At 42.1% G+C, this 57671-nt stretch carries 53 protein-coding genes (1 of these 53 running past the window's edge); 29 read left to right on the top strand and 24 right to left on the bottom strand.

Translation table 11 applies throughout. The annotated features are described in order from the left end of the window. Window positions 1-196: 196 nt before the first annotated feature. Together Q4561_RS13255 and Q4561_RS13260 are read right to left on the bottom strand one after the other, a co-directional pair. Window positions 197-1438, bottom strand: a complete 1242-nt coding sequence (locus Q4561_RS13255; RefSeq protein WP_303461090.1) for a cystathionine gamma-synthase family protein — start codon at window positions 1436-1438, stop codon at window positions 197-199. A 19-nt stretch (window positions 1439-1457) separates the two neighbouring features. Further along, on the bottom strand, window positions 1458-2063 hold the full coding sequence (locus Q4561_RS13260) for a 1-acyl-sn-glycerol-3-phosphate acyltransferase (protein WP_303461092.1): 606 nt from the start codon (window positions 2061-2063) through the stop codon (window positions 1458-1460). Window positions 2064-2203: 140 nt separating this feature from the next. Between Q4561_RS13260 and Q4561_RS13265 the strand changes: the two genes are divergently transcribed. Together Q4561_RS13265 and Q4561_RS13270 are read left to right on the top strand one after the other, a co-directional pair. Then, entirely contained in the window at window positions 2204-2968 is a 765-nt protein-coding gene (locus Q4561_RS13265) for an NRDE family protein (RefSeq protein ID WP_303461306.1), read from the top strand. A gap of 287 nt (window positions 2969-3255) precedes the next feature. Next, complete coding sequence (locus Q4561_RS13270; protein WP_303461094.1) at window positions 3256-4446, top strand: amino acid aminotransferase; 1191 nt, start codon at window positions 3256-3258, stop codon at window positions 4444-4446. 213 nt (window positions 4447-4659) lie between these two features. Here the strand turns inward: Q4561_RS13270 and Q4561_RS13275 are convergent, their stop codons facing one another. From Q4561_RS13275 to Q4561_RS13290, 4 genes are all read right to left on the bottom strand, one after another. After that, window positions 4660-5109, bottom strand: coding sequence for a YaiI/YqxD family protein (locus tag Q4561_RS13275; RefSeq protein ID WP_303461096.1), 450 nt, complete (start codon window positions 5107-5109; stop codon window positions 4660-4662). Window positions 5110-5130: 21 nt separating this feature from the next. After that, on the bottom strand, window positions 5131-5892 hold the full coding sequence (locus tag Q4561_RS13280) for an SDR family oxidoreductase (RefSeq protein ID WP_303461098.1): 762 nt from the start codon (window positions 5890-5892) through the stop codon (window positions 5131-5133). A gap of 76 nt (window positions 5893-5968) precedes the next feature. Beyond that, the gene (locus tag Q4561_RS13285; protein ID WP_303461099.1) at window positions 5969-6733 is read right to left on the bottom strand and encodes an SDR family NAD(P)-dependent oxidoreductase; all 765 of its coding nucleotides are present in this window, start codon (window positions 6731-6733) and stop codon (window positions 5969-5971) included. Between the two features lie 75 nt (window positions 6734-6808). Beyond that, window positions 6809-8611, bottom strand: a complete 1803-nt coding sequence (locus Q4561_RS13290; protein WP_303461101.1) for an acyl-CoA dehydrogenase — start codon at window positions 8609-8611, stop codon at window positions 6809-6811. A 139-nt stretch (window positions 8612-8750) separates the two neighbouring features. Here Q4561_RS13290 and Q4561_RS13295 point away from each other — a divergent pair, with 139 nt between their 5' ends. Continuing rightward, window positions 8751-9740, top strand: a complete 990-nt coding sequence (locus Q4561_RS13295; protein WP_303461103.1) for a GlxA family transcriptional regulator — start codon at window positions 8751-8753, stop codon at window positions 9738-9740. Window positions 9741-9862: 122 nt separating this feature from the next. Further along, window positions 9863-12082: a TonB-dependent receptor gene (locus Q4561_RS13300; protein WP_303461104.1), complete on the top strand. Its 2220-nt coding sequence runs from the start codon at window positions 9863-9865 to the stop codon at window positions 12080-12082. Between the two features lie 286 nt (window positions 12083-12368). On the opposite strand, the gene Q4561_RS13305 is transcribed toward Q4561_RS13300, so the two are convergent. From Q4561_RS13305 to Q4561_RS13315, 3 genes are all read right to left on the bottom strand, one after another. Then, complete coding sequence (locus tag Q4561_RS13305) at window positions 12369-12779, bottom strand: hypothetical protein (protein ID WP_303461106.1); 411 nt, start codon at window positions 12777-12779, stop codon at window positions 12369-12371. Between the two features lie 163 nt (window positions 12780-12942). Continuing rightward, on the bottom strand, window positions 12943-16092 hold the full coding sequence (locus Q4561_RS13310; RefSeq protein ID WP_303461108.1) for an efflux RND transporter permease subunit: 3150 nt from the start codon (window positions 16090-16092) through the stop codon (window positions 12943-12945). Further along, window positions 16092-17345, bottom strand: coding sequence for an efflux RND transporter periplasmic adaptor subunit (locus Q4561_RS13315; RefSeq protein ID WP_303461109.1), 1254 nt, complete (start codon window positions 17343-17345; stop codon window positions 16092-16094). Before Q4561_RS13315 ends, Q4561_RS13310 begins: the two co-directional genes overlap by 1 nt. 360 nt (window positions 17346-17705) lie before the next feature. Between Q4561_RS13315 and Q4561_RS13320 the strand changes: the two genes are divergently transcribed. Then, window positions 17706-18014, top strand: a complete 309-nt coding sequence (locus Q4561_RS13320; protein WP_303461111.1) for an isoamylase early set domain-containing protein — start codon at window positions 17706-17708, stop codon at window positions 18012-18014. 129 nt (window positions 18015-18143) lie between these two features. Here Q4561_RS13320 and Q4561_RS13325 read toward each other — a convergent pair whose 3' ends face one another. Further along, on the bottom strand, window positions 18144-19070 hold the full coding sequence (locus Q4561_RS13325) for an electron transfer flavoprotein subunit alpha/FixB family protein (RefSeq protein ID WP_303461114.1): 927 nt from the start codon (window positions 19068-19070) through the stop codon (window positions 18144-18146). Then, on the bottom strand, window positions 19067-19819 hold the full coding sequence (locus Q4561_RS13330; RefSeq protein WP_303461116.1) for an electron transfer flavoprotein subunit beta/FixA family protein: 753 nt from the start codon (window positions 19817-19819) through the stop codon (window positions 19067-19069). The genes Q4561_RS13325 and Q4561_RS13330 overlap by 4 nt, the downstream gene beginning before the upstream one ends. Window positions 19820-20183: 364 nt before the next feature. On the opposite strand from Q4561_RS13330, the gene Q4561_RS13335 reads away from it, so the two are divergent. From Q4561_RS13335 to fldA, 5 genes are all read left to right on the top strand, one after another. Continuing rightward, window positions 20184-21833: an electron transfer flavoprotein-ubiquinone oxidoreductase gene (locus Q4561_RS13335; RefSeq protein WP_303461117.1), complete on the top strand. Its 1650-nt coding sequence runs from the start codon at window positions 20184-20186 to the stop codon at window positions 21831-21833. Between the two features lie 113 nt (window positions 21834-21946). After that, a complete protein-coding gene (locus tag Q4561_RS13340) occupies window positions 21947-22348 on the top strand; it encodes an H-NS family nucleoid-associated regulatory protein (RefSeq protein WP_303461119.1) in 402 nt (133 codons plus the stop codon). Between the two features lie 118 nt (window positions 22349-22466). Beyond that, a complete protein-coding gene (locus Q4561_RS13345; protein ID WP_303461121.1) occupies window positions 22467-23246 on the top strand; it encodes an alpha/beta fold hydrolase in 780 nt (259 codons plus the stop codon). Window positions 23247-23359: 113 nt separating this feature from the next. Continuing rightward, window positions 23360-23578 carry a DUF2788 domain-containing protein gene (locus Q4561_RS13350; RefSeq protein WP_303461307.1) on the top strand — a complete coding sequence of 73 codons (219 nt, stop codon included), beginning with the start codon at window positions 23360-23362 and terminating at the stop codon, window positions 23576-23578. A 29-nt stretch (window positions 23579-23607) separates the two neighbouring features. After that, a complete protein-coding gene (fldA, locus tag Q4561_RS13355; RefSeq protein WP_303461123.1) occupies window positions 23608-24132 on the top strand; it encodes a flavodoxin FldA in 525 nt (174 codons plus the stop codon). Window positions 24133-24364: 232 nt separating this feature from the next. On the opposite strand, the gene Q4561_RS13360 is transcribed toward fldA, so the two are convergent. Next, the gene (locus Q4561_RS13360; protein WP_303461125.1) at window positions 24365-26371 is read right to left on the bottom strand and encodes a methyl-accepting chemotaxis protein; all 2007 of its coding nucleotides are present in this window, start codon (window positions 26369-26371) and stop codon (window positions 24365-24367) included. Between the two features lie 315 nt (window positions 26372-26686). Between Q4561_RS13360 and fur the strand changes: the two genes are divergently transcribed. Beyond that, the gene (fur, locus tag Q4561_RS13365) at window positions 26687-27112 is read left to right on the top strand and encodes a ferric iron uptake transcriptional regulator (RefSeq protein WP_303461126.1); all 426 of its coding nucleotides are present in this window, start codon (window positions 26687-26689) and stop codon (window positions 27110-27112) included. Window positions 27113-27290: 178 nt separating this feature from the next. On the opposite strand, the gene Q4561_RS13370 is transcribed toward fur, so the two are convergent. The 4 genes from Q4561_RS13370 to Q4561_RS13385 form a co-directional block, all read right to left on the bottom strand. Then, window positions 27291-28157 (bottom strand): D-amino acid aminotransferase, encoded by an 867-nt coding sequence (locus tag Q4561_RS13370; protein WP_303461128.1) that lies wholly within the window; start codon window positions 28155-28157, stop codon window positions 27291-27293. A gap of 2 nt (window positions 28158-28159) precedes the next feature. Next, window positions 28160-29092 (bottom strand): biotin-dependent carboxyltransferase family protein, encoded by a 933-nt coding sequence (locus Q4561_RS13375; RefSeq protein WP_303461130.1) that lies wholly within the window; start codon window positions 29090-29092, stop codon window positions 28160-28162. Continuing rightward, on the bottom strand, window positions 29082-29786 hold the full coding sequence (locus tag Q4561_RS13380) for an allophanate hydrolase subunit 1 (protein ID WP_303461132.1): 705 nt from the start codon (window positions 29784-29786) through the stop codon (window positions 29082-29084). Before Q4561_RS13380 ends, Q4561_RS13375 begins: the two co-directional genes overlap by 11 nt. Window positions 29787-29940: 154 nt before the next feature. Continuing rightward, entirely contained in the window at window positions 29941-30666 is a 726-nt protein-coding gene (locus Q4561_RS13385) for a 5-oxoprolinase subunit PxpA (RefSeq protein WP_303461133.1), read from the bottom strand. A 65-nt stretch (window positions 30667-30731) separates the two neighbouring features. Between Q4561_RS13385 and Q4561_RS13390 the strand changes: the two genes are divergently transcribed. The 5 genes from Q4561_RS13390 to Q4561_RS13410 all read left to right on the top strand — a co-directional run bounded on the left by Q4561_RS13390 (window position 30732) and on the right by Q4561_RS13410 (window position 39870). Beyond that, window positions 30732-31604, top strand: a complete 873-nt coding sequence (locus Q4561_RS13390) for a S1 RNA-binding domain-containing protein (RefSeq protein ID WP_303461135.1) — start codon at window positions 30732-30734, stop codon at window positions 31602-31604. A gap of 20 nt (window positions 31605-31624) precedes the next feature. After that, complete coding sequence (locus Q4561_RS13395) at window positions 31625-32032, top strand: OsmC family protein (protein ID WP_303461136.1); 408 nt, start codon at window positions 31625-31627, stop codon at window positions 32030-32032. Between the two features lie 182 nt (window positions 32033-32214). After that, window positions 32215-33291: an efflux RND transporter periplasmic adaptor subunit gene (locus Q4561_RS13400; RefSeq protein WP_303461138.1), complete on the top strand. Its 1077-nt coding sequence runs from the start codon at window positions 32215-32217 to the stop codon at window positions 33289-33291. 23 nt (window positions 33292-33314) lie between these two features. Then, complete coding sequence (locus Q4561_RS13405; protein WP_303461139.1) at window positions 33315-36761, top strand: efflux RND transporter permease subunit; 3447 nt, start codon at window positions 33315-33317, stop codon at window positions 36759-36761. Window positions 36762-36810: 49 nt separating this feature from the next. Continuing rightward, complete coding sequence (locus Q4561_RS13410; RefSeq protein ID WP_303461308.1) at window positions 36811-39870, top strand: efflux RND transporter permease subunit; 3060 nt, start codon at window positions 36811-36813, stop codon at window positions 39868-39870. Between the two features lie 93 nt (window positions 39871-39963). On the opposite strand, the gene Q4561_RS13415 is transcribed toward Q4561_RS13410, so the two are convergent. Together Q4561_RS13415 and Q4561_RS13420 are read right to left on the bottom strand one after the other, a co-directional pair. Then, the gene (locus Q4561_RS13415; protein WP_303461141.1) at window positions 39964-40281 is read right to left on the bottom strand and encodes a DUF3718 domain-containing protein; all 318 of its coding nucleotides are present in this window, start codon (window positions 40279-40281) and stop codon (window positions 39964-39966) included. 370 nt (window positions 40282-40651) lie between these two features. Continuing rightward, window positions 40652-41446, bottom strand: coding sequence for a DUF2189 domain-containing protein (locus tag Q4561_RS13420; RefSeq protein WP_303461142.1), 795 nt, complete (start codon window positions 41444-41446; stop codon window positions 40652-40654). Window positions 41447-41812: 366 nt separating this feature from the next. Here Q4561_RS13420 and Q4561_RS13425 point away from each other — a divergent pair, with 366 nt between their 5' ends. Genes Q4561_RS13425 through Q4561_RS13435 form a run of 3 tightly spaced genes read left to right on the top strand, consistent with a single transcriptional unit; the run spans window position 41813 to window position 44992 of the window. Then, window positions 41813-43033, top strand: coding sequence for a pyridoxal phosphate-dependent aminotransferase (locus Q4561_RS13425; protein ID WP_303461143.1), 1221 nt, complete (start codon window positions 41813-41815; stop codon window positions 43031-43033). Between the two features lies 1 nt (window position 43034). Further along, entirely contained in the window at window positions 43035-43634 is a 600-nt protein-coding gene (yfbR, locus tag Q4561_RS13430) for a 5'-deoxynucleotidase (protein ID WP_303461145.1), read from the top strand. 14 nt (window positions 43635-43648) lie between these two features. Then, window positions 43649-44992 (top strand): anti-phage deoxyguanosine triphosphatase, encoded by a 1344-nt coding sequence (locus tag Q4561_RS13435; RefSeq protein ID WP_303461146.1) that lies wholly within the window; start codon window positions 43649-43651, stop codon window positions 44990-44992. A 42-nt stretch (window positions 44993-45034) separates the two neighbouring features. Here Q4561_RS13435 and Q4561_RS13440 read toward each other — a convergent pair whose 3' ends face one another. Further along, a complete protein-coding gene (locus tag Q4561_RS13440) occupies window positions 45035-46081 on the bottom strand; it encodes an RDD family protein (protein ID WP_303461147.1) in 1047 nt (348 codons plus the stop codon). A 372-nt stretch (window positions 46082-46453) separates the two neighbouring features. Between Q4561_RS13440 and msrP the strand changes: the two genes are divergently transcribed. Then, window positions 46454-47464, top strand: a complete 1011-nt coding sequence (gene msrP / locus Q4561_RS13445; RefSeq protein WP_303461148.1) for a protein-methionine-sulfoxide reductase catalytic subunit MsrP — start codon at window positions 46454-46456, stop codon at window positions 47462-47464. Then, window positions 47464-48126: a sulfite oxidase heme-binding subunit YedZ gene (locus Q4561_RS13450; RefSeq protein WP_303461150.1), complete on the top strand. Its 663-nt coding sequence runs from the start codon at window positions 47464-47466 to the stop codon at window positions 48124-48126. Before msrP ends, Q4561_RS13450 begins: the two co-directional genes overlap by 1 nt. A 17-nt stretch (window positions 48127-48143) precedes the next feature. Here the strand turns inward: Q4561_RS13450 and Q4561_RS13455 are convergent, their stop codons facing one another. After that, complete coding sequence (locus tag Q4561_RS13455) at window positions 48144-48578, bottom strand: YqaA family protein (protein WP_303461151.1); 435 nt, start codon at window positions 48576-48578, stop codon at window positions 48144-48146. Window positions 48579-48967: 389 nt separating this feature from the next. Between Q4561_RS13455 and Q4561_RS13460 the strand changes: the two genes are divergently transcribed. The 4 genes from Q4561_RS13460 to Q4561_RS13475 all read left to right on the top strand — a co-directional run bounded on the left by Q4561_RS13460 (window position 48968) and on the right by Q4561_RS13475 (window position 52524). Then, entirely contained in the window at window positions 48968-49396 is a 429-nt protein-coding gene (locus Q4561_RS13460; protein ID WP_303461153.1) for a deoxyguanosinetriphosphate triphosphohydrolase, read from the top strand. A gap of 75 nt (window positions 49397-49471) precedes the next feature. Continuing rightward, window positions 49472-49999, top strand: coding sequence for a YchJ family protein (locus tag Q4561_RS13465; protein WP_303461155.1), 528 nt, complete (start codon window positions 49472-49474; stop codon window positions 49997-49999). A 493-nt stretch (window positions 50000-50492) separates the two neighbouring features. Then, entirely contained in the window at window positions 50493-51470 is a 978-nt protein-coding gene (locus tag Q4561_RS13470; protein ID WP_303461157.1) for a DUF1852 domain-containing protein, read from the top strand. 25 nt (window positions 51471-51495) lie between these two features. Continuing rightward, the gene (locus Q4561_RS13475) at window positions 51496-52524 is read left to right on the top strand and encodes a methionine synthase (RefSeq protein WP_303461159.1); all 1029 of its coding nucleotides are present in this window, start codon (window positions 51496-51498) and stop codon (window positions 52522-52524) included. A 79-nt stretch (window positions 52525-52603) separates the two neighbouring features. Here the strand turns inward: Q4561_RS13475 and Q4561_RS13480 are convergent, their stop codons facing one another. Then, window positions 52604-53641: a DUF4350 domain-containing protein gene (locus Q4561_RS13480; RefSeq protein WP_303461161.1), complete on the bottom strand. Its 1038-nt coding sequence runs from the start codon at window positions 53639-53641 to the stop codon at window positions 52604-52606. Window positions 53642-53828: 187 nt separating this feature from the next. Here Q4561_RS13480 and Q4561_RS13485 point away from each other — a divergent pair, with 187 nt between their 5' ends. After that, window positions 53829-54623 carry a hypothetical protein gene (locus Q4561_RS13485; RefSeq protein ID WP_303461163.1) on the top strand — a complete coding sequence of 265 codons (795 nt, stop codon included), beginning with the start codon at window positions 53829-53831 and terminating at the stop codon, window positions 54621-54623. An 86-nt stretch (window positions 54624-54709) separates the two neighbouring features. On the opposite strand, the gene Q4561_RS13490 is transcribed toward Q4561_RS13485, so the two are convergent. From Q4561_RS13490 to Q4561_RS13500, 3 genes are all read right to left on the bottom strand, one after another. Further along, entirely contained in the window at window positions 54710-55369 is a 660-nt protein-coding gene (locus tag Q4561_RS13490) for a YoaK family protein (RefSeq protein WP_303461165.1), read from the bottom strand. Window positions 55370-55522: 153 nt separating this feature from the next. Then, a complete protein-coding gene (locus tag Q4561_RS13495; RefSeq protein ID WP_303461167.1) occupies window positions 55523-55996 on the bottom strand; it encodes an NYN domain-containing protein in 474 nt (157 codons plus the stop codon). 74 nt (window positions 55997-56070) lie between these two features. Further along, on the bottom strand, window positions 56071-56289 hold the full coding sequence (locus Q4561_RS13500) for a VF530 family protein (RefSeq protein WP_303461168.1): 219 nt from the start codon (window positions 56287-56289) through the stop codon (window positions 56071-56073). Window positions 56290-56456: 167 nt separating this feature from the next. Between Q4561_RS13500 and Q4561_RS13505 the strand changes: the two genes are divergently transcribed. The 3 genes from Q4561_RS13505 to Q4561_RS13515 all read left to right on the top strand — a co-directional run. Continuing rightward, window positions 56457-56858, top strand: coding sequence for a DUF4870 domain-containing protein (locus Q4561_RS13505; RefSeq protein WP_303461170.1), 402 nt, complete (start codon window positions 56457-56459; stop codon window positions 56856-56858). A 40-nt stretch (window positions 56859-56898) separates the two neighbouring features. Beyond that, a complete protein-coding gene (locus Q4561_RS13510) occupies window positions 56899-57357 on the top strand; it encodes a GNAT family N-acetyltransferase (protein ID WP_303461172.1) in 459 nt (152 codons plus the stop codon). Between the two features lie 166 nt (window positions 57358-57523). Continuing rightward, window positions 57524-57671: the beginning of an ATP-binding cassette domain-containing protein gene (locus Q4561_RS13515; protein ID WP_303461174.1), read on the top strand. The gene runs 1283 nt beyond the window's last position; 148 of the gene's 1431 nt are visible here — the first part of the coding sequence; it begins with the start codon at window positions 57524-57526; the stop codon falls past the right edge of the window.

Consider the following 57671-nt stretch of genomic DNA (forward strand, 5'->3'; position numbering starts at 1 on the left):
CTCTCATTGCTAACCCAGAATCAATCGAGTTTGCCACAACACAACTAAGAGAATTAATGCGATGAAAAGGATCGAGCCACTTCTTGCAGTATCGATACTAACACCACTTTTTGTTCGTTACTGCTCCGATGACGAACAAAAAGTGAAAATTAGGTTAATTCGATACTATTGGTTTTAATAACATCAATAAAAGAAGCTACTTGCTATTAAACGCAGCCGTAAAATCGTGAATCAGATCATCGGTGTCTTCAATACCCACCGATATTCTAATCATGGTATCAGACACACCCATGGCGTCGCGTTCTTCTGCAGTATTTTCAAAGTAAATTGTTGAAGCTACCGGTAATGCTAGCGTGCGATTATCACCTAAGTGTGTTGCACAAATTACCAGTTCAAGGGCATTTAAGAACTCAACAGGGTTTATTTCATCAATAAGGGTAAAGCTTAAAATTGCGCCATAACCTCTTTTTAACTGTTCTCGCGCCATAAAATGCTGAGGATGACTAGCAAGCCCTGGGTAAAACACGTGTTTTACTTTAGGGTGGTTGTCTAAAAACATAGCCAGTTTTTGAGAGTTTTCACACGCTCTAGTAAGACGTAGGCTTAAAGTTTCCATGCCTAACGCAATCGCGGTAGCAGACTGAGGCGCTAAGGTAGCACCTAAATCACGCAAACCCTTTTTCTTAATTTGGGTTAAACCCCACTGGGCAATATCTGTAACCTGGTAAGCTGGTTTAATATTTTCAAACCCTTCCCAATTGAATACACCAGTATCAATAACAGCACCGCCCAATACATTACCGTGACCAGATATATATTTGGTCAGTGAGCAAAATATTAGTGAAGCTTTCAATTCTTTAGCGTAGAAAAGCGGTGGCGGCGTCATGGTGTTATCAACCATGAACAAGATGTTACGCTCTTCGCAATACTGACCAATAGCACGTAGGTCGGCAACTTGCGTAACAGGGTTGGCTACCGTTTCGGTATAAATCCCTTTTGTATTCGGCAAATAAGCTTCTTTAACGTTTTGGATATCAGTTACATCAGCGTAAGTAATCTGAACGCCGTAATCGGCCAGGGTATCGAAGAAGCTTCGCGTATTTCCAAACAGATACTGGCTAACGATGAGGTGATCACCGGCCTTTAAAAGCGAAAACAAGGTGCTACTGATGGCAGACATACCCGTAGAGAAGCATAATGCCCCTAAACCACCTTCAAGGTCGTTGAGCATATTTTGTAATGCGGCAACCGACGGAGAAGAAGAACGAGAATAAACGTGAGCTGCACGTTTGCCCTGAAAAGCATCAATGATACCTTGGGCATCAGAAAATTCGAAAAGTACAGAATTAGAAGTGCTGGTGTGCACGCCGCCATGCTCTGGAGTATTGAGCAAACGATCTGCGTGAACCTGCCGGGTTGTAAATCCCTGTTTTGACACGGGTGAACGCTCCGTTACGTTAGCTGGTTATACAGTTTTTTGGATAATGGGCGCAAACGTTAGCATAAAACGCATAAATAGTTTGCATTTGTTCTTCAATATCGTCGATTTGGTCAATAATTGGGCCAAGTACTACGGTTTTTGTCCTGTAATCGAGTCCAATTAATTGAATTGGAATTTTCGCTTCCTTCGCGATATATAAAAACCCTGTTTTCCAAGGGTAGATGCTTTTGCGGGTTCCTTCAGGGGCAAGTCCTAACACCACCTCTTCACTGTCTTTTATTTGGCGTACGATATTATTCACCACGCCATGTGCTTTGCTTCGCTCAATGGGAATACCACCTAGCTTTCTCACGATATAACCTAAAGGCGGGGTAAAAATGGTGTGTTTTCCAAAAAAGTTCACCTTAAGTCGAAACGCAAACACCACCAATATGCCAATAAAAAAATCCCAATTGGAAGTATGTGGCGCCACCGCTAATATCACTTTTTTGTCGTTAATTAGTTGCCCTTTAACCCTCCAGCCTCGCTTTGTTAATACAAAACTGCCGAAGGCACTTAGCCAATGCGGCCACTTGCGTGGTACCTTGTTGCCCACTAACTGATGATGAATTTTCTTGTTCATTCTTGTTATTCTCTCACTACGTTTGTGTGGGTAAGCATAAAAAAGTTAGCGGCATTTCACCATCTTTAAGTGATCATTGAGTAGTGATTAAGCAACGCTTAGTGTTCGTTTATCAAAAAAGTCAGCGAGTAACCTTGTATATGTGCATATTGTTTATTGCAGTAGAACAAAGCCAAAAATTTCCTCTAGTAATAGCAGCGAACAGAGATGAGTTTCACGCTAGACCTACCGCTAAGTCTGGGTTTTGGGATAATCACCCACATTTAGTAGCAGGGCGTGATTTACAGGCTTACGGCACTTGGATGGGCGTTACGCGTAACGAAAAAGTGGCAGCTTTAACTAATATTAGAGCACCTGAGACAATAAAAACCGATGCTATTTCTCGGGGCGAGTTGGTGGCCGACTGGTTAATTGATGAAGCGTTAGAACAAAACACTTACCTTGAGCAATTGCAGCAAAATCGCCATCAGTACAACGGTTATAACTTGGTTTATGGCGATATACGGTCGCTCGCGGTATACAATAATTTTGAAGACAGCCACGCAAAATTAAACTCTGGCGTATATGGTTTATCGAATGCGAATTTAACAACGCCTTGGCCGAAAGTAACGAAAGGAATAGACTCACTTACAGGTTATGTGAGCCATAACGACACGCTTGATACAGAAGCCCTCTTCGCGATTTTGAAAGATGAAGCGAAGGCACCCGATAAGTCGTTACCGAACACTGGCATTGGTTATGAATGGGAAAAACGCTTGTCATCTATTTTTATTCAATCTCCTGAATATGGCACGCGCACGTCTACTCTACTTCTTGTTGATAGCAACCAGCAGATACATTGGTACGAACGTACCTTTAACGCCAAAGGAAATGTCACAGGTAACGTGAATTATACATTAGCCTAGTTGGTGCTTATTAAAATAGATTATGCCTACGTGTTTATTAGCGAGCAGGCAACTTCGGATATGTGGCCGTATCGTTTTTACTTTTGTGCTACCCCTTATTACACCTTGAAATACTCGTCTGCTTTGAAGTATTAAGGTTAAAAACTGTCGTTTTTTGTGATGAGTATTTCGTTTTACAGTAGTAAACCCGTTTTAATGACATATTTTCCACTATAAAGGGTCGTTTTTTCTACCATCGGTGGCATAATGCGCACCTGCTATTTTTTGCATTGCAACGAGGACATATCGTGTTTGAAGTATTACCCCTACTCGCCCCCGACCCAATACTTGGGTTGTCAGCTGCTTATCGTGAAGATCTTAATTCTCATAAAATTGACTTAGGTGTTGGTGTTTATAAAGATGAGCAAGGTAATACCCCTATTCTTACTAGCGTAGCAAAAGCACAAACGCTTTTGCTAGAACGCGAAACCAGCAAGACCTATATTACCCCGCAAGGTAATCAGGGTTACATCGACAACATGCTTGCTTTGCTTTTAGGCAAAAGCAGCCCTGTACTACTTGCCGATCGTGTTGCTGCGGTTCAGGCGCCAGGTGGTTGTGGTGCGCTTCGCATTCTTTCAGAATTACTGGTTCGTTGTAACGACAACGCTAAAGTATGGGTAAGTGATCCTACATGGGCTAACCACATTCCATTAATTGGTTCTGCTGGTCTTAAAATTGAGACCTACCCGTACTTCGATAAAGCGACGGCGAGCATCCGCTTCGACGCCATGATGGATACCCTTCGTGGTGCAGCGAAAGGCGACATCGTGTTACTTCACGGTTGCTGTCATAACCCAACAGGCGCTGATTTAACTAACGCGCAGTGGGATGAAGTTTTAGCGGTTGCTAAAGAACGTGAGTTCTTACCTTTTATTGACGTAGCCTACTTAGGTTTCGGCGAAGGCTTAGATGAAGATGCTTATGGCTTGCGTCTATTAGTTGAAAACCTTCCTGAAGTGATTGTTGCGGCATCGTGCTCTAAAAACTTCGGTTTATACCGTGAGCGTGTTGGTCTTGCTGCTATTATTACTGCCGACACTAACACGCGTAAAATCGCCCAAGGTCAAATTCAATCTATCGCTCGTGGTATTTATTCAATGCCGCCTAGCTATGGTGGTGCTTTGGTAGACATTATCTTATCTGACGAAGCGCTTAACCAAGAATGGGTTAACGAAGTAGATGAAATGCGTAATCGCATGAAGACCCTACGTGCCATGCTAGTTAAGAACTTACACGACAATGGTTCACCAAAAGACTTCAGCTTTGTTAACGATCAAAAAGGCATGTTCTCGTTCTTGTGTATTACACCAGAGCAAGTACGTGAAGTTCGTGAAAAGCACAGCGTATACTTTGTTGATTCTAGCCGCGTAAACATTGCGGGTATCAATAACGAAAACGTTGAAGCGTTAGCAAAAGCCTTAGTATCTGTACTTTAACTTTTAAAGGCTTTTAACCTTTAAGGGCTCTAGTTTTTAACTGGTTTAGCTTTAAGCAAGGTCAGTTTTAACTAAGCTCAGCTTTAAAATGACAGGCCTTTCGGTTAAATAACAAAATTAAAAAGGGCTGCGTGAAAACGCAGCCCTTTTTGTTTACTCGCTTTTATTTTCGCTAGAACGACCCAATACATGGAAGACTAGACAATCCGATACCTAGCGCGTACCCGCAGTAATCAGCCTGTCTAACGCATTCGCAAAATTCTGTTTATCACGCTGAGAAAACGCTTTAGGCCCACCAGTATGTTCACCGCTTGAACGCATGGTATCCATGAAATCTCGCATGGTAAGCGCTGCACGAATAGATGACTTGTCGTATTCATCGCCTCGGGTATTCATGGCCATAGCGTTCTTCGCTAAAATATCCGCAGCCAAAGGTATGTCGCCGGTTATTACCAAGTCACCAGCTTCAATTTTTTCGACAATATAATCATCTGCTGCATCAAAGCCTGAAGGCACGATAGTAAGGGTAATGTGTTTATCTGGTGGAACAGACATAGAATGATTGGCAACTAAAGACAAAGGCAGACCGGTACGTCGGGCTGCCTTAAAAAGAATGTCTTTAATCACGCTGGGACACGCATCTGCGTCAACCCATATATGCATGGTAAAATCTCGTTAACGTTTTTACGCTAGCATACCACCATCAACAATAACTGTCGTGCCTGTGGTGTATGATGAAGCATCAGACACTAAGTACAATACCGTGCCAGCCATTTCGTCTGGATCGGCAACACGGCCTAGCGGGATCACTTTAAGCGCTTGCTTCAAAATTTGATCGTTTGTAGTAAGGGCTGAAGCAAACTTAGTATCGGTTAAACCAGGCAATAATGCGTTAACGCGAATATTTAAACTACCGCATTCTTTTGCGAATGATTTCGTCATGCTAATAACGGCCGCTTTCGTAATAGAGTAAATACCTTGCATGTCGCCAGGTGTTACGCCATTTACAGAGGCTGTGTTGAGAATGACACCACCGCCCTGCTCTTTCATCATTTTGCCCGCTTCTATAGACATAAAGAAGTAACCACGAATGTTTACATCAACTGTCTTATCGTATGCGCCTAAATCTGTATCAAGGATATGGCCAAAGTATGGGTTAGCAGCTGCATTGTTTACTAGAATATCTAACTGACCGAATTCGCTTTTAATTTCTGCAAAAGCGGCTGTAATTTGCTCCATATCACCCACATGGCATGCTAAAGCACTTGCCTTACCACCCGCATCACGAATAGACGAAGCAACTGCTTCACAACCATCAATTTTACGGCTAGAAACAATAACGTGTGCACCATATTGAGCTAACAAACGGGCAATTGACTCACCAATGCCACGGCTAGCGCCGGTCACTAAAGCAACCTTGCCAGTTAAATCGAATAAATTTTTCATAATCATTTTTCCTTTTTAAATCTGTCGCACTTTTATCAAAAGCTAGAACTTTTATCTGACGTAAGAAATTGAGTGTTTAAGCCAACATGCCGCCATCAAGTACTACGGATTGCCCTGTCATGAACGACGACTCGTCGCTGCACAACCATGCTATTGCGTTGGCTATTTCTTCAGGCTTACCTAAGCGTTTCATTGGGTTTGCACCCACCATGGCTTTTTGTCCACGCTCGTCTAATTTAGACAACACGCCTTGCACCATTGGGGTATCTACAAAGCTTGGACACACAGCATTAATGCGAATGTTCGCTCGGGCATATTCCACTGCCGCCGATTTAGTTAACCCAATAACACCATGCTTAGAAGCACTGTAGGCACTTATCATGGGGGCTGAACGCAGGCCTGCCACTGAAGCAATATTGATAATGTGACCACCACCGTTTACCGTCATGTGTTTAAGCGCATTCTTCATGCAATACCACACGCCAGCAAGATTCACCTGAATGTTCTTCATGAACATGGCATCGTCTACTTCGGTAAGTGGCGCTGGAAAATGATCGATACCTGCATTATTGATGATCACGTCAATCTTGGCCTGTTGTGACAACGCAGTGTCGAACATGGCTTTTACATCGTCAGGCTCGGTAACATCAACCTTTACCGCATAGGCATTTCCACCAGCCTGTTTGAGCGCGTGAACTAATGCCTCAGCAGCATCCATATTCAAATCAGCAACGCCAACAAGCGCACCACGCTTACACAATACTTGAGCAGAGGCCGCGCCAATACCAGAGCCACCCCCGGTAATAAGGATATGTTTACCTTCTACATTAGAAGCTACCATCGTTAATACTCCACCTTGTTTGTTACTGCAATCTGACATTGTTGATAGGTCATTATTGTGTCCTTTACGCCGCTATTAGAAATAACTGGCTTTCACATTTTCACAAGATGGTTCTTGCGTTGAAATAACTTCAATGTCGCGTTTGACTAGTGGTAATTCCCAGTTAAGAAAATATTCCGCTGCTGCCATTTTACCTTCGTAGAAATCACTGTCTTGACCGCTAGCGCCGTTAACCAATGCTTGTTCTGCAACATTCGCTTGGCGTAACCAAATCCAGCTCACTACGCAGGCTGAGAAAATGTTTAAGAAGCAGCTTGCGTTGGTAAGCAGTACAGCTTGTTTATCTGAACGTAAATCGCTAGCTGCTTGTTGAATGAGCGCACCAAGTTGATCTAAATAAGGTTTAAGCTTCGCCGCTAACACTTGAGCGCGAGGTGTTGTAGACGCTTTCATATCATCAGATACGCGAGCAAGTAGAACTTGTAGCCCTTTACCTTCGCTCTGCCACAATTTACGACCTAGTAAATCTAGCGCTTGGATACCGTTTGTTCCTTCGTGAATAGGGTTCAAACGGTTATCACGCCAGCACTGTTCTACCGGGTATTCACGGGTATAACCCGCACCACCAAGAATTTGAATGGCTAAATCGTTAGCTTTAGGGCCAAACTCAGATGGCCACGCTTTAAATACTGGCGTGAGTAGTTCGAGTAATTGGGAGATTTCGGTACGCTTAGCGGTATCTTCTTCTGTCTCTAATGCGTCTATTAACGTGCTGCCGTACAAACAAAGCGCCATACCACCTTCACAATAAGACTTTTGCGCTAAAAGCATACGGCGCACGTCACCGTGGTTAATAATAGGTGTTGCGTCATCTTCCGGGGCTAATTTAGGCGCTGCACGGCCTTGGGTGCGGTCTTTTGCATACTCTAACGAATAGCGGTAACCACGATAACCAATCATTGCGGCACCGTAGCCGACACCTATACGTGCTTCGTTCATCATCATAAACATATAGCGCAGGCCTTGGTGTGGTTCACCCACTAGGTAACCATGACAATCACCATTTTCACCAAACGTAAGCGCAGTAGAAGTCGTGCCACGATAGCCCATTTTGTGGATAAGCCCTGCTAAAGACACATCGTTACGTGGGCCTGGGTTACCGTTTTCATCTAAGCGGTACTTAGGCACTACAAATAACGAGATACCTTTTACGCCCGCGGGGCCGCCAGGAATTTTCGCTAATACTAGATGCACAATGTTATCTGATAATTCATGTTCGCCAGCAGAGATATAAAGCTTACTGCCTTTAACTCGATAGGTACCATCGTCTTGTGGCGTCGCTGAAGAGCGTATGTCCGCTAAACCGGATCCTGCATGAGGTTCGGTTAGCGCCATAGTACCGGTGAAATCACCTGTCAGCATTTTAGGTAGAAACGCTTGCTTAGTTTCTTCGTTAGCAAAATGTTTAACTACGTTGGCTGCTGCTGCCGTTAAGAAAGGATATGCTGTAGTCGAAGGGTTTGCCGCTAAGAAATAACCCGCACATGCGTTCATAATGGTTACAGGTAGTTGCATACCGCCATCTTCATAATCGAAATGGCCCGCAATAAAGCCTGACTCGCGGTAAGTATCAAATGCTTTTTTCACCTCATCAATCATGGTCACCTTGGTGCCATCGAAAGTAGGTTCGTCTTTATCAGCAATAGCATTGTGAGGTAGAAACAGCTCTTCAGCCATTTTCTCAGCCATATCAATAATGGCGTTAAATGTTTCTACGTTATGTTCATCAAACCGAGGTTTCTCACAAAGAGACTGGGTATTTAATACTTCATAAAGTTGGAATTGCATTTCCCGACGGGGAATAAGTTGATCAGCCATTTCGATATCCACTACTAATATTGTTAATACATTGTGTCATATTCGTTACCATGCCATTATTGTCATTTATGACACAATCATGGCCATTTACGCCAACAATCACTATTAGTTATCGTATTTAATAAGCTGCATTATTTTTATGAATAAACCTCCGTTCGTTGTCACTGTTTTAGGGTTTGATCACGCATTAGCATCAGCTATTACGGGTGCGCTTGACGTGTTTGCCTTTGCTGGTGTTAGTTGGCAGCGTATTCATAACCAGCCTACTACCCCCAAATTTAAAGTTCAGTTGGCGAGCTTTCATGGAAGGCCTTTCCATTGCACCAATCAATTATTGCTAACACCCAATATTGCCATTGAAGATGTGACAGACACGCACATTTTAGTTATCCCCACTATTGGGGGAGATATAGATACCGTTTTAAAAGAGAATGCCAATCAACTTGTGCATATTAAGCGACTACAAAAACGCGGTGCCGATATCGCGAGCAACTGCACTGGTAGTTTCTTACTCGCAGAATCTGGCTTACTGGATAATAAAGTAGCGACTACCCATTGGGGTTATGCTGATAAATTTCGCTCCCGTTATGCCAACGTAAACTTACAGCCTGAAAAAATGGTAACTGAACAAGATGCTATTTTTTGTGCAGGTGGCGGTATGGCGTGGATAGATTTAGCCATTTTATTGATAGAGCGCTATTGCGGCCATCAAGTTGCTAGCGATACTGCAAAGTCACATGTTCTCGACTTCTCTAGGCCCAATCAAACGGTGTATGCAAGTAGCCGTCAGCATAAATTTCATCAAGATAAAGATGTACTCGCAGTACAAAATTACTTGGAAGCGCATTTTACCCAGCGGTTAACACTTAAACATGTTGCCCATACCCACAACATGACGGAACGCACATTAATAAGGCGATTCAAGCAAGCTTGCGCCATTACTCCCATACAATATTTACAAAGTTTACGGTTAGAACAAGCCCGTAAAATACTGGAAACCTCTATGTCTCCCCTTGAGTCGATTGTAAATGGTGTGGGGTATGAAGACTTAAGTTCTTTCACTCGGCTTTTTAAAAAGAATACCGGATTATCTCCTTCTCAATATCGTGCAAAGTTTATAAGAAAATAATTATTTACAACAAAGATAAGTTTTTATTACTTACTATGTGTAAAATACAACGCCGCGTACAGAGCACTTTTTCTGTATCCAAAATTACTATAAAAGCATAATTCAAAACTCTTGGTGGACACATGAGAACACATAAACTAGCCTCTTTGGCGCTTGCAGTTAGTGCAGCGTTCAGTACTTCAATCGTTGCTCAAGAAGCAGAAACAACACAAAAAAAAGAAACTGCGCTTGAACAAATTACCGTTACTGCGCAAAAGCGTACACAATCAATTCAGGAAGTGCCTATTTCTGTTGCTACGTTAAGTGGCGAGAAATTCGAAAGCCTTTTTTCTGGTGGTGAAGATATTCTTGCACTCGCGGTTCGCGTACCAGGATTATACGCTGAATCATCAAATGGTCGTGTAGCACCACGTTTCTATATTCGTGGCCTTGGTAACACTGACTTCGATTTAGCGGCGTCTCAGCCAGTTTCTATTATCATGGACGAAGTGGTAATGGAAAATGTGGTACTGAAAAGCTTCCCGCTTTTCGACGTACAACAAGTTGAAGTATTGCGCGGACCACAAGGTACTTTGTTTGGCCGTAACACTACTGCGGGTATCATTAAGTTCGATACGGTAAAACCTACGCAAGATTTAGAAGGTTACGCTAAAGCAGGTTTCGGCTCTTACGGCACAATGAACTTTGAAGGTGCTATTAGTGGCGGTTTAACTGATGAGTTGTCAGCCCGCTTATCATTATTATCGCAAGAGCGTGATGATTATATTGATAACGCTTTTACAGGTGAAAATGATGCGATTGGCGGCTTTGACGAAAAAGCTTACCGCTTACAACTTCTTTGGGAACCGTCTGACGACTTCTCAGCACTATTAAATGTTCACGGTCGTGATCTAGAAGGTACAGCATCAATTTTCCGTGGCAATGTTTTCAATCAGGGGGAAAATGGGCTAAATGCCAGCTATGACCGTGACACCGTAAGTTATGACAGTGACCTTTTAGGCACTGGCGCTGATAACAACCCACAAGAATACGACGGGTTCGGTACTTCACTTAAGCTAGAATACGACATGGATAACGTTACCTTTACGTCTATTTCAGCTATGGAAACTGCTGAGGGTTATAGCTTAGGTGACGTAGACGGCGATAGTATTGCTAGCCAAAATTTTGTTACGCAAGATAAGCTAAATGACTTGGAGCAATATACCCAAGAGTTTAGACTTTCTAGCAACACAACAGATGCTATGAACTGGCAAGTAGGTGCGTTTTATTATGACGCATCTTTCAACGTGACCAGCGTTGACGGTTTTTACGGTGCAACAACCGTTTTTCATGAAAACCAAACGTGGGCAGTATTTGGACAAACCTCTTACCAAGTTAATGAAAAGTTAAACCTTACCGGTGGCCTTCGTTACACCCACGACGATAAATCACTTATTGTCGGGGACCAAAACGTCAACGGCTTTGCGGTTGATATCGGCTTTGCTAGTGTTCAAGAGTATGATGATATTAACGTAGGCGACGGTCAAATGAGCTATGAGCTTAGTGCCAACTACCGTATCACAGACGATATGTCTGCTTACGCTCGCTACTCAAATGGTTTCCGAGCTCAATCTATTCAAGCACGCGATGTAGCGTTTGAAAGTGCCCCTTCAGTAGCCGATGCTGAGACTATTAATTCCTATGAAGTAGGTTTTAAGTCTGACTTACTAGATGGCACGCTTCGCTTTAATGGTGCAATGTTCTATTACAGCGTTGATGATATGCAGTTAACTGCTATTGGCGGTGATAATAACCTTACTGCACTTGTAAATGCTGATGAGGGCGAAGCCTACGGATTTGAAATTGATTCTCAGTGGCTTGCGACTGACGAATTAACGCTTACCGCTGGATATAGTTATAACCACACTGAAATTAAAGATGATACTTTAACCATTTCTGGATGTGCGGCATGTACGGTAACAGATCCTGTATCAGATGATGGTAACTACATTGTAAACGGAAATTCGTTCCCACAAGCGCCAGAGTCAATCTTTAACTTTACTGCACGTTATACTGTTCCTATGGGCGACAATGGTGAGTTCTTCGTATTTACCGATTGGGCATTCCAAGGCGAAACTAACATCTTCTTATATGAATCTGTTGAATTTACGACTGATGACAACTTTGAAGGCGGTTTACGCATTGGTTACGAAAACTTTGAGCATAACTACACAGTAGCCTTGTTCGGCCGTAACATTACTGATGAAGATAATATAAAAGGTGCTATCGACTTCGCGAACCTTACCGGTATTGTGAACGAACCACGTATTCTTGGTGTTGAAGTTAAGTACTCTTTCTATTAATCGCTACTTTGATTTAGCTTTTAAAGATTGTTAAATACAAAAAGCGAAGGTGTCGTTTTACGACCCTTCGCTTTTTTATTCTTGATTTGTGGTTTCTATCTATAAATTCCACTTAGGTGATCTTGTCTTTACCGCGACTTATTTAGCGCCGAAACCTTTTTGTAGGCTACATTTTCGGAGCCTAGGTTTTTGGCAGCTAAACTTTAAGAACCTAATTTTCTGAAGCTAAATTTCTGAAGCTAAACTTTCGAATCCACGCATCCTGAATCTTTCGCTTTATAATTACCTAAGCCGCAAACTGTTGGGTATGAGCAGCCTGCAGACCTCTCACTTCATTTTCGAGCAGTAAGTTTTCATGCAATACCTTCTCTTGTAATAGAAAGCGCTGCAACTTACGGCATACATTTACCATTCGGGTCATTTTAGTAAAATAGACTTGCTCTATTAACTCGCCTTTTTCATTAAACATGAAACTGGCTAATTTGCATTTTTTGTAAGGTAAATAGAAATGGTGAACTGTGAATCGGCGTGACACCGGTGCGCCCATCACTTTTTGATACATACAAAATGGCAATGTGTCAGCACGCTTATCTCCACCAAACAAATAGGTTAGCCGTTGAAATGGGTCTTGCCCCGGCGAAGATAATATTCCGAATTTTTCAATTAGTTGATCAACTGCTTTTACACCTGTTGTCATCGCGTTCACCCCTTTACTGGTTATATATACAGTATATAGATAATCGTTCAAAATGCAAACAAAAACACCGCATTGGCAAACCAATGCGGTGTTTTATCATTCGATTAGTACGCTAACCGACAGGTATGAGGGTGTTAAACGCCCGACTATCGCAACACAATTATCATTGTTGCTCTAGCGACGTCGACCTAGCTGATTCACTGTGTCTTCTTCCTTTAAAGACATTTTTGATATCATCCAGTATTAAGTACAGCGCAGGTACGAGTAATAAGGTGATCACGGTAGCAAACAAAATTCCGAAGGCTAACGAAATAGCCATAGGAATAACGATTTGCGCCTGTAGGCTTCGCTCAAACACAATAGGCATGAGCCCCATGAAGGTAGTTAGCGAGGTTAAAATAATGGCACGGAAGCGCTGTGTGCCAGCACTGATTGCCGCTCGCATGAGTGAATGACCTTCTTGGCGTGCTCGGTTAACAAAGTCCACCATGATGAGGCTGTCATTCACCACTACGCCCGACAGCGCAATGATTCCGCAAACGGAAAGTACACTTACGGCCATCCCCAATACTAGATGGCCAATGATGGCACCCACTATACCGAAGGGAATAACCGACATAATAATAAATGGCTGACTGTAAGATCTAAGTGGTATTGCGAGTAATGCGTATATTGCGAACAAGGCAAACAACAAGCCTTGGGCCAGGCTCATCATCGCTTCAGCTTGCTCTTTCGCATTCCCTTGTAATTGAAAATCAACTTTAGGGTAACGAGCAAGCAAATCAGGCATGACTGACTCGATAACCTCACCTGTAATTTCAGATGGATCCATGAGTGCTTTATCAACTACACCTGTTACGGTAACCGAACGGCTCCCATCTACACGAATAATAGAGTCAAATCCTTCCCCTACGGTAAAGCTAGCCACTTGCTGAAATGGTATCTCTTGGCCGTTCGGGGCGCGAATACGCATGTTCTCTAAATGCTCAATGGAACTACGCTCTGCCTTGGGGTAACGCACCATCACCTTAATTTCTTCATCATCACGTTGTATGCGCTGTACTTCTGCGCCATAAAAACCAAACCGAACTTGCTGGCCGAGTTGCTGTAGCGTAATACCTAATGCATCGGCTTGAGGTTTTAGTGCTAACTGAATTTCTTCACTGCCGCCTGAGAACGTATCATTAATATCGGTAACGGCATCGTAGCCAGATAGGATATTTTTCAGTTCATCGCTAATTGCTTTTAACGACTCAATATTGCTTGAGCTGAATTCAAAACTAAGGTCAGAACCGCCGCCTGGGCCACCAGGAGCACCGATACTGAAGGTTTTAACGCCAGGAATTTCTGATACTTCATCACGCCACAATTGGTGGATTTCATAATCGGGTAATGATCGCGTTTCAGCCTTAGTTAGTTCAGCAAATACCTCCCCCCCTAAATCGCCATTATCGAATGCCATTGAGTGTTTGATAACGCCCTCACCCGACTCTTCTCTTACTTTCTCATCCATACGCATCATGGACTCACGTAAAGAGGTAAGCACTTCGTCGCGCTGTCTTAGCGATGAACCAGGCTCAAGCTCGAAACTAGCGAACATGAAGTCATTTGGAATGCTAGGGAAAAAAACAAATCGGACAATGCCGCCGCCAAATAGACCCACCGTAAGAATGAGCATGGCCAAGAAAACCGATACTGTGGTGTAGCGATTACGTATGGCTTTTTCTAGAAAAGGTGCGTAACTGTTATGAATAAAGCGTTTGATTCCCTCACTAAAAAAGTCGCGGAATCGCTGTAACTTGTTCGCTTTTTCAGGATCGTAGGGTTTAAGCTTCATATGCACCAAGTGGGCGGGCAAAATAAGCTTCGACTCAATTAACGAAAACACGAGGCAAATAATAACTACAAGGCCTATAGTTTTCCAAATAACACCAAAGGGGCCAGACACCATCAACATAGGTGAAAATGCGGCTATGGTGGTAAGTACACCAAACGTGGCTGGCATAGCCACCTTTTTAACTCCTGCAATAACGTTATCTGCGCTGTGGCCTTTTTGATCAATTTCGGAATAGGCCGACTCCCCCATTATAATGGCATCGTCTACCACTATCCCAAGCACCAGAATAAAGGCAAATAAACTCAGCATGTTGATAGACACGCCCAGCATATCGATGGGCATAACCAATAAAGTACCTAAAAAGCACACTGGCAAACCAACGATAACCCAAAATGCGAGTTTAATTCTCAAAAACAACGAAAGAACTAAAAACACTAACAAGCCACCAAAGAACATGTTTTCAAACATCATGCTCAAGCGATCTGCGAGGTAAAAAGAGCTATCGCCCCATGTGTCGGCTGAAATATGAGCAGGAAAGTCAGCTTTCTTTTCGTCGATATAGCCATTCACTTGTTCTGATATTTCTAATGCATTCTGATCGCCAACGGCTTGTACGCGAAGACTAACCGCAGGCTTCCCATCAAATAACGCGTATTGGTTATTCTCAATGAACCCATCATTGATATAGGCGACATCGCCTAACGTAACGCGGGTTCCATCAGTATTGGTTACCAGTATTATCTGCGAAAAATCCCAGCCGGTATAAGCTTGCCCCTTTGTTCTAAGTAAAATATCGCCATTTTCAGTTCGAATAGAACCACCGGGTAAATCGATACTCGACTGACTTAAACGACTTACCGCATCGGCAAATGTGAGGTTATACTTTTGAAGGTCTACTTCAGACAACTCAATAGAAATTTCGTAATCTCTTGCACCCACCACTTGAACACTTGAAATACCTGGTAGGTTAGCTACATCGTCACGAATGCCTTTCGCAAACTCTTTGAGTTCACGTTCACTTGCATCGCCGAAAACGGATATCCAAATGACATCTTGCTGAATTTTTTGCCGATAGATAACCGGCTTTTCAGTATCGGCAGGAAATAGCGGAATAGCATCAACCTGTACCTTTACCTCGTCGAGTAACGATTGAATATCGTAATCTTCTTCAACTTGGATGCTAACGGTCCCCATACCTTCCACGGCGGTAGAAGTAATCTGCTTTATCCCTTCTAAGTCTTTAATCGACTCTTCTATTTTGAGAATAACGCCTTCTTCGACTTCCTGAGGTGCAGCACCTAAGTAAGGTACGCGAACATTGATGATATCTATTTCAAAATTAGGGAAAACTTGTTTTTGAATACTGAAAGCGCCAAATAATCCACCTACAATGAGAAGCCACATCAATAAATTAGCGGCAACATTGTTACGCGCAAACCACGCGATTAAGCCTTTTTGCGTATCGATTTGGCTCATTACATACCCCCTGAAGATACTGCTTCTTGAGAGCTAGAGCCTTCACTTGTTACTGATTCATTATCAGTTTCTTTGTCGTTTTCTGCTTCTGGGGGAGTAGCAGGTTCATCACCAGGCAGTCTTACTTTCATGCCATTGTAAGGGTTTGGCACCGCACTGGTAACGACCAAGGCGCCGTTTGGTAAACCACCACCGATAAAAGCTTCTTGAGAAGTAGTACGAACTACGTCTACCGCTACAATTTCTATTTCACGGTCTTCATTTACCGTTAGTACAGTGTTATCAAGGCGTAATATCGAGCGAGGTAATCGGGTTAAACTTTGATTTTGGTGAGAAACAATATTAGCTTGAACAAATTGTCCAAAACGAAGTGGTGCATTATCTCCGCCATTAAATTGATAAGGGTCAGCAACCTCAACAACCGCATAAAGTACCCGACTGCCAGAATCTAAAATACCTTCTGAACGTACTAACTTCCCTGTCCAAGTTCTATTTTTACCACCAACCGTTGCATTCAAAGTAACTTCTGATTGATGATCAGATTGATTACCAATATCCACAAACATGAGATCTTTATCGGTAATAGGTAAACGAACTTCTGCGGTATCGGTTGAGTATACGGTACTAACGGTAACGCCTGCTGCAACAAACTGACCTAAATCAATATTACGCTCAACTACGATGCCGTTATAAGGCGCTCTAATTTGGGTACGTTCAAGGTTACGATTGGCCCGTTCCAGTTTCGCTTCTGATGCTTTAACATTGGCTTGTTCTTTTGCTAATTGAGGCTTTCTTAAACCAAGCTCTGGAGGCACAACGCTGCTGACTGAACGCCACTCTTGTTCTGCTACTTTACCTCTCGCAATTTCTTCTTCTAGTGCCGCTTGCGCTTGGGCTAATTCCGCCTCGGCAAGTTTTACTTCGGTACGATAATCGTCTTGCTCTAAAGTAACCAGCACTTCACCTTTTTTGAATATGCCGCCTACAATAAATTTATCTGACAAACTGACTACGCGCCCACTCACTTGGGCACTAAGAGATGTTTTGTTCCGCGGCACCACGTTACCCTGAGAAATGACTTCAAAGTTAACGGGCTCTGAACGCATTGTTGATGCGTCAACTAGGAAAGCAGGAATGTCGACAGGAGTTTGTTCTGGTGGCTTGCGTGAACTAATCATTACTGCCGCCACAATAAACGCCGCAAGAATGATGATAAGAGGTATACCGCTTCTAACCCAAATGGTGTTTTTCATTATTTTCCCTATAAAACCTAGTACTACCCTTCACCCCCATTCCACAAAACGCGTGCTCAGCGTAATGTAAAATATAATTAGCGTACAAAGGGTTGAAACCATAGGTGATTTATTATTTTTATATTAGTCCAGTGTAATGTGTTTCGTGTCGAATCGCTTGCGTTCGTTTAATAAAATTTAAGTAAATTTTTACGAAAGATTGCGCACTGAGCTTTAATATAGAAAAAACTGCTCATAATTAAAATGTAAGATTGCTAAATTTTCAATAATCGTTGATTATTTAAACACCTGCATGCTAGCAGGTGAAGTTGCACTAAAAGATGCAGCCGTGAATTTGTTACATAAAAGGGATGACCTGTCATGAGCCTAAAAAAGCAATACCTGAAATCTAAACCCGTTTGTAAAGTAACATTCCGCCTTTCAGCTGAAGAAGCAAAAAATGCTGACGAGGCTAGCTTAGTGGGTGACTTTACCGAATGGGACAAGCAACCTCTCACCATGAAAAAATTAAAAAATGGCGATTTTACACTAACGCTTAATTTAGAAACTGATCAGGAATACCAATTTCGCTATTTACTTGATGGCAAGATGTGGGAAAACGATTGGGCCGCTGATGATTATCAACCTTCTACAATAGGAAGTGAAGATAACTCGGTGGTTCGCATTTAATTGTCATCTTCACAGGTGTTTTAGCGAGTTGTATTCGCCTCTTTTAATTTCAAATAAGCCAAAAGTAAGAATCCAAAAAAAAGGCTGCGTTTTAAGGCAGCCTTTTTGTATTCAGATAATTACGTGTTCTTATAAAGCATTTTCAAGCTCAGGCAACACATCAAACAAGTCACCCACCAAGCCGTAATCTGCAACTTGGAAAATAGGCGCTTCTTCGTCTTTGTTAATAGCAACAATGACTTTCGAGTCTTTCATACCCGCAAGATGTTGGATAGCACCAGAAATACCTACCGCAATATAAAGCTGCGGTGCAACGATTTTACCGGTTTGACCAACCTGCATATCGTTAGGAACGAAGCCCGCATCAACCGCGGCACGTGATGCACCAATAGCAGCACCTAATTTGTCGGCAATACCTTCGAGAAGCTTGAAGTTTTCGCCATTTTGCATACCACGACCACCAGAGATAACTACTTCAGCAGCGGTTAGCTCAGGACGCTCAGACTCAGTAAGCTCTTCAGATACAAAGCTAGATTTTTCGCTTTCTTTAACTACATCAATAGCCGTGATTTCTGCGCTTCCACCCGGTGCAGCAGCATCAAACGACGCAGCACGCACAGTGATTACTTTTTTGCTGTCTGATGATTGCACGGTAGCGATAGCGTTACCTGCGTAGATTGGACGAATAAATGTATCTTCACTTTCAACATCAATAATGTCAGAAATTTGAGCTACATCTAATAACGCAGCAACACGAGGCATGAAGTTCTTGCCTGTGGTGGTAGCAGCGGCCAATAAATGGCTGTAATCGTCAGCAAGAGATAACACTAAATCAGCCACATTTTCAGCAAGCTGATATTTGTATGCTGCGTTATCAATTACTAATACTTTATTTACACCGTCAATTTGCGCCGCACTTTCAGCAACAGCTTGACAACCTTCACCTGCTACAAGCACGTGAATATCGCCACCCATTTTCGATGCAGCATGAACCATTTTTGCAGTTTCTGACTTCAAGCTAGCATTGTCGTGCTCGGCATATACAAGAACTGTCATGAGATCACCTTTGCTTCATTCTTAAGTTTTTCGACCAACTCAGCAACATCAGCTACTTTTACACCACCCTCACGTTGAGCCGGCGGCATAACTTTGAGTACTTTCACGTTAGATTCAAGTGCAACACCAAAGTCGGCTGCAGATTTAACATCTAACGGCTTACGCTTCGCTTTCATAATATTTGGTAGTGAAGCATAACGAGGTTCGTTCAAACGCAAATCTGTAGTCACTACCGCAGGCAATGACAAGGCTACCGTTTGTAAACCACCATCAACTTCACGTGTAACGTTAACACTTTCGCCGTCTACTACGACTTCTGATGCAAACGTCCCTTGCGGCATACCGGTTAAGGCAGCAAGCATTTGGCCAGTTTGATTATTATCTGAATCGATACTTTGTTTACCCAAAATTACCAATTGAGGCTGTTCTTCTTCAACAACCTTTGCAAGTAGCTTAGCTACTTGAAGCGAATCGAGGTTTTGGTCTGTATCAATTTGAATACCGCGGTCGGCACCTAGGGCTAACGCAGTACGAATTTGTTCTTGGCAGCTTTTATCGCCGATAGAAACCACTACGATTTCTGTGGCTACCCCTTTCTCTTTAAGTCTTACTGCTTCTTCCACAGCGATTTCACAAAAAGGGTTAATGGCCATTTTAGCATTAGTAAGGTCGACGCCAGAGTTGTCGGCCTTCACTCTTACCTTAACGTTGTAATCGATCGCGCGTTTGACCGGTACGAGTATTTTCATATTTACCTCAATTGTTGAGTTCGTCGGTGTTTGTTGCTATTTCATGCTATAAGCGGTTAACGAAACAGCGTCACTTCACCACGCATTCTGAAGCGTTAACAATGTGCTTTACGCTAACTTTGCACTGTGGCGAAGACATTTTCAAAAGGCAAAACCCAAAATGTCATTAACACCACGTTTACTTGTACAGTAATTGTGCTGACAGTTAACGTTAACGTAAACTCCCTGCAATGTACTTACTGTTGACGTAAACGTCAACCTAGATTACCTTTCAGGACGACAATTAATTTACATGTTTTTGACACATCGCATTATTTGTTTCATCAATAGTGCACTATAAAAAATCGAACATAAGGAGCCACCCGTGGAACGAGAATCGATGGAGTTTGACGTAGTCATCGTCGGTGCCGGCCCAGCTGGACTATCAACCGCCTGCAAGCTAATGCAGCTTGCCAATGAAAACGACCAAGAACTCATGGTCTGTGTTGTCGAAAAAGGCTCTGAAGTGGGTGCACATATTCTCTCTGGTGCGGTATTTGAGCCTAGAGCAATGAATGAACTTTTTCCAGATTGGAAGGAAAAAGGCGCACCTTTGAACACTCCTGTGACCGAAGATCATATTTATTTATTGAATAGTGAATCATCATCAAAACGACTTCCTAATGCTATAACGCCGAAAACAATGCACAACGATGGCAACTATATAGTGTCAATGGGGAACGTTTGTCGTTGGCTAGCAGAACAAGCTGAACAATTGGGCGTTGAAGTCTTCCCAGGCTTTGCGGCGTCAGAAGTTATATATAACGAAGATGGCAGTGTTGGCGGCGTTTTAACTGGCGATATGGGCGTTGGCGCTGATGGACAACCAAAAGATGGCTATATGCCAGGCATGGAACTTCGTGCCAAATACACAGTATTTGCAGAAGGTTGCCGCGGTCATTTAGGTAAAGAGCTTATAGAGCACTTCTCGCTTGATAAAGAAGCGTCTCCACAACATTACGCCATCGGCTTCAAAGAGATTTGGGATATTGACCCTGCGAAACACCAACCTGGTTTAGTGGTACACAGTGCAGGCTGGCCTTTAAATGATGCCACTGGCGGTAGCTATTTGTATCATGCAGAAGATAACCAAGTATTTGTTGGTCTTATTGTTGATTTGAATTACAGCAATCCGTATTTAAGCCCATTTGATGAATTCCAACAGTTGAAGCATCACCCAGTATTTAAACAATACTTAGAAGGCGGTAAGCGCGTTTCTTATGGTGCCCGTGCAATTGCAAAAGGTGGATTTAACTCGTTACCAAAAATGACCTTCCCTGGCGGGTTAATCGTAGGTTGTGAAGCAGGTACCCTTAACTTTGCGAAAATCAAAGGCAATCACACTGCAATGAAGTCGGGTATGCTGGCTGCTGAGTCTATTGTTGAAGCACTAACGAAGAATGCAGAAGCCCCCGAGAGTGAATTAACCGGCTATACCGATAAATTCAAAAACTCATGGGTGTATGACGAATTATTCCGCTCACGGAATTTCGGGCCTGCAATACACAAATTAGGTAATTTCTGGGGCGGCGCATTTAATACTCTTGAACAAAACTTCTTTAATGGTAATTTGTTTTTCACCATGAAAGATGAACATAAAGATTATGCACAACTTGATTTAGCCGCTGATGCTAGAGAAATTTCGTACCCGAAACCTGATGGGGTTTTAAGTTTCGACAAGCTTTCTTCAGTATTTTTATCAAATACAAACCATGAAGAAGAACAGCCTTGTCATTTACAATTAAAAGACGCCTCTATTCCCTTAGAAGTTAATTTCCCTAAATATGCTGAGCCAGCTCAACGCTATTGCCCTGCTGGGGTTTATGAAATAATTGAAGAGGAAGGTTCGAAGCGTTTTCAAATTAACGCGCAAAACTGCGTTCATTGTAAAACCTGTGATATTAAAGATCCTTCGCAAAATATACGTTGGGTTGTACCGGAAGGTGCTGGTGGTCCAAATTACCCAAATATGTAATTTAAAGCCATTTATCTTAAAAAATTAAAAAGCGGACTTTCTCCGCTTTTTTTTTGTGCTAAATTTAATTATGATTCGCCGCATAATTCACTAAGAAACGCTAAGGTTATTAAATGAACGATTTTTTAGATATTTTAACCCATGGAAGACGTTTACAAGGTGCAGTAAAGGAATTAAGCATTCAAGAGCTACAAACAGTGCAAGAAAAGCTCTCAAATATTATTGATAAAAGAAAAGAAAAAGCACTAGAAGAAGAAAAAGTAGATCAAGAAAAACGTGCCAAGCTTGAAGCAATTAAAAAGCAGATGGAAGAAGCGGGTTTAAATGTAGAAGATTTACAATCGTTAAACGAAGAAACACCAAAAAAAGTTGGCAAAAAACGCCCTGTAAAATATAAATTGACTGATAGCGAAGGTGTTACGCACCCATGGACTGGTATTGGTCGTATGCCTCGTGTTTATAAAGACGCCCTTGATAGCGGAAAGTCGCTAGACGATTACTCTGTTAATTCTTAATAGATTTCATATTAAATTTGTTAGTAGTAAATAAAGTTGCTGCTAACAAATTTTCCTCTTGTCATTTTTAGATTCTCCCCCACTATTTTTCTAATTACTATTTTTGATAGGGTGTAATGTGTCTTTGCATTTCAAATTATCCGAAGCACAGAAAAATTCTCCATGGTTAGTGTTAGTTCATGGTTTATTTGGTAGTGCTGACAATTTAGCTGGCATTAAACGTCATTTCGAAAATTCGTTTAATATAATTAGCGTTGATTTACCTGATCATGGTTTGTCTCCATGGACCGCCGGATTTACGCTAGAAAAAGCGGTAAACGGAATTATCGAAATACTCGACGATAATAAAGTTGAAGAAGCTGCGTTTTTAGGTCATTCCCTGGGTGGAAAAGTTGTTATGCAGTTAGCATTATCTTTTCCTAAACGTGTAACCCAATTAATTGTGGCAGATATAGCACCGGTAAAATACGAACACAGTCACCAAGCCGTTTTTGATGGTCTTAAAAATGTTCCTTTGAACACTATTAACGATAGAAAACAAGCACAATCAGCACTTTCTGAATTTGTAAAAGAGCCCGGTGTTCAACAGTTTTTGCTAAAAAGCCTGTATCAAAATGATAATGGCGAGTGGCAATGGCGATTTAACGTTGACGGATTAATTGCGAGTTACTCACAAATTATTGATTGGCCTCAAAGTAATTTAACTTACGACGGGGTAACTTTGTTTATTAAAGGGGCAGAATCAGACTACATTACCAGTGCCTATAGACAAGAAATTGCAAAATATTTCCCTCATGCGAAAGCACATATTATTGAGGGCACCGGGCATTGGTTGCATGCAGAAAAGCCAAGTATCTTTAACGGTATTGTAGCCCGAACATTAGAAAAATCGTTGTAGTCGCAACATCAAAGATGCGAATGACTACTATTCATTTTTTTTGACCCTTTTTGACTCTGCTAGGCGTATATACTGTGATATAGTTGCGCCAGATTTTTTTCATTAAAGACACTATGCTTGCAGAAAACTTTGAGCTAATCGAATCCATCATGTTGTATGGCGGTTTGTTTATACTATTTGTATTGATGAGCTTTGCGGTACACGACGTCCTATCTAAAAATGACGTGCCCCTTATTGGGCGGGTTGTTACTTATGGGGTATTGGGCCTAGGGGCCATTGGCTTTCTAGCGAAAGGAATCATCGAATGGTTCTGGCTAAGCACTGGTGTATAGTAACTAGTAACGAATAATAGAGGTTTGATATGGCAAGCGTTGGCCTGTTTTTCGGAAGTGACACCGGTAATACCGAACATGTTGCGAAAATGATCCAAAAGGAATTGGGTAAACAGCTAATTGATGTAAAAGACATTGCCAAGAGCAGTAAAGAAGATATTGCAGAGTTTGATTTGCTTATTTTCGGGATCCCTACTTGGTATTATGGTGAAGCACAATGTGACTGGGATGATTTTTTCCCAGAGTTAGAAGACATTGATTTCACTGATAAGCTCGTGGCTATTTTTGGCTGTGGCGATCAGGAAGATTACGCTGAGTACTTCCTTGATGCTATGGGCATGGTACGTGATATTGTAGAAGGCCGTGGTGCTATTTTAGTGGGTCAATGGCCTACAGAAAGCTACGACTTCGAAGCGTCTAAAGGCATGGCTGACGATGACCACTTTGTGGGCTTAGGTATTGATGAAGACCGTCAACCAGAGCTTACTGAGTCTCGCGTTAAATCATGGTGTAAGCAAATTCATGACGAACTGTGCTTATCTGAGCTAGCGTAGCCCTGCTGCACGCTGATAAGTGTGCAGCTTGTATAGCAAGATGTGTTTTAGCTATCAGCATTGAAAGGTAGTTATTCATAGACAGTTAAAGTTAGACGCTGACTTTGTAGAAGCTATTAAACTAGCTTCATCAATACAAACGCCGCTTATTATTAAGCGGCGTTTTTGTTTGTGGTTTTGCTTACTTTGCTTATTTAGCTTTAATTAATTTACTGGGTTTATATTATTTGGCTCAAAGTTGAAAGCGTTCAACCGCCCTTCTTAAGCTATCAGTTTGTGCATCTAGCATCATAGTCGACTCATTGGCTTGGCGGGTACTCTGGGCACTTGAATCAGCCAGAGCAACAATCGTATTTAAGCTTGAAGCTACATCTGCTAACAGTACATCTTGTTGCTGGGTGTCAGACACAATATGCTCATTTATCTGACTTAAGCGAGCAATGATTTCACGAATGCTTTCCACTTGTTCAGACACCTGTTGGGTAATTTCAACCCCTTCTTGCGCTTGCTCCCTACCCGCGTTAATAGCTTTAACAGCTTGTTCCGCATCTTTTTGCAGGTTGCCAATCATAGACTCTATTTCTTCGGTAGAGTTATGGGTACGATTCGCTAAGGTTCTTACTTCATCTGCAACAACTGCAAAGCCACGCCCTTGTTCTCCTGCCCTCGCAGCTTCAATTGCCGCGTTCAGTGCAAGCAAGTTTGTTTGTTCCGCTATGGTTTTAATCACATCTAATATGCTGCCAATACTACGTGAGTGACCATCTAAACGGGTAATAATTTCAGCTGACGCATCGGCCTGGCGAGCTTGGTCGTTTACTTGGCTTCTATTTTTCGCCACTAACACGCTAATTTGCTCACTTTGTGCAGTTACCGTGTGCAACGCTTCCATCGCATCATTAATTTGAGTTAGATTGCTACGGCTAGTGTTTTGAACATCTTGAGTATTAGTAGAAATAACAGTGACCTGTTTTCGCTGTTCATCTACCCCTTGTAAGCTTTTTTCACCTAATGCAACGCTCTCTTTGGTAATGTTAATTAAGCCTTTTTCTTGCTCTAAAATATTACCTACTAACTCTCTTAAACTATTGGTTAAGCTATTCACCTTCAATGAAAGTGCGGTGAATTCATCGTTACCTATTTCGGGTAATGTGTGGCTTAAATCCCCTTTACTTAATTGGGTTAGCCCTTCATTTATTCGACTAAGAGGTGCGGCAATACTACGGGTGGCTAGCACCCCTAACGTAATCGCTGCAATTAACCCCACCACGGCGATGATAGAATTCTTAACCAAATTAGTTTGAACCGTTTCAAGAATAGTGTTTTGCCCTTGTATAGATTCAGTTTGCACACTATCGAATAGACTATTAATGCTTCGAAGTGCCAACTGCAAAGCTGCGATAGCCTGATTTTTTTTAGATTTAGCTAACGCGATGTTATCAAGCTTTTGCTGCTGCAAAGCAATTAGTCCAGCATTTCCGTTTATCAAATCAATCATTGTAGAAAACTGTTCATTAAACGCCGCGACCGTGCCGCCATCGTCAATATCCAGTGCCAAACGGTTTAGATAATCCTTATCTACCGTTAAATTACTAATTTGGTATTTTATATCCTCAATGATGTTTGCAGTGCCCTCTGCATTCTCGCTTTCAACAAGCTCAGTAAACGACTCTGTGGTAGTGAGTAACTTGTTATCTATGTTAGTTCCAGCGCCTATTAACGTTGCTAAATTTGGGTTATCTGATTCTAGATATGACAAATCTAACATTAATGCACTGGCTTCATCAGCCGCGCTGAGCACATCGTTTAACTGACTATTTAGTGCCAACTCTACTTTCATTCTTTGCTCTAACGCGGAATACATACCGTCGCTATTTGAGACATAGCCATTACTTGCATCAACCGCTTCAACGGTGGTGGGATTGCTAGGTAAAATGACAGTTAAATTATCAAGATCTACAACGAAGGCATTTGATAGAGTCTCAAATTCTTGTTTGTTTTTCGCCAAATCGGTAAGGGTATCTTCATGAAAACCGTTTGCAGTAATAACCGACAACGACAGGATTTCTGTTTTTACATTGAGCATGCTGTTTTGGGCTGGCATTTTACGCTCTACCACATCTTCTGCGGAGCGCCGAATATCGCTTAAACCAAAATAAGAAAGGATGCTTGTGATAAGGAGTAGACAACCTAGAAGACCGAAGCCGAGTTTAATTTTATTTATAACTGTTAAATGCATTGGCATAATTCAAAGCGCGCAATAAATTGTTGCGTCCTAACCTCGTTTCACCATTATTACCAATAGTTTAACAGAATGTTAATGACTTGCACTTTAAGTTTGCATAGATTCAATTAATTATGCGTAATAACTGACACTTACAAATTGGTCAGGCCTCAAGAATACTGGGCTTTAAAAAGAATAATTGTTAATCTTATTTTCCGATTCGTTCGATTTTCCACCGTACCGAAGAAGAAATGCCAGTTTTGCTTTTAAATCCTGTCGAGTTACCTATAATACCCCCATTGATAAACATCTCGTTCTCAGTAGGTTGTAATGGATCAGAATAAAGAACTTAAAAAAGCAGGCTTAAAAGTAACCCTGCCACGCCTCAAGATTTTGCAAATTTTGCAAGAGCCTGAAAATCAACACATCAGTGCAGAGGACGTGTATAAGATTCTGATTGAACAAGATGAAGAGATTGGTCTAGCAACCGTTTATCGTGTTCTTAACCAATTTGATGATGCTGGTATCTTAAATCGCCATCACTTTGAAGGTGGTAAGTCGGTATTCGAAATCAGCCATAAAGAACATCACGACCACTTGGTTTGTTTGAAGTGCGGAAAAGTTATTGAGTTTGAAGACGATATTATCGAACAGCGCCAAGATATGATTGCCAAAAAGCACAACATTAAGCTTACGCATCACAGTTTGTATCTGTACGGTGAATGTACCGATGGAAATTGTGAAGGTAACGACTAGTTACTTCCTCATACATTGCATTGTATAAATTAAGCTAGATACTAGAAACAGTAAAAATTTTAGTATTAAAAAGCCCACATGATGATGTGGGCTTTTTTGATCAGTAATGCTCGCTAAGATAATCTTGGAATACTGACAATTAGCAGGCCCATTAAAAAGTCTATTCCTTTAATTAATCCTAAGCCTGAAACTTATAGTCGTGATAAGCCTTAATGGCTTTTTCCCACATACGCCCTACTTCTCCGCTACCAATGGTTTTGCCATCAATTTCAATTACGGGGGCAATTTCTTTGCTTGAAGAGGTCAACCAAACTTCGTCGGCATTAAATAAGTCTTCGGTTGCGAACCACTTTTCTTCTACGGTTAAACCCGCTCGCTTAAATGCTTTCAGTGCAATTTGGCGAGTGATCCCCGGTAAGAGCTGGTTATCCAATGGTGGCGTATAAATAGCGTTACCTTTTACGATAAACACGTTACATGAGCTTGCTTCGGTAACAATGCCATCGCCATTGTGCAGTATTGTTTCTTGTACACCGCTATCGACGCCGGCTTGAAAATGCATCACATTGCCTAATAACGACGTTGATTTGATATGGCATCGCTGCCAACGTTTATCTTCTTCAAGCGCTACTTTGAACGGTTTAACTTTATCCGCTTGCAGCGGTTGAGCTGGCGCAATTTCAAAGGCAAAACCAAATACGGTGGGCGTAATATTTTTCGGGTAGGCATGATACCGTTTGGTATCCGTTCCTCTACTAATATGAAAATACACACCAATATTTCCACTCGAAAAATGGCTGGCATTCGCATCAATAAGCCCATCAAGGTGTTGCTGCCACTGCTGTGCACTGTAAGGATTAGTTATTGAAATAGCCGCTAACCCATCACCCATTCTATCTAAATGGCCTGTCATCCCTACCGCTTTACCATGGTAAGTGGGAATAACTTCGTAAATACCATCACCGAATAAAAATCCTCGGTCCATGGGGGAAATTTTAGCTTCTGATAACGGCATAAACTCACCGTTTAAAAATGCAATGGTCACTCTTATTCTCCTGTAAGGCGAAGACGTTTTTGCCAATTTAATAGAAATGCAGCGCGAGCATCATCGTAATGCTGGCTTATGAAGGTAACCGTTTCCCCAGGTACAGTTTGTGCTAAACGATTCACATCAAGCAAGCTTACACTGCCAAGTTTAGGGTATCCCCCTAAAGTTTGCCTGTCTCGCATCATCACAATAGGTTGTCCGTCGGGCGGAATTTGCATTGCGCCGATGTGTATTGCTTCTGAACGCATCTTACTAATACCACTTTGAATGGGTGTACCTGAAAGCCTATAGCCCATACGATTGATATTATTCGTTACTTTATATTCACTTGAAAATAGCCGCGCTTTATTCAGGGCACTAAAACTAGCTTCTTGATAACCAAGAATAAGCGCTAAGGGCTCACTCAAGTCATATTGCGGCCAGTGCTCTGTTGCCAAAGCCCTGTGAGCACTGCGCAGCGTAGGCGCTTCAATATTAACCTTATCGCCAGCGGCTAATGGTAAACCTTTATTTTCAAGGCCACCTATCGCTTCTCTTGAAACGGTACTAGCGCTAGTTAAAGGCGTTGGTACACACCATTTACCTTGAATCGCCAAATAGGCTTTACTGCCCATGTGTTCACTCTCAATGCATACCCGATCGCCGGATTTAGCAAAAATAGTTTCAAAGGGAGAAACAGACTGACCATTTACAGTGCATAACACACTGCGCCCGGTGGCAGCCATGTGTGCGTTTGCATCACATATAAATTCGGCTCGCCCCATCACTTCAATACAGGGCGTACCTTCATGGTTACCGGCCAAATAGTTGGCCCACCAATACGCTTCTTCATCCATAGGCCCAGACTGACAAAAGCCTTGATGCTGCTTACCCTGCCGTCCGCTATCAATAATCAGGCTCAGCAAACCATTTTGTTCAACACTAACCTTCATGTAAGTCTCTGAATTCCTGTTCTGAAATAGGCGCGAACGTTACATTATCACCTACTTTTAAAAGCGCATTGTGGCTAGTATCTATTAAGTTTAATGGGCATAACCCCAACAAGTGCCACCCGCCTGGCGATGACGACGGGTAAATAGCGGTTTGCGCATCAGCTATGGCAACAGCCCCTTTCGGCACCTGCTTTCTTGGCGTTTCTAATCTAGCGCAGTTCAAGGCTTCAGGCACATTTCCCATATAGGCAAAGCCTGGCGCAAAGCCCACGGCATAAACTTTATAAGTCATGCTACTGTGAGCATCGATAATGCTCTGCTCGCTTAACCCCGTTTTTTGACCTACCAAGGCTAAGTCGTTAGCCGTTTCTGCCCCGTACCACACGGGGATTTCATGGGCCTTACCGCTATCAGCACAAGCGTTACGCTTACTCATGGTTGTTTCTTGTGCCGCAAGTGAGCGAAGCATCTGGTAAACGTAGTGACTATCCACTTTGTACGCGTCAAACGATAGCAATAATGAGTCGTAGGCTGGCACGCACTCTTTAAGCCAAGGTAGCTTCAAATTCGAAATGGCGTGTTGCCACTGCTGACATCGTGCATTGGCTATATCTACCGTATCGCCTGCGAAATACAACAGTATTGCATCTAAACCTGCAGGTACAATCTGCTTTATGTCCCCAAAGGGATGCATAGTAGTATCCTTAATAAAAAGGGTGAAATAATGGCTAAGTAAGGGCTTTTATCTGATTTTTGATGACAGTGGGCACGCCTAGCTATTGTCGTATGTATTCTCGTAGCTATATCCATAATTGTGCCCGTGTTTATGTCAGTATTAATGTTCGCCGTCACATTAAGGCGCGAATTTGTTGCGCAATTTCAACAGCACCCGCGGTATCGCCATGAACGCAAAGGGTGTCAGCCTGTAAAGGTAGTCTTTTCCCGCTAACGGTAATCACTTCCCCATCTTCAATCAAAAGCTTGGCTTGAGTTAGCGCTTCTGCCGCAGTTAAAACCGCGCCATCTTGTGAACGGGGCTGCAAAAAGCCATCATCGGTATAACGACGATCGGAAAATGCTTCAAACAGTAACGACAAACCATATTCTTGTGCTTCAACTACCAGCGCTTCATTATGGCTATGGGATTGAACCATTAACTTCAACCGGCCTTTGTTAATACTGCCAATGGCCTGCATTACCCCTGTACGCACTTGAGGGTTTACCATCATATCGTTATACAGTGCACCATGCGGTTTTACATAAGTTACCTGCCCACCCACAATACTGGCCATGCCCATTAGTGCACTTACTTGATATTGAATACAGGCTATCAGCTCTTTTGTCGGCATGGCTATACTACGACGTCCAAATCCTTGTAAATCGGGATAAGAAGGATGTGCGCCAATTTCAACATCACTGTTTTTGGCTAGATATAAAGCGTGTTTCATCACTACCGGATCACCGGCATGAAAGCCGCAAGCAATGTTAGCTTGGTCAATAAATTTCATAATGTCGGCATCTACAGGCATTTGCCATGCACCGAAACTTTCACCTAAATCGCAATTTAACTTCATAAGTGTTTAGCTCTTAACCTCAATCCGATATCATGTTACCTGTTCTTTCTTAAAAGTCAGCGTTAATGATAAATATTGGAAAAATTAATACATTAAAAGTGGTTGCGGAATATCCGTTTGGCTATGCGTTAGCGCCACTTACCGACAATGTAGATGCAACCGACTACAGTAGCGAAGATATGCCTACTGTAACCCTTCCTCATGACGAAGTATCCTCGGCTCTTGAAGTTGACCAAACCCTTGATGTGTTTGTGGCAACCGATCAGCGTGGTGATTTATTCGCAACATTAAAGCCGCCAAAAATTCAAGTCGGTGAAACCAAGGTACTTAAAGCGGTGTCAGCCACACACTTTGGTGCGTTTTTCGACTGGGGTTTAGACAACGACTTACTCATACCCGCCGATTATCAAGAATCGCCTATTGATCCTGGTATGTACTACGTTGTTCATGCTTTCTTTGATGAAAAAACAAATCGAATTTTAGGTGCTACACGTTTGCATTACTTTCTGAAGGAAGGCAGTGCCTACCTTAATGAAGGTGAAACGGTAACGTGTTTAGTTTATGCAAAGTCAGATTTGGGCTTCAAAGTAGTATTAAATGAAAAAGCCTTAGGCCTTGTATTCCATAGTGATGCATTTAAACCACTTAAAGTCGGGCAATCTACTGATGGCGTTATCAAAACCATCCGTGAAGACGGTAAAATTGATGTGGTATTGCAACGTCATGACAAAGAAACCCGTGATGCTCTTCAGCAAGCTATCTTAGACGATTTAGAAGCTCACGGTGGCATTTCAACCCTTACGGATAAAAGTCCGCCTGACGCTATCTACCAGCACTTTAACGTAAGTAAAGCTGCGTACAAAAAAGCGTTAGGTGCATTGTATAAGCAAAAGAAAATCACCATTGGCGCAGACGCCGTTCGTCTCACCCAGTCGTAAGTAAGAGGTAGCAAATTATAATGAAAGCACAAGTTTCGTGGGATAAAGACCTCACCTTCACAGGTACTACCGACAGTGGTTATAAAACCGTTATGGATGGCAGTGGCAATGCTGTGTCGCCAATGGAATCGGTATTATTAGCGGTGGGGGCATGTTCTAGCATTGACGTGGTAGACATCCTTAAAAAAGGGCGCAATGAAATTGAGAGTTGTGAATGCGAGTTAGAAGCTGAACGTGCTGATGATGCACCTCGCGTGTTTACTAAGATTCATGCGCACTACATTGTAGTAGCGAGCAGTGTGTCTGAAAAAGCGCTGGCACGTGCGGTACAATTATCTACTGAGAAATACTGCTCGGTAATGTTGATGCTAACGGGTAATGTGGAAATTGCCACCAGCTATACTTTAGTTGAATCCACACACAATTAGGCGAATACGCCACCTATTAGCGTAAAGGGCTATCAATAATTGAAAGCCCTTTTTTATTTCCTCGTTAAAACCTAGTTAACCAACTGATTTTTAAAACATAAATATCTTCTTACATTTGCTGGCATGGATGCTGCTGCTAGCTGTTATTAATCTAATAATTAACAACAATCAGGTATTTAACCATGGACGCTTCGTTTAACTTTCTTCGCACCCTGACGCTCACTAGCAGCATACTCTCTTTATCTTTAATGCTAGGGGCGTGTACCGACGCCGATGCAGTAAACCCCACAGAAGAAGCGCCTAGTGCGGTTATCGCAATACCAGTAGAAGCGTCAATGCTGACTAATGGTTCAATTAGCTCTACCTACACCACAACCGCTATTTTAGAAGCCAGAGAAGAAGCCTTTGTGGTAGCGAGAGCATCGGGCATTATTGAACAGATAGTGGTAGAAGAAGGCGATTATGTTGAAAAAGGCCAAGTATTGGCGCAGTTAGATAAACGCAGATATGAACTCAACCTTGCCAAAGCGAAAGCTGATTTAACCGGCCTTGAACGTGAATTAGACAAAGTAAACAAAGTCTATTCTAAAAACCTCATCAGTGTAGATACCTATGACAAACTGACCGCGCAATACGAATCTGCCAAAGCGTCTGTTCACCTGGCTGAATTAGATTTAAAAGAAACAACTATTACTGCACCTATTAGCGGATTTATTGCTTCGCGGAATGCCAAAGTAGGCAACCTTACCGAATCTTTCCAACGTGAACGCATGTTCCATATTGTGCAACAGCAGAATTTACAGGGCGTAGTATATCTACCTGAAAACGAATTGCAGAATGTGGCGGTAGGTCAATCCGCAACGCTGATTGTTGCAGCGTTAGGCAATAAATCACTAACGGCATCGGTACAGCGAATTAGCCCCGTTATTGATGCTGCCACAGGCACATTTAAAGTTACCCTTGCAGTACCCAACGAAAAGCACCTACTAAAAGCAGGCATGTTCACTGATGTCGCTCTTGAATACGCCCGCCACGATAGTGCGACTTTACTGCCCCGCCGTGCACTGATTACCATGGACAACCAACTTAGCGTGTTTGTTGTGAATGATAATATCGCTACCAAAGTCGACATAGTGACTGGTTTTGAACAAGACGAAATGATTGAAGTGTTAAGCGGCTTAGAAGGCAACGAAAAAGTCGTTACCGCTGGTCATCAGAACCTAAAAGATCAAGCCCCTGTTGATGTTGTAAACGGCTAAGCCCGCTATAAAAAGGATATACCATGCGTATTGTTGATATAGCGGTTAAACGCCCGGTTGCCGTATCTATGTTTACTTTTGCTGTGCTGTTGTTTGGGATGGTGTCTTTAGGTCGATTATCGGTAAATTTACTGCCCGACCTCTCCTACCCCACGTTAACCATTAGAACCGATTACACCGGGGCTGCCCCTGGCGAAGTGGAACAACTTGTCTCTAAGCCTATTGAAGAAGCGATTGGCGTCGTAAAAGGGGTAAGAAAAGTTACCTCTACTTCACGTGCCGGTCAGTCAGACGTGGTCATGGCATTTAGATGGGGCACTGACATGGATTTCGCGAGTTTAGAGGTACGCGAAAAGCTTGATGTGCTGCAACTTCCTCTTGATATCGAAAAACCTCGCCTGTTACGGTTTAACCCGAGTTTAGACCCCGTAATTAAGCTGGGGCTTACTGAAGATGTGCTCACTGGCCAACTATCTACCGCTCAGATGAAAAGATTGCGCCTGTACGGCGAGCAACAGGTGAAACGGGCTCTTGAATCAGTTGAGGGCGTGGCAGCGGTGCGTGTGGGCGGTGGCCTTGAGAATGAAGTACATATTCTTATCGACCAACGTAAAGCCAGTCAATTATCTATCCCTATTACCCGCATTATTGATCGTATCAAAGCCGAAAATGTAAATGCTGCAGGTGGGCGTATTGAAGGTGATGCACAAGCGTTCTTAGTGCGAACCCTGAATCAATTTGAAAATTTAACTGAAATTGAGAACCTTTTCATTGGCCGTTTTGAAGGTAGAAACATTCAATTGAAAGATGTTGCCACCGTAGAGAGTGCTTATAAAGATCGTAGCGTGGTAACCCGTTTTAATGGCAATGAAGGTGTCGAAATTGCCATTTATAAAGAAGGCGATGCCAATGCAATTGATGTAGCAAAACAAGTAGCATCTCGCCTTAGTGAGATTAACAGTGATATTCCTTCGAATTATTCGTTAACGCAAATATACGACCAAAGCGTTTTTATCAAGCAAGCCATCGATAATGTTAAATCAGCAGCCATAATGGGCGGTCTGCTTGCTATGTTGGTGCTCTATCTATTCCTAAAGGATTTTTGGACCACAGTGATCATTTCTGTGTCTATTCCAGTGTCGGTTATTGCCACCTTTAACCTAATGTACGCCAACAATATAAGCCTAAACATGATGAGTTTAGGAGGAATTGCACTGGCCGTGGGCTTGCTTGTTGATAACAGTATTGTGGTGTTAGAAAATATCGACCGCCATAAAAAACGTAAGCAAGCCAAATTGGCAAACGATGCTGGGGCTGGGGCTGTTAATAATACTGATATCAGCGAACAAGCTCATGCCAATATCAATCATCGTGCTACTAGCTTGACTGACGATCCAGCCGCATCAGGCACTAAAGAAGTTTCGGGTGCCATAGTGGCCTCTACACTCACCACAATGGCCGTATTCGTACCGCTTATTTTTGTAGACGGTATTGCGGGACAGTTGTTTAAAGACCAAGCGCTAACCGTAAGTTTTGCCCTAGCTGCTTCGCTAATCGTTGCACTTACCCTTATTCCCGCCATGGCACGAAGAAAGCGAAAAGCAAAGCTTGCCCACGAAGATACTTTTTTATCGCCCGCCAAAGCTCTGCCTACTAGTTTACTAGGAAAAATAGGCTATTTTGTAAAATGGCCTTTTTCAATGATGCTTCGCTTAGTCTTTGTGTATTTACCTGCGGCACTCATTACCTTAGTGATTGGTGCATGGCATATTCTTGCAAAAGGCTTATCACTATTATTTAGCCCTGTGGTTTGGTTGTTCAACAAAGGCTTCACCGGCATTGAGAAACTTTACCACCGCGCCCTAATTGCGAGTTTGAAGGCCAGAACATTTGTGATCATGCTATCCTTGGTTTCGGCGGGTGGCGCCCTGTTTCTTGTGCCTAAATTGGGCATGGAGCTTATACCTACCATGTCGCAAGGTGAATTCTCGGTAGATATCACTCTGCCTGCGGGTACACCACTGGGCACAACGGATGCAACGCTATCGAATTTATCAGCAATAGCCACGGCAGATTCGAATGTAGCAAGAACCTACGCCATGTCGGGAACGGGAAGTTTGATTAGCGCCTCACCTAGTCAAGGTGGCGATCATTGGGGAAGACTCAATATAGTAATGGCACCGAATGGGACTAAGGATGCAGACGGCGAAGTGAGCAGCAAAGTAGCCAGCGGTTCGATGGACAGCGTAAAAGCTGCCCTGCGCGAAGCGCTAGACCGTTACCCGAATGTTCAAGCTACCTTCACTGAACCCGAACTCTTTACCTTTGCCTCACCTATTCAAATTGAGGTAAGCGGGTATGATTTACGTCAACTTCAAACCTACAGCGACAAAATCGCGTCTGAGTTAGCTACACACAACAACTTCACCGATATCGCCACCAGCATTCGTGAAGGCAACCCAGAATTAAAAATTGAGTTTCATCACGCTAAACTGTCCCGTTTAGGCCTAGATGCCGCCACGGTGTCGTCGTTAATTGCCGCTAAAATAGGTGGCCGTGTTGCTACTCAATACAGCCTTGAAGATAGAAAAGTTGATGTGTTGGTACGAACCAAAGACAGTCAGCGTGACAACATAAATGATGTGCGTGCAATGGTAGTTAATCCTGACTCATCACAGCCTATTCCCCTTGGCGCCGTGGCCGATGTTTATATGAGCGTGGGTCCAAGTGAAATTACTCGCATTGGGCAAGAGCGAGTAGCACTAATTTCTGCCAATTTGGCGACAGGCAAGTTAGATGAAGCCGTTTCTCTGGTTGATAGTATTCTTGATAACACTCAACTTCCTTTGTCCATGAGTGCGTCGGTGACGGGGCAAAGCGAGGATATGCAAGATAGTTTTACCTCACTGCAATTTGCCTTAGCACTCGCTGTTTTTATGGTGTACTTAGTCATGGCTTCTCAGTTTGAATCGTTATTACACCCGCTACTTATATTGTTTGCTGTTCCTCTTGCCGGCGCAGGTTCTGTGTATGGGCTATGGCTAACCAATACGCCATTGAATGTTGTGGTTTTCATTGGACTTATTATGCTGTGCGGCATAGTGGTTAATAACGCTATTGTGCTTGTTGACCGAATTAATCAGTTACGTGCTAGCGGTATAGAAAAAACCGCTGCCATTATCGATGCTGGGAAAACCCGTTTACGCCCTATTGTGATGACCACATTAACCACTATCTTGGGCTTGCTGCCCATGGCGTTTGGGTTAGGTGAAGGCGCAGAAATACGCACACCAATGGCTATTACGGTAATCTTTGGGTTGTTATTCTCTAGCTTACTTACTCTTATACTGCTGCCTGTACTTTACAGCCTATTCGATAAAAAGAAATCTGTCGTAACCGACAACACTCAGGTTGTAGGCGATACGAACCATGTACCCGAAGTGTCGGGAGGTAAATATGAAAACGCCTAACGATGTACAGGATATAAAACCGAAACAAGATAGTCATCCTGGTGACAACATGATAAGTGGTATCGGCGCAGCACTGGCAAGGTTTGCATTAAACCGCCCTGTTACTATCGGCATGGTGTTTATCTCCATGCTGCTGTTCGGTGCAATATCTGGAAAGCTATTGCCATTAGAAAAATTTCCTGGCATCGACATTCCTGAAATGGTGGTTGAGATCCCCTACCCTGATGCTACGCCGGTGGAAATTGAAACCATGATCACTCGGCCAGTGGAAGAAGCTATCGCCACTATGTCTGGTATTAAACGATTGCGGGCACGGTCGTATGAGAACAGAGCACAAATCATTGTTGAATTTGATTGGGATGAAAACCTTAAAGCTAAGGGGGTAGAAGCCAGAGAAAAAATTGACGCTATTCGTCACTTGCTTCCTGCAGATGTAGAACGTGTCATGGTGTACAAGTTCAACACCAACGACATGCCTATCTTTCAGCTTCGTGTATCAAGCGATCGTGACTTATCTAACGCGTATGACTTGTTAGAACGCAATTTGAAGCGCCCCATCGAACGGGTAGACGGGGTATCTAAAGTTGAACTATACGGTACGTTGAAGCGGCAAATTACCATTCGACTAGATCCAAAGCTACTGACTGCCTATAAAATAGATGTCACCGCTTTAGGGCAAAAGCTGCAAGACGCTAACTTTTCGTTAACCGCAGGTTACCTGTACGATAATGACGAGAAAATACTGGTTAACCCCATTGGCGAATTCACCGATATGGCTGATTTCGAAAACATGTGGGTGTCACCTAATGTGCGGTTATCCGATATTGCCACAGTACGCTTTGAACTGCCCGAACCTATTGAAGGTCGTCACTTAGACAGAACCTTTGCAGTAGGTTTTAATATTTTCAGGGAGTCTGGCAGTAATTTGGTCGAAGTATCGTCTGCGGTAATGAAAGTCATAGACGACGCTAAGTCGGACCCAGCATTTGCGGGCATTAATCTTTTCGTGATGGACGATGTGGCAAAAAGTGTCACCTCTTCGCTGTCTGATTTGTTAAGTGCCGGACTGTTAGGCGCATTACTTTCTATTGTGGTGCTGTATTTATTTTTACGTCAACTGACAACGACTTTAATAGTGGTGTTGTCTGTGCCTTTTTCCATCTGCATTACCTTAGGGGTAATGTATTTGTTGGGCTATACCCTAAATATTTTATCGTTGATGGGGTTGATGTTAGCAGTTGGGATGTTAGTGGATAACGCCGTGGTTATCACCGAAAGTATTTTTCAAGAACGCCAACAAGATTCAAATATAAGTCGCGCAACCCAGCGAGGCGTTAACAACGTAAGCCTTGCAGTAATAGCCGGCACTGCCACCACCGCTATTGTATTTTTGCCCAATATAGTAGGGGTTAAAATTGATATAACAGTATTTTTAGAACACGTTGCCATTGCTATCTGTATTTCGTTGTTTGCTTCGTTGTTTATAGCCAAAACCCTGATCCCACTACTTACCACCAAAATAGCTATTCCCGAAGTGAAAGCCAATACTACCCCGCGCTACATAAAACGTTATGGCCATATTTTGACCTGGGTAATGGCAAACCAAGGAAAAACATCACTTATTGCCCTAGCTATTTTAGTGTCTACCATTGTTCCTATACAGTTCGTTAGCTTTGATGACGAAGGCAACGACAATCAAGAACGTATTTGGCTGAATTACCACGTTACCCAAAACTACACCTTGGATGAAGTAGAAAAAACAGTTAATAAGATGGAAGCCTTTTTATATGAAAACCAAGAACGCTTCCATATAAAACAAGTATATACCTACTACGAGCCAGGTCATGCTGTGAGTGGAATTACGTTGAATGACGACCTTCCCGTCAGTGTAGGTTCTATTAAGGAAGATATCCGAGAATGCATGCCGACTTTCGTTAGAGCACGGCCTTCATTTCAATGGGACAGTGGCAATGGTGGCGGAGTTCGTATTACTTTACTGGGTGAGTCTTCAGATACGTTACTAGAAATCTCTGAGCGGCTAATCCCTATTCTTGCCAATATCGACGGGCTTAGTGATGTAAAAGCCGATTCCGGCTCTAAACGTGATGAACTCCAAATTCGCATTAACAGAGAAAAAGCGAATCGATTAGGTATTCAGGTAAGTGAAATAGCACAGCTTGTAGCGACTTCACTAAGAGGCTCAAATCTACGCTCATTTCGTTATGGCGATTCAGGTGAAGTGAATGTTCAACTTCGTTACGGCAGTGATATTCAAAAATCACTAGATGCACTTAAGCATATAACTATTGGCTTTAGTCAAGAGCAGGCAATTACCCTTGCCATGATGGCAGACTTTTCGATAGTGGAGCAATTATCGCAAATAAACCGTAGTTACCGCCAAACAGCGTTAGACATTGGCGCTAACTTACAAGACGATACCACTATAGAAGAAGCCAAAGAGCGCGTTCAACAAGTGCTTGCACATATTGAATTACCTACAGGTTACCAGTGGACATTGGACGGCAGCTTTTCACGTCAAGATGAAGCGAACGCCGTGATGCAAATGAATATGCTACTTGCCTTGTGCATGATTTATGTGGTCATGGCTGCACTGTTTGAATCGTTAGTGCTACCCACTTCGGTGATTACATCGTTACTTTTTTCATTCACCGGTGTTTTTTGGGCCTTTATGATTACGGGCACACCCATGTCGGTAATGGGCATGATAGGCATGCTTATACTTATGGGAATAGTAGTCAATAATGGAATTGTATTAGTAGATAGAATTAATCAACTGGTGAATGAAGGACTAAGTCTGTACGACGCGGTTGTACAAGGTGCACAATCTCGCATTAGACCAATACTGATGACAGTAGCAACAACCGTACTCGGACTAGTACCGCTGGCGATGGGGGCAACGCGGATAGGTGGTGATGGACCGCCTTACTCGCCAATGGCCATTGCCATTATTGGTGGGCTAGTGTTCTCCACCTTGACCAGCTTATTCTTAGTTCCCCTTGCCTATGTATTACTTCTTAAGCTGCGCTTTAATACTCAGCGAATGATAGTAAACGGACAAGCAAGAATAGCTAAACTTATTAAAACGTAAATTGTAGTTACCGCACGGCTTTACTTACGTAGCGGGTGTTTCTGCTGAAGGTACTTAACAGCGCAGGCACCCGCTAACTTAGTAAACGCACAATTAACTACGTGACGTTAGGTATTCGTGCACTGAGTTGGCATCGCGTTCAGCAGAGAACTTAATTAAGTTAACACCGTTACACGTTAAACCGTTTTCTGCAGTCACCATACGTAAAACTTCACGTTGGCTTGCACCAATACGGCCTACGTTACGTGCTAGGTTTGAACGCAATACTTTTACGTCATCAAGAACAACAGCTTTACAGAAGCCAGAGAATTGTGTTTCGCCTACGAAACGAACGTCTTTTTCTGGAGCAGCATTCGCATTAACAGCAAAAGCTAGTGCAGCAGTAGCCGCTAAAGTTTTAAGTAATTTCATCATTAGATCCTCAAAGGTTTTGGCAAACTCGTTAAAAGCATTTCAAGGAAGGTATTCCCTGAGTGCCCTTTATTTATGGCCTAAAATGGAAATTAATGCTGTTTAAAGATTGTATAAGGCGAGTAAACTAACGGTAAATCAGAATGTTACTAAATGTTTAACAAACTATACGTTTGATTTATATAGTATTATTAGTGCAGGTTATAGCGGTTTGATATAGCCGAGTGATTTTTACTATCAAAACGGTCTAATACTTTCGTCTATTTTTGTTGATTATTACAGCTTCAGTATGAAATTTTTACAAAAAAAAGCGAGCCACGGTACTAAAAAACCGATAACTCGCCTATTTTTGTTGTAATAAAACTACATTTTAATCGTATTTTCTCAAACGCTTCGTTGAAATTGCATCTATATAAGCATGCCATGAGGCATAGCCAATCAATGGCATTAAGATGATAAATCCAACAAACCCTGTTACGAAGCCTATCGCCACTGCGCTAAAAATGATGGCGCCCCAGATAAGCATAGGCACTTTATTTACCCATACTGCATTTACACTGGTTAGCAATGCGGTGGCTAAATCAACCTTACGTTCCATTAATATAGGTTGAGTAAACGCGGTAATAAATAACATGCCTAACGTAAAGCCGGCCCCAACAATTGAACCTAATACTAAAAATGGCATTAAACTCTCAATGGTTGTTTCTATATTTGATGGATACAGAGCATGGATGAGTGAAGCCACACGCAACCAAAATATCATCATTACCATTAGCAAGATGCCAAACCCCCATTCATTAACTGCGTTTCTTCGCATTGCCCGCAATGAATGCATGAACGTAGGCTTGTGCCCTTTTTCTAACTCCCAACTAATGTCATAAAGACCAGCGGCTAAAAAAGGCCCAATTAACATGAAACACACGATAGCCGGCATAATGACCAAGTGCCAGCCTGTCATTTCAACTAAATACATTATTAACCAAGGTATAACGGCGAACATAACACCATACACCGCTGTTAAAATAGGTGTACGCATAGCATCACGTAAACCAAGTGAAAGCCATTTTATAGGATCACCTATATCAAGCTCTTTGCAAGGAATAACCCTCGCAATACCGCTTTGTGTTATCGCATTTTCTGGGGTTTCTTTAAAATGGTGCGACATAATGAGAACTACCTCTGCTATTACACGTAATTGGCGTTGGCGCCCTTGTTCATCCTAATGCGCCGTATCTATACGATAGGCCTATTAACGCAATTTTACAATTAATTAACAAAAAATTAGACTTTTTGATGAGACTTTTTTTGTAATTAGCTTTTAATGCATTAGTTTCATCTATAAAGATTTCTTAAAAAAACCGTTTAATAATAGAAATCTGGTTAAATCTGATAACTTTTATGATGCAAACTTCGTATGGCCGTTCGTTTTTTAATCAAAACGAAATATATTTCACGTTATGCACCAAATTAGGCTTCGCAAGGGTATGTGGTTTACGTTAATCTCAAGGTCTGTAAATTAACCAGAAAGACCATGAAAACTGTATCTCGCTCACACAAATTAGATAACGTTTGTTATGACATTCGCGGCCCCATTGCGGCACAAGCTAAAAAAATGGAAGATGAAGGCCACCGTATTTTAAAATTAAATATTGGTAACCCTGCCCCATTTGGTTTTGAAGCCCCCGACGATATTCTTAAAGACGTTATTCATAACCTGCCCACTTCTCAAGGATATTCAGATTCAACGGGAATTTACGCAGCACGTGTGGCCGTCATGCAGTATTACCAGCAGCGCAATATTCAGCATATTCGTGTAGACGACGTTTACATTGGTAACGGCGTTAGCGAATTGATAATGATGGCCATGCAAGCACTACTTAATCATGGCGACGAAGTGCTTATTCCTAGCCCAGACTATCCCTTGTGGACAGCGGCGGTAAGCTTATCTTCAGGCTCTCCTGTACATTATAGATGTGATGAACAGGCTGGTTGGTTCCCTGATTTAGATGACATAAAAAGTAAAATTACCAGCAAAACACGGGCTATTGTTTTAATTAACCCGAATAACCCTACTGGGGCTGTTTACGACAAAGCGTTATTGCAAGATGTAGTTGATTTGGCAAGAGAACATGGCTTGGTTGTTTTCAGTGATGAAATCTACGATAAGATTTTATACGACGATGCAGAGCATACCTGTATTGCCTCTCTTGCTGACGACGTATTTTTCGTAACGTTTGGTGGGTTATCTAAAAACTATCGCGTAGCAGGCTTTCGATCAGGCTGGTTAGTGGTTAGCGGTAATAAGCGATTAGCGAAAGACTATATTGAAGGCTTAAATATTCTGTCTTCAATGCGAATGTGTGCAAACGTGCCTTGCCAAAGTGCAATTCAAACGGCGTTAGGTGGGTATCAGAGCATTAATGACCTAGTGAAAGACACGGGTCGTCTGCGTATTCAGCGTGATGTAGCGGTAGACATGCTTAACAGCATTGACGGTATACACTGCGTTAAACCCAAAGGCGCGATGTACTGCTTTGCCCGAGTTGATGAGAAAAAATTCAACATAAACAATGATGAGCAAATGATTTTAGATTTGCTGCGCGCTGAAAAAATACTACTGGTTCACGGCAAAGCCTTTAACTTAGCCGACGGCGTTTATTTCCGCTTAGTGTTTTTACCGCATAGTGATGTGCTAGTTCCGGCGCTTCACCGTATAGGTAACTTCTTTCAACACTATCAACAAGGCGCTTAACGTGTCAGATAAAAGTCATTTTTTTGCTCACCTCGCCCGATTAAAGCTTATTAATCGTTGGCCGCTTATGCACAATGTAAGAACTGAAAACGTGCAAGAGCACAGTTTACAAGTTGCTATGGTGGCTCACGCCCTTGCCCTTATTAAAAATAAATTTTTTGGGGGCACGTTAAATGCGGAACGCATTGCGACTATCGCTATGTTTCACGACGTGTCTGAAGTGCTAACGGGTGATTTACCTACGCCGGTAAAATATTTTAACCCAGACATAAAGCACGAATATAAAAAGATAGAGAAGATAGCCGAAAACATCTTAATCGACATGGCACCAGACGCATTTAAAGAAGATTATGCCTCGCTTATTGATGCTAATTTTCACAATGAGGAAGAAGCCTTTATCGTGAAAGCTGCCGATGTGCTATGTGCCTACTTGAAAACCTTAGAAGAACTTTCAGCAGGAAACCAAGAATTCAAACTGGCTAAAAAGCGGTTAGATAAGATTTTAAAAGAATATCACTCAGATGAGGTCGACTATTTCTTAACTCGCTATGTACCTAGCTTTTCGCTTAGCTTAGACGAAATTACCCAGGAAGAAATTTAGAAAAGGAACACACTGTGACAGTACAAAAGTGGGAACAAGATTTACACGCACGTAGACTGCCGCGCAGTGTTTCTCGCGATGGCGATCATCGCAATCCCTACCAGCGAGATAAAGCTCGCGTACTGCACAGTGCTGCGTTTCGACGTTTACAGGCAAAAACACAAGTATTAGGTGTTGGACTAAGTGATTTTTATCGCACTCGCCTTACTCATTCTTTAGAAGCCGCGCAAATAGGCACTGGCATTACCGCCCAATTAAGCGGTAAGTTTCCAGATATCGCCAGCAAATTAGCCCTTGATGCCACGCTTATTGAAACCTTGTGCTTAGCCCATGATATTGGCCACCCGCCTTTTGGACATGGTGGTGAAATTGCCCTTCATTATATGATGCACGAACATGGCGGCTTTGAAGGAAACGGACAAACGTTTCGTATAATTACTCAGTTAGAGCCCTACACTGCCGAGCATGGCATGAACTTATGCCGCCGAAGTGTATTGGGTCTTGTGAAATACCCCAATTTTACTGATACCCTAACAGCCCCTAAGGTTAACGGTGAACGCCCCGCTTCATTACGCCAAGTAAAAGCCAGCGAATGGCATCCCCCTAAAGGCTTGTTTCGCTGTGACGAACCTTTATTCGATTGGTTACTAGCGCCGTTTAGCGCCTCTGACAAAGACAGGTTAATGTCTTTTAATCAATTTGATACCAAGCACAGTAAAACCCGTTTTAAGTCTTTTGATTGCTCAATTATGGAACTTGCGGATGATATCGCCTACGGCATTCACGATTTAGAAGACGCGATTGTAATGGACATGGTGAACCGACAAGATTTTATTAGTGATGTCACCCTTCCGCTAAAAGCACTAGAGATAAAATGGTTATCAGATAACATTGATGAACTTACCGATAAGCTTTTCAGTAAAGCCCATCACGAGCGCAAAAACGCCATTGGCGCTCTGGTAAATAGTTTTATTACGGCCATAGAAATCACCGATGTAGAAGGCTTTGAGCATCCACTGCTAGCATATAATGCCAAAATGCCTAACGACTTTGAAAGTGGTTTGGAGCTATTTAAGCGCTTTGTGTATAAAAAAGTGATTCGTCGCCCTGATGTACAGCAGCTTGAATATAAAGGTCAAATGGTCGTGATGGAGTTATTAGAAGCTTTTAGTTCCGATCCTGAACGTCTATTGCCTGAAAACACCCAAGAACGTTGGTTGAAAGCCTGCGAACAAAATAACGGCATGCGAGTGCTTGCTGATTATATTTCCGGTATGACCGATGAGTTTGCCTCACGGTTATATGGAACCCTTTTCTCCCCCCGACAAGGTGGCATTCAAGACAGCTTCCATATTTAGCGTTAAGTGTGGAATAAGGTTATTAAGTTATGTTGCGCAATACTAATCTTTAACCGCATTAGCAACAGTTTGTGCATTTACAACTTGGTTCACACTCCCCTGAATAACCACGGTGGCTGATATTTTATCCTGAATGGCTTGTCTGTTTGGATCCCAGTAAACCTGTAAAAAGCCTAATAACCCCGTCGCAAAACCTGCTCCGTAACCGCCGTACCGGCCAAAGCAATCAAGCATGCCAAGTGGCTCACCGCTTAGCGAAACCACACGAATATTACATATTTTTTTACCTGGAGTTTGCCCCCGCCAAAGTAACGAGAACAAGGTAAAGTAAACAGCAGCCCAACCAAAACCTAAACCTAGGTCTTGTATAATGCCTTTGCCCCACTGCAAAATACTGGTTACAGGTGTTGTGTTGTTTTCGTTTGTATCTTGGCCCGCAATACTTTCTGGCGCTAAATCTACATTTTCAACATCATCTGATGCAATAGCTTCATCATCGGCTATGACCATTAAGTGCAATAGCGTGCGAGTAATTTGACTATTTCCAGCGTCTTCAATTTCAGCAAGCTCAGGCAATTGAGCAACTAAATTAGCGCTAGCAGCACTTTGGCAAATATCATCGCAGTTTTTATCGTCGTCTGTTTGCGCTAAATATGTGCGTATTATTGATTTATCATGTTCACTTAACTCATCTTTTTGTTCTGCTTTGTTTATTTGCGTTCCTTGTATGCTGCTATCGCCTTCAAAGAAGTCTATTGCTAACGAGAGTATCGTTAGCGAACTTACAAATAAAAAGCTTGCTGCAAATAGCTTTAGGGCTCTACGCCAAAACGACGACATTTTAGGAAGATATTCTTGTGCAGTGCCTTTATAGAAAGCCATAGCAGCAACAAAGGCAATTAACGTTGCGCTAAGCTTTGCAGCCATAAATATTAAAATGACATCAATGATCATTGCTAATGCGCGTTTAATAGGTGGAGCCAAAGGAATGCCTAAAAGCGCTTGGTCAACTTTAAAGGCATACGGGGTGATCACATCTCTGGTTTCTGAGCCAGATAGCGCTAATTGGTCTATTTCATTGGCTTTCATTTTTATACTTGTTATTAAAATAGGTAAACCATGCAAGTTACGCGTTTTTCCATTTCAGCTCAAGCTAAAGCCATTGATTATTATGCATAAAAAAGCATAATGAGTTTAATTGGCATCACTTATCACCATTGTTTCTTGTTATGTTCTTTTTACTACATGAAATTTTATTCTTATTAAATGGGTCTTATTTATACGCGTCAAATCTGTAGTAACTTTTTCATAAAATACGCGTGTGTAATACTAGGCGTGTAATACAATCTTAAAAGCGTGCCTTCACGTAAGTAATGTAACCTCGGAGCCTTCGCGCGAAGTCGACGTTACCTGCTTTTCAATTTTTAATGTCTAAGCGCGCTCAATAATTATGGTGTAAGTATGTCTAAACCTTTTAAGCCGTCAGTAAAGCTAACCGACAACCACGTAACCGATGAAAGTATTTATTTAAATCGACGCCGACTACTTAAGTCTCTTGGCTTTGTCGGTGCGTCCGCGTTGTTATCAAACCCCGCGAATGCAGCTGGATGGTTTTGGGAAGATGATAAAGAGAAAGCAGAAGCATTTAAAACCCAAGCGCTTAAATTTAGTCAGCCTGAAAAATATCAAATTAGCGAAACACAAACCCCAGAAGCTAAAGCCACTTCTTACAATAACTTTTATGAATTTGGCACTGCCAAAGATGAACCGGTTAAAAACGCGCAAGAATTCGATACATCTGAGTGGACATTAAAAGTCGATGGGCTGGTGAACAAACCGCTTACACTCAACCTTGATGATTTAACGAAACGTTTTCCTCTTGAAGAGCGAATCTATCGACTTCGCTGTGTAGAAGCGTGGTCTATGGTTATCCCTTGGATAGGTTACGAGTTAGGCGCGCTGTTAAGAGCAGCGGATCCCCTTTCGTCAGCTAAATATGTGGCCTTTGAAACCTTATACGAGCCTAAGCAAATGCCAGGGCAGCGCAACCGCTTCCTTGGCGGTGGTATTGAATATCCTTATGTTGAAGGGCTAAGGTTAGATGAAGCTATGCATCCACTTACCTTAATGTCGGTAGGGCTATATGGTAAAACCCTTCCGCCACAAAATGGCGCGCCTGTTCGTTTAGTGGTGCCATGGAAATACGGTTTTAAAAGTATTAAGTCGATTGTTCGCATTCGCTTGACCGATAAGCAGCCCCCCACTACATGGAACCGTTTAGCGTCTAACGAATATGGCTTTTACGCTAATGTGAACCCAGATGTATCACACCCTCGCTGGAGCCAAGCGAGCGAACGCCGTATTACCACCGGAGGCTTGCTATCACGTAATAGAATACCTACCGAAATGTACAATGGTTACAGTGAAGTGGCGCCGCTTTATTCAAGTATGGACTTAACGCGTAACTTCTAATGAAATTATTTAAAAAGCCAGTTCGTGTTTCAAATTTAACCCGCAGGTGCTTAAAAGGTTTTATTCACTTATTAGCACTCGGGTATCTCGTTGGGTTATTTTATGCGGGGGTAACCGACAATTTAGGCCCTGATCCTGTTGATACCTTGTTGAATGAAACCGGTATATGGGCAATACACCTTTTGCTTATTACGCTGATGTTAAGTCCATTAGCAAAAATACTGCCTAGCCCGGAGCCAATTAAATTTAGGCGAATGCTGGGGATATATAGCTTTGTCTATGCGTTGTCACATTTTGCGACTTACATTCTGTTCGAACTGCAACTGGACATGAGTTTGATTGCTACAGAGCTAGTAAAACGCCCCTATATAGTGGTGGGCCTAACTGCTCTTATTTTGCTATTTGCACTTACTATTACGTCGTTTCAGAAAATACGTCGAAATATGGGGAAACGCTGGCAACACCTACATAACAGTATTTATATAATTGTGCCTTTGGTGTTATTGCACTTTTCGTGGTCTCAAAAAACCATATGGCAAGAACCCATATGGTATTGGTTGTTTGCCTTTATATTGTTATTCAACCGAATTAAAGGTTTGGTGACCACAGCACTTAAAAAGCATGCTCGCAGTAAAAATCGGAAACACGCTACTCAGACTTAACGCGTACACGGGTGGAATTAGCGAATGATAAAAAACAACAGCGCGGCATATCGCGCTGTTTTGCCAATTCCCACTATCAATACAAAAAACCAAAACCGCGTACGTAAAGTGCCCGCAAGTAGAGTTAATGGGTCGCCAATAATTGGCACCCAAGCTAAAAGCAAAGACCATTTCCCCCACTTTTTATACATGACTTCAGCCCGCATAAAGGTAGCGTGGGAAACGCGCAGCAATTTTGTTGCTACCAATTGGCCGTAGCGAAAGCCCAATACATAATTAACGATTGAACCCAATATGTTGCCTAAAGATGCAACAACCAGTAACACTAGTGAAGAAGAACCATTTAGTGCCAAGGTGGTTAATACAAGCTCTGAGCTTAAAGGCAATATTGTGGCAGCAAGAAAGGCTGAGACAAACATACCTACATAACCTAGTGTTATTAAACTACTCACCGCAAATCATGCCCTCAGTATCTGTTACTAAGTTTAACGCTAATGTTTTCAACCTAGTGAAATTCTACGAGGATGTAGTTTACCTAAGTCGCAAATATAGTCATTAAGTTTGCTCTATACGTAACGCAAGTGACCGGCGCCCCCCGCTGTCGCTGGGCTTATACCCAAACAACCTCGCTCTCAATAATGGCTTCAACTAATTATCTACCTTTTTGTGACTACACCATTGTGTGAAAAAAACACAATTTAATGCTTGCAATCCTTTTAACTTAAAACTACTGTATACACATACACACTGTATAAACAGACAGCCTAAAGTTAAAACTGACTATCAGTTCAACCTAAAGCAGCTGATTTGTTTAAAAAACAACTTACGAAAAGGTAACGCTATGAACACTTCATCAATTGCACGTTTACAGGCATTACGTACCTCAGTGACCAATAAGTCTGTTTCAAGCACCGCTACTTCTAATGTTGTACAACTCCCCTTACCTTTCGAAGGTTATCCTGGTGAAGGTAAAGGTGGCACAAGTAAGGGCTGGAATTATCTATTAGCCGATTCAGTGTCATTTTCAAAAGAAGTCGACCACGCCATTCGTATTCAAAAACCTGAAAAGGAAAAAATGCCAGAGTGGATTAGCAAGCTAATAACTGGCGGTCAGTGTAAAACACTGTATGTTGAAAATATTGATTTAGATTTACAGCCTACCGACAGCGACATGATCAGAAAGCTTTGCGAACTTTATTCAGTATGTTTGGTAAATGTACGAGTAGATTCAGCACTAAATGAAGGCAACCTTGCAGTAGGGCCATGGTAATTCGTTTAATTTACCGTTAGCATTGCGCCCGCGTATGTATTCAATAGCGCACTGCTAACTTGGTTGTAAAAAATTATGCGATGTTATTGCTGTTCAAATTTACCATTTTCTTCATGTTGTGAACCTTTTTTAAAAGGGCAAGCCACACCTCAAACTGCTGCTCAGTTAATGCGTTCTCGTTTTTCTGCCTATGCCAGCAAGCACTTCGATTATGTATTGGATACCTACACAAAGGTGCGTCAACCTGAATTAAGTGTTGACGAATTAACCGCTAATGCAGCTAATGCCACGTGGTTTGCACTGGAAGTGGGTGAAACTGAAAATGTCCCTCTTATTGTCCAAGGTGAAGGGGTGGCTGAGGCCGCAGCGCAAAATAATGAAGGGGCGACAGATACTGTCGATTTCACCGCTTATTATTTTGAAAATAAAAGTCTTTATCAGTTACATGAAACTTCGAACTTTATTGTTGAAGATGGCCAGTGGCGCTACCACGACGGTATACTTCATGATGATTGCGGCAAAGTAAAATACGGTCGTAACTTACCCTGCCTTTGCGGTAGCGGGAAAAAATTCAAACAATGCTGTGCAACAAAAATACGGTAGTGGCTACTTGAGTTCGATAGTAGCTGCTTAAGTACATTAGTAGCTACTTAAGCCGCGTTGTAGCCCACATTCAGTGTTAATACGAAATGTTTTTAAAGCTGTTTAACAGCACCTCATTTTATTTAAGATGTCCAAAACCCGAGGTGATTTAACCTGTTAGCTCGGGCCTTTGGACCGTTCAATTCCATTCTTTTTCTTCATAGTTTTCACCTTTCACATCGCTTCATATAAGCAGATGGCTTCTAAAGCAGAGCAATTACCCAATAATTTTATATTTTAAATATCGGCAATTATGAGTAAAACTCATCATTCAATGAAATTAAATCATTTTTATTCATCGGAAAAAATGCGTATAAAACCCCCTCTGCTCAACATAACTTACGTATTGCATTCGTTTTTAATTAGCCGCTACAGGCTTAATTGGAAAATACAGAACCGTTGTACTGAGCAAAAAAATTTGGGTTTATGTTCACAAATGGAATGTCAGATCACCATGAATAACTTTTTTACTTTTTCGCTTAATCGCGTTTGTTTTGATGAGAATTACCGTCCATCTGACAACACACGTATCACCACCAATTTTGCTAACTTGGCTAGAGGTAATCGACGTCAGGATAATCTTCGAAATGCATTACAGATGATAGACAATCGTTTTAATGCACTAGCGTATTGGGACAATGTTAATGGGGATCGTTATTCGTCAAAGCTTGAAATTATATCGGTTGATATAGATGTTGAAGGTAACGGTTCTACCTTCCCCACCATTGAAATACTAAAAACAAATATTCTTGATCGCAAAACCAATACAACCATTGAAGGAATTGTGGGGAACAATTTCTCGTCTTATGTTCGAGACTACGATTTTAGTGTGATCTTATCTGAGCACAATAAAAACCAAACCCAATTTAGTATTCCCAATGATTTTGGTGATTTACACGGGAAGTTGTTTAAAGCATTCGTAAATTCAGACATTTACAAAGAAAACTTCAGTAAATCGCCTGTTATTTGCCTAAGTGTTTCCGAAAACAAAACTTACCAAAGAACTGAAAATCAGCACCCTGTATTGGGTTTTGAATATCTACCCGATGGCTCATCGTTAACCGAGCAGTATTTCCAAAAGATGGGCCTGCAGGTTCGCTATTTCATGCCGCCTAATAGCGTTGCACCTTTGGCATTTTATCATTTTGGCGATCTACTAAACGATTACACCAATCTTGAGTTGATAAGCACTATTAGCACCATGGAAACATTCCAAAAGATTTATCGCCCTGAGATTTACAACGCTAACGCGGTTGCCGGAAGAGTGTATCAACCAAATTTAAAACACCAAGATCATTCACTCACGCAAATAGAATATGACCGAGAAGAACGTAATCACTTAGCGGCTCAGCAAGGTAAGTTTGTTGAAGAGAATTTCATCAAGCCTTACCACAATATTCTTCAGCAATGGTCTGCAAACTGCGCCCTTTAACTCATTCAAACGTGTAGTACATATTATGAAAAAATTATTACCTACTTCAATTGCCGGCAGTTTGCCTAAACCGTCTTGGCTTGCACAACCTGAAACACTTTGGTCACCTTGGAAATTAGACGGTGATGAACTGGCTCAGGGCAAGCAAGACGCGTTACGTCTTTCGTTACTTAATCAGCGACAATCTGGTGTTGATATCATTAGTGATGGTGAACAAACTCGCCAACACTTCGTTACCACTTTTATTGAACATTTAAACGGTGTTGATTTTCAGCAGCGTAAAACGGTAAAAATTCGCGATAGATACGATGCCAGTGTACCTATGGTGGTTGGTGAAGTGACTCGCCAAAAAGCGGTGTTTGTTGATGATGCTAAATTTCTTCGTCAACAAACTGATCAGCCCATAAAATGGGCTCTTCCTGGCCCCATGACTATGGTAGATACCCTTTACGACAGTCACTACAAAAGTCGCGAAAAGCTTGCCTGGGAATTTGCGAAAATATTAAACCAAGAAGCCAAAGAGTTGGAAGCTGCAGGCGTTGATATTATTCAGTTTGATGAACCTGCATTTAATGTCTTTTTCGATGAAGTGAATGATTGGGGAATAGCGGCACTTGAACGTGCTGCTGAAGGGCTAAAGTGTGAAACTGCCGTTCATATTTGCTATGGCTATGGCATTAAAGCCAACACCGACTGGAAGAAATCATTGGGCACAGAGTGGAGACAATACGAAGAGATTTTTCCCAAACTGCAATCGTCTTCTATCGACCTTATTTCACTAGAGTGTCAAAATTCTCGAGTTCCAATGGAATTAATCGAGTTGCTTCGTGGCAAAAAAGTCATGGTTGGTGCCATTGATGTAGCCACCAATGCTATTGAAACACCAGAAGAAGTCGCTAACACGCTTAGAAAGGCCCTACAGTTTGTTGATGCCGACAAACTATTACCTTGTACCAACTGTGGCATGGTGCCATTGTCACAACATGTAACACGCGGAAAACTCAATGCGTTGAGTGCAGGCGCTGAAATTATTAGGCAAGAACTGACGCGTTAATGTTATCGTCCTAATTACTATTACAGAGCTGACATTGAGTTTGCATTTACGCTTACTCAACCTTGTTTTTCAGCTCTGCTTAGCCCGCTAGCCAATGAATAATATTAAGTAAAAACTGTTCGTTTTGTTCAGCCCCAACCGATCTCATACCATGCTTCATACCTGTTCGAGTATCGATTTGAGAAGAAAACATCATGCCTTCAGAAAACACTGCAACGCGCCCCTTGCCCAATTCCAACAAGGCACCCTGACTCCAGCCTTCGATAGCTCTTCGAGGCGTGCTTGACGTTATTTCAAAAGGAACTTCTGGCTCAATAGATACCGCACGTGGCCCAAGCGTTAACAATGAAATAGCCGCTTCTGGTGGTAAAAAAGCAGCGCCGCCAAATGTTTTAACTTGAATCACTTCTTTTGTGTGCAACTGACTGTTTAATACTGATGTAAATGCGCCATGTGGACTTTCTTGCATAAAAACGGGAAGTTCGACATGGTTTGGGCGTTTAGCTTCAGGATTGGCTTCTGAATTAGCATTAGCACTAGAATTATCATCTAGCTTAGTATCTTCATGTGCATAGCTTACTGCATGGCTCACCAGGGTCCCCGTTGCTTTATTAAACAGTGTTGCCTTAACGTGGCCATTGGTAAACGTGAAGCCCAGCGCTGTTGCCAGGCTTTCAATCACTTTAGGAAAAGGGGCGTGATCAGCAATAAGAAAAAGAGAACCGCCGTTACGTACCCACTCAACCACATCAGTCACTTCCTCATTAGTTAGCGCTTGGTTAAACGGGGGTTGCCAGTTGCTTCGCTTTTTATCAAGAGCGTTGGCGATAACAAGAATATCCACATTTTTAAGGGCTTGTTGGCTGAAATTCACCTTGTTCGATTCAACCGTAACTCCGTCGCTTAGCAACACCTGAGCGAAGGGTTTGAAGCGATTATTAATGTTAAGAAAATTGTGGTGAGCTTCATCAACCCACACTACTGGGCTGATATTTGCAGTGTAAGTTGCTGTTCGCTTGTAGGGTTCAAATGTCGCGTCTGCTTGCTGAGGGCTGTCAGTGCACGAAACCACTAAAAGCACATTGAAAAGAATAGCTATTCTCGCCATAGTTTTCATTAACACGTCCTTATGAATAACTTCTAGAGTAAAAAGAATAAAAATAAAGCCAATATTTCATAGTATTAGAGACAACTTCGACTGTAGTTAGATTATTTTCCAATCATTTTGTAATTTTTATTTTTTGCCCGTGACTATAGCTTTGAAGGTTAATTAATAATCACCAAAGAATACACAGGGATTCACAATGACGGCACAAACTTCAGTAAATCAAAATGAGTTAGCGTTACAAGCCACTGATTCATACGGAAACGATGCTTGCGGTAATAGTACTTATGGAAACAAAAGCAACGCAACTAGTACCTACAAGGATCATAAAGCGCATTTAAATACCAATGCGTGGTTCAAACAGGGATGGCAGCTATTTAAGCAGGCCCCTTTTTCGTTATTTGTTCTTATGCTGAGCCCGTTAATTATTGAAGGTGTGTTGCAGCTATTAGCTGGCCCCGTAGCGCTAGTTCTATCAAAATGGATAATGGTGCCAGTTATTGGCGCTACTTGGCTTTGCATTCATAACTTGGCAACAAAAGGAAAAGTATGGTCATTCTCTGCAATAAGCAATGCATCATGGGGAAAATTTTTACTTATTAGCCCTCTCCTTTTGCTCCCCTTTTTAAGTCAGCTTATGTTTTCTTGGTTACTACTTGGACGTAGCGGTGTAGATTTACTTTTATTCCAACAGTTTATTGATATAAGCGCACATACATTAGGCTTAATATTCTCATCGGCAGTCCCACTCATTATGCTATTACTTTTTGTTGCGCCACTAATGCTAATAGCTAAGCGTTCTTTCAAACAAAGCATGACAACAACCTTTTCGATTGTTTCTGCACAGACGACATCTTTCGCCATATTGTTCGCGCTAAACACCTTGGTTATTTACTTTGCGCCTCACACCTTTGGTTTGTCTGTGTTACTTGCAAGTCCAGTGCTAGCTTGTATCCACTATGGCGCTATTAAGGCACATCTAAGCCACATGTAAATGATAAATAGCCTTTAAATTAAACCAACAAAAAGGCCGCTCATGTCAGCGGCCTTTTTTAACGTTTACCATTACCAATGTTTCGCTCATGCCGCTTTTCGTAAATACAGGTTATAAATCAGCGCAATCATTAGGCATACGCTAGCCGGCGCAATAAGCGAGAAAAACTGAAACATGCCAAACAAAATAGCGCCCGCTGTACCACCAAAAATGAAACCGGTAATAATGAGTAAGAATAGCTTGGCTTTTCTGGTATCTAGCTTTTCCCCTCGGCACAAGGCGCCAAGCATAATACCTAAATCGGTGAAAATACCGGTAACGTGAGTAGTTCGAATAATAGCGCCGCTATAGGTTGTAGCCAACGCATTTTGAAGCCCGCAGGCCGCTGAAGCAAAAAAATGACCAACAAACTGTTCGTTATACAAAAACGCCAGTGCAACAAGCAATAAAAGCGCCTCTATAACAAGGGCAGTATCGTAATGTCGCCCCAGTTTTAATGTAAACCCATGCAGTAAGAAGCCTGCAATGGAAGCGCCAGCAAGGAAGGAAAGCAAGACGCCTACAAGATGAAATGCATTTTGCAAAGTGCCTTGATAAACACCAGTACCTAACAAAGTGGCAGTACCCGATAGATGCGACACAGATTGATGGTCAAAACCAAGCAGCCCAATCGCATTCACATAACCCGCCACCAGCGCTAAAATAAACGCGCCGAATTCTACCCACTTAGGTAGCTGTGAAATCATGATACCTCGCCTATTTCGTATTCAGATAAGACAAGCATACTCGCAACAACACAGAATCAATCTGACCAATATCAATAAAAGTCGTCATAATAGACGCTTATGTGTCTATCAGCAGCACTGACATTGCTTAAATACATTGCTCTAATACTTAGCTTAGCGCAGTAACAAGTCGCCTTGAACGGGAACGTATTTACTAGCCGCTTTAATTAAAGATACGGAAGTAAGTTCTTGTACACCGTACACTTCTACCTCTTTACCTTTATCTACTAGCTTGCTGGCCAGCAAATCAAAGTCGCCATCACCTGTGGCAAATACAATGGTGTCAGCTAATTCAGCATACTCCATAGCATCAATGGTAATACCTACATCCCAATCGCCTTTCGCTGAACCATCGGCGCGTTGAATGAAAGGTTTTAACTTCACTTCAAAGCCAATACCACGCAGGATATTTTGAAACTCTCGCTGCTTTGTATCGCCACGTTCAATGGCATAAGCCACTGCCTTCACCACGTTTCTACCCTGCGTCGCCGTGCGCCAAAATTGATTGTAATCAAAATTACACTTGTGGATTTGTCGGGTAGTGTAGTAAATATTTTGCACGTCGACGAAAAGCGCAACGTTATCCATGGTTATTCCTTATGATAGCAAGAAGGCTCAGCCTTTTTGGTGTTAATGACTAGCTTGCCATTAGCGCGAGTAGATTAGCTAAATGTACGAATATATAAGGCTTCAACTTTGTCTCTTGCCCACTGAGTTTTGCGTAAAAACTTCAGTGAAGACTTAACAGAAGGGTCGTTGCTAAAACAGTTCACCCTAATTTCTGCGTACAAGCCTTCCCATTGATAATGCTCAACGAGACGAACAAGGATTTTTTCAAGGGTAAGCCCGTGAAGAGGATTGTTTGGCTGCTGTTGGTTCATAATGCTAATTCCGAATAGAAACAGATACGTAGCGCGATTAATCATCTCGCTTGTACGTTGATTTTGTTATTTTAACAGAGTATGTTGGCATTCCCTTCGAAAAATTCGAAGGGAATGCCGTTAGAGCAAATAAACATAACTAAATTTAGGTAAACAAGGAAAGTTGTATGAGTGATAATATGAACAATAGCAATCAAGTGAGTAATGAAGCCGGAAGCGTTCAGGAATATTGGGGTATGCCCCTCAACACCTACTGCATGCTCATTCACCTTAGCCAGTTAACCAGCTTTATTATTCCTGGGTTAGGTCTTATTCTTCCTATTGTCATGTGGGCAACGAATAAAGATAAACACCAAGAAATTGATATGCATGGAAAGATCACGGTTAATTGGCTAATCAGTTTATTTATCTATTCACTTATTTGTGGCCTTCTTAGCTTAATCATCATTGGCTTGTTTGGCTTAGTACTGCTTGCCATACTGAACTTCGTATTTGCTATTGTTGCAGCGGTTAAAGCGAACAAAGGCGAATTATGGTCGTACCCGTTGAGTATTACGTTTCTTAAATAATACTTATATAACTACTTAAATTGGTCAATCAACGTTATATATGAACATTAAACAGGACGACCTTAGCGGTGGCGATGTTATCGCCCTGCTAGAAGAGCACTTAAAAGATATGTACGCCACTTCTCCCCCAGAAAGCGTACATGCCCTAGATGTTACTGCGTTAAAGTCACCTAGCATTACGTTCTTTAGCGCATGGCAAGGCGACGTACTTGCGGGCTGTGTTGCCATTAGAAAATTAAGCGACACTGAAGCTGAATTGAAATCTATGCGAACTGTTGCCGCTTTTCGTAATAAAGGCGTAGCAACACAGTTGCTAACCTTTGTAATTGAGTTCGCTGGTGCTAACGGATACCAAACCTTAAGCCTAGAAACAGGTACACAAAGCTATTTTAAAGCTGCCCGGCAGTTGTATGCCAAAAACGGTTTTAACGACTGCGGGCCTTTTGGCAATTATCATATTGATCCCAATAGCCACTTTATGACCAAACCGTTAGATTAAACTTACTTGCTCAACTAAAAATGCTCTCCCTCTTTATACCGTTATAGGAAAACTTACAAACATACCCAAAAACGTATTCAAAATACCTAAGAATATGTTTGCATTGACATATCCCCATTGCCACCGCCAAAATGCTACCATCTTAGCTAACTGAAACATCTGTATTTTGACTACGCTATCGCTGCACAACTACCAAGTAAAACTAGATAACAACTTCATCACACCTGAGTTTAGCTTTACCGTATATAAAGGTGAGCATGTATTAATTGCTGGGCGAAACCGTGCAGGAAAGTCTTTGCTTATGACGGCATTGG

Source organism: Alteromonas sp. 1_MG-2023, assembly GCF_030547075.1.
Taxonomy (GTDB): Bacteria; Pseudomonadota; Gammaproteobacteria; order Enterobacterales; family Alteromonadaceae; genus Alteromonas.

What these genes read in the sequence shown, in the direction of transcription:
- Q4561_RS13260 (WP_303461092.1), bottom strand. Translation starts at nt 2,063, where the DNA reads ATGAACAAGAAAATTCATCATCAGTTAGTGGGCAACAAGGTACCACGC.
- Q4561_RS13265 (WP_303461306.1), top strand. Translation starts at nt 2,204, where the DNA reads ATGTGCATATTGTTTATTGCAGTAGAACAAAGCCAAAAATTTCCTCTA.
- Q4561_RS13275 (WP_303461096.1), bottom strand. Translation starts at nt 5,109, where the DNA reads ATGCATATATGGGTTGACGCAGATGCGTGTCCCAGCGTGATTAAAGAC.
- Q4561_RS13280 (WP_303461098.1), bottom strand. Translation starts at nt 5,892, where the DNA reads ATGAAAAATTTATTCGATTTAACTGGCAAGGTTGCTTTAGTGACCGGC.
- Q4561_RS13285 (WP_303461099.1), bottom strand. Translation starts at nt 6,733, where the DNA reads ATGGTAGCTTCTAATGTAGAAGGTAAACATATCCTTATTACCGGGGGT.
- Q4561_RS13290 (WP_303461101.1), bottom strand. Translation starts at nt 8,611, where the DNA reads ATGGCTGATCAACTTATTCCCCGTCGGGAAATGCAATTCCAACTTTAT.
- Q4561_RS13295 (WP_303461103.1), top strand. Translation starts at nt 8,751, where the DNA reads ATGAATAAACCTCCGTTCGTTGTCACTGTTTTAGGGTTTGATCACGCA.
- Q4561_RS13300 (WP_303461104.1), top strand. Translation starts at nt 9,863, where the DNA reads ATGAGAACACATAAACTAGCCTCTTTGGCGCTTGCAGTTAGTGCAGCG.
- Q4561_RS13305 (WP_303461106.1), bottom strand. Translation starts at nt 12,779, where the DNA reads ATGACAACAGGTGTAAAAGCAGTTGATCAACTAATTGAAAAATTCGGA.
- Q4561_RS13310 (WP_303461108.1), bottom strand. Translation starts at nt 16,092, where the DNA reads ATGAGCCAAATCGATACGCAAAAAGGCTTAATCGCGTGGTTTGCGCGT.
- Q4561_RS13315 (WP_303461109.1), bottom strand. Translation starts at nt 17,345, where the DNA reads ATGAAAAACACCATTTGGGTTAGAAGCGGTATACCTCTTATCATCATT.
- Q4561_RS13320 (WP_303461111.1), top strand. Translation starts at nt 17,706, where the DNA reads ATGAGCCTAAAAAAGCAATACCTGAAATCTAAACCCGTTTGTAAAGTA.
- Q4561_RS13325 (WP_303461114.1), bottom strand. Translation starts at nt 19,070, where the DNA reads ATGACAGTTCTTGTATATGCCGAGCACGACAATGCTAGCTTGAAGTCA.
- Q4561_RS13330 (WP_303461116.1), bottom strand. Translation starts at nt 19,819, where the DNA reads ATGAAAATACTCGTACCGGTCAAACGCGCGATCGATTACAACGTTAAG.
- Q4561_RS13340 (WP_303461119.1), top strand. Translation starts at nt 21,947, where the DNA reads ATGAACGATTTTTTAGATATTTTAACCCATGGAAGACGTTTACAAGGT.
- Q4561_RS13350 (WP_303461307.1), top strand. Translation starts at nt 23,360, where the DNA reads ATGCTTGCAGAAAACTTTGAGCTAATCGAATCCATCATGTTGTATGGC.
- fldA (WP_303461123.1), top strand. Translation starts at nt 23,608, where the DNA reads ATGGCAAGCGTTGGCCTGTTTTTCGGAAGTGACACCGGTAATACCGAA.
- Q4561_RS13360 (WP_303461125.1), bottom strand. Translation starts at nt 26,371, where the DNA reads ATGCATTTAACAGTTATAAATAAAATTAAACTCGGCTTCGGTCTTCTA.
- fur (WP_303461126.1), top strand. Translation starts at nt 26,687, where the DNA reads ATGGATCAGAATAAAGAACTTAAAAAAGCAGGCTTAAAAGTAACCCTG.
- Q4561_RS13375 (WP_303461130.1), bottom strand. Translation starts at nt 29,092, where the DNA reads ATGAAGGTTAGTGTTGAACAAAATGGTTTGCTGAGCCTGATTATTGAT.
- Q4561_RS13380 (WP_303461132.1), bottom strand. Translation starts at nt 29,786, where the DNA reads ATGCATCCCTTTGGGGACATAAAGCAGATTGTACCTGCAGGTTTAGAT.
- Q4561_RS13385 (WP_303461133.1), bottom strand. Translation starts at nt 30,666, where the DNA reads ATGAAGTTAAATTGCGATTTAGGTGAAAGTTTCGGTGCATGGCAAATG.
- Q4561_RS13390 (WP_303461135.1), top strand. Translation starts at nt 30,732, where the DNA reads ATGATAAATATTGGAAAAATTAATACATTAAAAGTGGTTGCGGAATAT.
- Q4561_RS13395 (WP_303461136.1), top strand. Translation starts at nt 31,625, where the DNA reads ATGAAAGCACAAGTTTCGTGGGATAAAGACCTCACCTTCACAGGTACT.
- Q4561_RS13400 (WP_303461138.1), top strand. Translation starts at nt 32,215, where the DNA reads ATGGACGCTTCGTTTAACTTTCTTCGCACCCTGACGCTCACTAGCAGC.
- Q4561_RS13405 (WP_303461139.1), top strand. Translation starts at nt 33,315, where the DNA reads ATGCGTATTGTTGATATAGCGGTTAAACGCCCGGTTGCCGTATCTATG.
- Q4561_RS13410 (WP_303461308.1), top strand. Translation starts at nt 36,811, where the DNA reads ATGATAAGTGGTATCGGCGCAGCACTGGCAAGGTTTGCATTAAACCGC.
- Q4561_RS13415 (WP_303461141.1), bottom strand. Translation starts at nt 40,281, where the DNA reads ATGAAATTACTTAAAACTTTAGCGGCTACTGCTGCACTAGCTTTTGCT.
- Q4561_RS13420 (WP_303461142.1), bottom strand. Translation starts at nt 41,446, where the DNA reads ATGTCGCACCATTTTAAAGAAACCCCAGAAAATGCGATAACACAAAGC.
- Q4561_RS13425 (WP_303461143.1), top strand. Translation starts at nt 41,813, where the DNA reads ATGAAAACTGTATCTCGCTCACACAAATTAGATAACGTTTGTTATGAC.
- Q4561_RS13440 (WP_303461147.1), bottom strand. Translation starts at nt 46,081, where the DNA reads ATGAAAGCCAATGAAATAGACCAATTAGCGCTATCTGGCTCAGAAACC.
- msrP (WP_303461148.1), top strand. Translation starts at nt 46,454, where the DNA reads ATGTCTAAACCTTTTAAGCCGTCAGTAAAGCTAACCGACAACCACGTA.
- Q4561_RS13450 (WP_303461150.1), top strand. Translation starts at nt 47,464, where the DNA reads ATGAAATTATTTAAAAAGCCAGTTCGTGTTTCAAATTTAACCCGCAGG.
- Q4561_RS13460 (WP_303461153.1), top strand. Translation starts at nt 48,968, where the DNA reads ATGAACACTTCATCAATTGCACGTTTACAGGCATTACGTACCTCAGTG.
- Q4561_RS13465 (WP_303461155.1), top strand. Translation starts at nt 49,472, where the DNA reads ATGCGATGTTATTGCTGTTCAAATTTACCATTTTCTTCATGTTGTGAA.
- Q4561_RS13470 (WP_303461157.1), top strand. Translation starts at nt 50,493, where the DNA reads ATGAATAACTTTTTTACTTTTTCGCTTAATCGCGTTTGTTTTGATGAG.
- Q4561_RS13475 (WP_303461159.1), top strand. Translation starts at nt 51,496, where the DNA reads ATGAAAAAATTATTACCTACTTCAATTGCCGGCAGTTTGCCTAAACCG.
- Q4561_RS13480 (WP_303461161.1), bottom strand. Translation starts at nt 53,641, where the DNA reads ATGAAAACTATGGCGAGAATAGCTATTCTTTTCAATGTGCTTTTAGTG.
- Q4561_RS13485 (WP_303461163.1), top strand. Translation starts at nt 53,829, where the DNA reads ATGACGGCACAAACTTCAGTAAATCAAAATGAGTTAGCGTTACAAGCC.
- Q4561_RS13490 (WP_303461165.1), bottom strand. Translation starts at nt 55,369, where the DNA reads ATGATTTCACAGCTACCTAAGTGGGTAGAATTCGGCGCGTTTATTTTA.
- Q4561_RS13495 (WP_303461167.1), bottom strand. Translation starts at nt 55,996, where the DNA reads ATGGATAACGTTGCGCTTTTCGTCGACGTGCAAAATATTTACTACACT.
- Q4561_RS13500 (WP_303461168.1), bottom strand. Translation starts at nt 56,289, where the DNA reads ATGAACCAACAGCAGCCAAACAATCCTCTTCACGGGCTTACCCTTGAA.
- Q4561_RS13505 (WP_303461170.1), top strand. Translation starts at nt 56,457, where the DNA reads ATGAGTGATAATATGAACAATAGCAATCAAGTGAGTAATGAAGCCGGA.
- Q4561_RS13510 (WP_303461172.1), top strand. Translation starts at nt 56,899, where the DNA reads ATGAACATTAAACAGGACGACCTTAGCGGTGGCGATGTTATCGCCCTG.